This is a genomic window from Candidatus Zixiibacteriota bacterium (assembly GCA_040752595.1).
Classification (GTDB): Bacteria; Zixibacteria; MSB-5A5; order WJJR01; family WJJR01; genus JACQFV01.
The window spans coordinates 1-57,671 of record JBFMGX010000049.1 but is presented as its reverse complement, the minus strand read 5'-3'; the positions used below and the strand labels follow the sequence as shown (position 1 = coordinate 57,671).

The following is a 57,671-nucleotide window of genomic DNA, read 5'->3' as shown; positions in this document are numbered from 1 at the left end:
GAGTTGACGGCGACGGCGTGTTTGGCGGCGACTTTGGCGGCGAACTCTTCCTCGAACCGCCGCACCTTGGGGCCGGTGGTCAGCCAGCCGCTGCGCAGCGTCTCGACCACCTCGGCGATTTCCTCTTCGCCGATGCTGGGTGCGGCAAATGGCAGGAACGTGTCGCGCATGTCCTCTATCCCGGCAGTTCTGCTTCAACCGGGCAGGGTAGAGCTAAGTAGTTTGGGCGGGGAAAGGCAAGGTGTTGTTGGGGGGGATAAGTTGTCGGCAACGACGGCAAGGGGCTGAAGCCCCTTGTTTTCCCACCCCGAAGTGCTGTCACCTGCCCATAGGGCGCACAGCGCAACGTAGACTGACCTGCTCAGAAACAACCCGGAAACTCGGCCAACAAGGGGCTTCAGCCCCTTGCTGTGGCGTTCAGCGGAATATCTGGGCAACGTCAACACAGCCGGCTTCCACAAGCGGTCTGATGCGCTCTTCCCATGTGGTCACGACAGTCTGTCCCCAGCGCTCGGCATGTTTGAGGTGGTTGTTCAGCACATACGCGATCATCTGCTGCAGCGATTCCTCGTTACGGATGGCGCGGCGATTGAACTTGCGTGCCCACACGTGGTGGGGTGATCTCAGGCCGTGCTCGGCGCGGAGGGTGCTTGCGGAAGAGCCCTTGATCTTTCGGACATGCTCAGTGAGCTCTGTCTCCGATGGGGCAGACACGATCATGTGCACATGATCAGGGAGTACGTTGACCGCCAGCAGGGGAATCTGGTGACGCTTGCAGGCGGAGATGATTTCCCGCACGGTGACGGTTTGGTCAGCGGGAGACAATACTGTCGGTGCTCCGGCTTCTATGCCGAGTTCTCCATCCGTCCGGATACTCGTGAGTTGTGCGTGACGAACGTGACGAGCCATAGCGTGGTGGGTTGATCGGACATGTCCCAAAGGCTTTCAAGGCCTTCGCCCTAGGCGAAGGCCGCAGGGGGCTGAAAGCCCCCTGTCCGCGAGTTCAGAGTCGTGCGCGTTGTACCTATGTGCAATGACTGCACTTTGAGGACAGGGGGCCTTTAGCCCCCTGACCACGGACCCATCGTCTTGCGAGTCCCATTGTCGCTCAGGAATTCTCCCTCGAGGACAAGGGGCTTCAGCCCCTTGCATGGCCGAACGGTTCACCTACGATGGGACATCCCCGCCGTCACCCCTCGCCTCCTTTGGTTGGGCAACGATTTCGGACCCTTCGGGGCGGGACAGACGCTTCTTGGGTCTAGCCCTGTGAATGCGTCTGGGGCCGATCAGCTCTCGGGCTTCGGGTGACAGCATCGCATGGATAGCGGTGGCAAGGTCTTCCGGATCAATGAGTGACCCGCACTGTCTCCTGATCTCGCGTCGGATCAGCATCAGCACATCCTTCTGGAATAGACACATCCCGATTGCGGAAGGGCTTAGCGCGGTCCTCTTCTCCCAGTACTTCTCGTGTTCTCCCTTCCTGACGGACGCCTTTGACAACAGTCCGAGACGCTCGACTGCCTCATCGAGAGAGTTGACGGTGAGATCCACTGAGAATGCACGCTCGTACTCAATCCCCTGATCGAAAGTGAGGTGATATAGGTTCCAAACCACACCGTTCGTTAGAAGAACCCAGCGGTAGTTGCTGCGGGAGGCATATGCCTCCGCTTGCTCTATGTGCCTGTCGCGCAACGTCACACCGGCGGCTTTCACCTCTACGAGGAGCTTGATGACTCCGTCGATCTTGATAGCGATGTCAACGAACTTCCCCTTGAGATGCGTCTCGCGACTGATTTCAAATAGCGCGTCGTATCCCAGAACATCCTCAAAGAACTTGGAGATGCGCATGACCGTGTCCGCTTCATTGAGATTGTCCTGTTGCGCCTGGAGAAAGTGGGGGATGAACTTCTTCAACGGCAGTCGGATGTCGTTCACCATGGGGATTCCTCCCTAAAATTGCCCCGATCCCTCTGGGGGTTGGACAGTTGCAAGGCCTCGGCCCTCGCTAAAACGGCAAATCATCATCCTCGCCCGCCGGGGGCTTGGGGGCGGGCGATGAGTAGCCGCGGGAGGCGGGACGCGACGCTGAATCGGCGGCGGCGTCGTAGTCGACCTCGCCGCCGCCCGTGTCATCGCGCTTGGAGCCGAGCATCAGGAATCGTTCGGATACGATCTCGGTGAAGTACTTGCGGTTCCCGTCCTTGTCGTCATACTGACGGGTCTCGATGCGGCCTTCGACATAGATTTGGCGCCCTTTCTTCAGGTATTGCTGTGCCACTTCGGCGGAGCGGCCCCAGACCTTGATGTTGTGCCACTGGGTGTCTTCCTGACTGTTGCCGTCCTTGTCCTTCCACTGACGCGACGTGGCGATGCGAAAGGTGGCAACCGCCTGCCCGCCGGGGGTGTACTTCAACTCGGGATCGACCCCGAGATTGCCGATCAGCATGACTTTGTTCAGCGACGCCATGAACGCCTCCTTGGTATTCTGTCTTCCGGTTTGTCGAAAATGACCCCATGTATCATCCGAAAAGAAGGCGCGGTAGGTCAATCACTTTCGTACTTGCATGATCGGCAAGCGGTTGCTGCCGGTTGTCGGGCTTGACCCGACGGGTGTTTTCAATCAGATTGTCGCCCGGAATGGGGGGGTGGGGACGGAAGAAGAAGCAGATCCCTCGCTCCGCTCGGGATGACAAATGGGGAGTCGTGGTTTGGATACAAGGCGTTTGCGACTGGCGATTGATCAGATGGCCCCGGTGCTGGGGGACATCAAGGCGAATCTGACCGAGCACCGCGAAGCCATTGCTTGGGCCAAGCGGGAGAAGGCAAATCTGCTCGTGTTCCCCGAACTGTCGCTGACGGGGTATCAGGTGCGCAGCATGGTGGCGCGTGTGGCAATGGCGCCCAACGATCCCCGATTGGCAAAGCTCGCCAAAGATGCCGGATCACTGGGCGTGATTCTGGGTTTTGTCGAAAAGGCCGCCGACGGGCAACTGTTCAATTCGGCCGCCTACTGCAACGATGGGGCGGTGCGGACGGTGCAACGCAAGATGTTCCTCCCGAACTACGGGATGTTCGATGAGAGGCGGTTCTTCGCCTCCGGGAGCAGGATCGAACCATTCGATACCCCTTGGGGTCGGATGGGAATGGTGATCTGCTTCGACCTCCTGCACCCGGCCCTGGCCTATCTGCACCAGCAGGCCGGCGTGCGCATACTCGTTGGGATTTCCGCGGCCCCGGCGCGCGGTGTTGGGCCCGACGGATTCATGGCCGGGGCCGAGGGGTTCCGTGTGGCACTGCGGGCCAACTCGCGTCTGTTGGGGATGGTTTCGGTCTATGCCAATCGTGTCGGGACCGAAGAAGGGATGGTGTACTGGGGCGGGTCGGAAGTGCTCGATCCGTTTGGACGGTCTCTGTGTGCGTTGCCGGAGTATGAGCCGGCGCGGGCCATCTGTGAGATCGATCCCGAGGCGGTGGGACGGGCGCGCACGCTGTTCCCCCACCTGAAAGAGGGACGACCCGATTGCATTCTGCAGGAGATGTGGCGTATTCGTATGGCCGCGCCGGGCGGCGTGCCGGGTGCACCGGGAACGGAGGTGTGAGTTGGCGAAAGGCGCTGATCTGACCCTCGATCCGCTTATGACGGTTGGGATCCTCACGACCTTCCTGTGCGACGAATTCGCCAAGAAGGGATACACCAACACTGTCTTGGGCGTCTCGGGCGGAGTGGACTCGGCGCTCGGCGTGGCGCTGGCGGCCCATGCGTTGGGCGCGGAACATGTCACGGGGCTGGCGCTCCCGGCCAGGGAATCGGATCCCCAGAGCCTGCGCGATGCCAAGCTGGTGGCGCGCACATTCGGCATCCGGCTTCTGGTGCAGCCGATTGGTTCCGTGATCGCAGCCATCTACGAGGATGAGCCCAACGTGGATCGTGTCCGCCTTGGGAACGCCGCGGCGCGTGTGCGGATGATCCGGCTCTTCGACTACTCACAGACGCACCATGCGCTGGTCGTGGGGACATCGAACAAGACCGAGCTGCTGCTGGGGTATGGGACCTGGTACGGCGACGTGGCCTGTTCGCTCAACCCGATCGGCGATTTGTACAAGACGCAGGTGCGCCAACTGGCCGATTTCCTCGGCGTGCCCGAGCGGATCATCGCCAAGCCGCCTTCGGCCGACCTCTGGCCGGGGCAGACCGACGAAGGGGAGTTGGGTTTGAGCTATGACGAAGCCGATCACCTGCTGTTCCTGATGGTCGATCGCGATTATTCCTTCGACGCGCTGGTGGAAGCGGGATTCGCGCCTGTCCTGGTGCGGCGGGTCTTCGATTTGGTGGCGAGCTCCCAGTTCAAGCGCTCGCTGCCGAGCATCGCCAAGATCGGGATGAAGACCGTGGGGATCGACTTCCACCTGGCGCGCGACTGGGGTCGATAAGCGTGGCAGACGGATCTGCGCCCGTGATATCTCCCGAATCATCATCTGAGGCACCGCGTAGGCCGATGGATATGTCGCGTCCGGGCGTTCTCTATGTTGTGGCGACACCGCTGGGGAACCTCGACGACATTTCGACGCGCGCCGTCCATGTCTTGGGGTCGGTCGATCTGATTCTCTGCGAAGACACGCGGCGGACGCGGGTATTGGTGTACCACCTCGGCATCCGCATCCCCACCCTGTCCCTGCATGAGCACAACGAACGGTCACGGACCGCGGCGGTGCTGGCGCGTCTGGGCGACGGCGCGCGCATCGCCCTGGTGTCGGATGCGGGGACGCCGGTCATCTCCGATCCGGGGTATCGTTTGATCGCGTCAGTCGTCGAGAGCGGCCATCCCATCGTGCCGATTCCTGGCGCCAGCGCGGTCACCGCGCTTCTCTCGGTGGCGGGACTTCCCGCCGACCGGTACGTCTTTGAGGGCTTCCTGCCGCCGAAGTCGGGACGGCGCGCGCGGCGGTTGGCGGAGTTGGCGGCCGAGACACGTACGATCGTGCTGTTCGAATCTCCGCATCGCCTGGCCCGGACATTGGGAGAGCTTCACGCTGCCTGGGGCGACCGGTGGTGCTGCGTCGGGCGGGAATTGACCAAGCGGTACGAAGAAATCCAACATGGACGTTTGTCAGAGTTGGCTGCACGCCATCATTCACGCGCGATCAAAGGTGAAATCACACTCGCGGTGGCCGGGGCGGATGAGAAGCTGTCGGCGGCTGGCGGAGAGTCAGAAGACTGACACCGTTTACCCAACAGGATGCTGAAGAAGGACCATCCATGTCATTCTGAGCGCCGCTCTTCGGCGGGGCAAAGAACCTCCTGTTGGTTTCATGGGGCGAAACAGCAGATCCTTCGCTTCGCTCAGGATGACAATGGTGGGACCGATCCACGTTTTCTGCGTTTCTCAGCAACCTGCTGAAGGCCATTCGTGACCTGTCCGGTTGATCATCAAGGAAGCGTGATGCGGTTTCTAAGATGGCCAGATCCCTCACCCCGACCCTCTGCCGGAGGGAGAAGGGGAAGAATAACCTCTCCCTCCGGGAGCGGTCGATCCGTCCACAGGACGGATCGGGTGAGGCTGCTCATCGTTTCTTCATATTGTCAGAGGGCTTTGGAATGGACCGGCGCGGTTTGAGCTCCGCAAGGGTGAGAACGGCTCAAGCAAACGGCTGGCGCTCTCTCTGGAGGCGTGCGCGTCCCGTCGATCGTCTGACCGCCGGTTACATCCTGGCCTTCGGTCTCGGAGTGGTTGTACTCGGACGCGGGTCGGACGGATGGTGGCACTGGGCACTGGCGCACCTGCTGTTGTTCGCCGCCGTAGTGATGGTGGTACAGCGGTGGGGCGAATGCACCAGCGGGATACGCGGCTTTGTCCGACTCCTCTATCCCGCGATGCTCTATCCGTTCTTCTACCGGGAGACGCAGATTGCCGTGCAATGGGTGTTCCCGGACTTCCTGGATCACCAGATCGTGGCGCTGGAACGCGCCGTCTTCGGTGTCGATCCCAATGTCTGGATTCTGCCGGTCCAGTCGGCGCCCCTGAATGATCTGTTCATGCTCGGGTATGTCTCCTACTACCCGCTTGTGGCGATGCTGCCGCTCGCGCTGTACTTCGGCCGCCGTTATCTCGAATTGTCCCGGGCGCTGTACGCCATGACGACCGCCTTTGTCATCTCTTATGCGCTGTTCGTGCTCTATCCACTCGAAGGACCACGGTATTATCTGGCGGGCAGTCTGCCCGGTCCGCTGGCGGGATTGTGTTTTGTGCCGCTGGCGAACTGGGTGGTTGGTCAGGGCGCCATCCATGGCGGCTGTATGCCGTCATCGCACGCGGCCGTGGCACTCGTGGTCATGGTTTGGTCATGGCGGACGATGCCGCGGCTGGCGATGGCCGTGACGCCTCTCGTTGCACTCCTCTGTGTCGGCACCGTCTGGGGACGGTTTCACTATGTGTCGGATGTCGCTGTTGGCTGGGTCGTTGGCGCCACGGCACTGTGGTTGACGCGCGGTCGTGAAGCGTTGATACTGCCCGTGCCCGATCGGCAGGTCTTGACGGAATCGTCACGGGCCGGTCTCTTTGTCGATCAGAGATCGTGATGGCATCATTCCGCTGAGAAGAGAGACACGACGTCATGCTGCCGGAATTATTCCATATCGGACCGTTCGTGTTGCGATCTTATGGACTGCTCCTGGCGCTGTCATTCCTGATCGGCCTGTGGTTGGTCCACCGCGAGGCGAAAGTCGTCGGGGTCGATCCGGACCGGGCCGTGAATCTCGGCTTCGTCCTGATCCTGTTCGGCGTGATCGGTGGACGGTTGGCGTATGTCCTGTATCACCTGCGGGATTTCGCCGACCAGCCCTGGGAGGTCATCAACCCGTTCCATACCACGGGGCATTTTGGTATTGCCGGTTTGAACCTGCAGGGCGGTCTGATCGTGGGGACTCTGGCCGGCTTCGTGTACCTGCGGCGTCACCGGATTCGCCCGCTTCCCGCGTTGGACGCCGTCGCCCCGGCCGTGGCGTTCGGCATCGGTCTGTCGCGCATCGGGTGTTTTCTCAACGGCTGTTGCTTCGGCACGCCGACGGGCGCATTCTGCGGGGTGCACTATCCGCCCGACGCTCCGGCCGCGATCGTCTTTGCCGGCCAGGCCGTGCACCCGACCCAACTGTACTCGTCGGTGTACGGATTTCTCTTGTTCCTGGTGCTGAGCCGCGTCAACCGCCGGCATCATTGGCCGGGGCTGACGGCGGGTTTGTTCTTCATGATCGAGGCGCTGTTCCGCTTTCTCATTGAACCCTTCCGGTACTACGAAACCGAGATGTGGCTATCGCTGGCCGGCCTGCGCGTGAATTACAATCAACTCATCGCCGTGGCGATGTTTGTGGCCGGTGCATTACTCGCATGGCTGCCGCGACGCCTGCGGGGCAAAACGCCTTGACCGTACTCGCAAGGGAGAGATATATTCGCATCTTCACGGTCCGGCCGCCGGAATCTCATTCGTTGTCGAGGGGAAGCAGGCGAACTTCATGGCTGACCGGAATGGGGCGAGATGCAGAACCAACGACGATCGGCCTATGAAGCGTTCTCCGTTCCCTACGGGCGGATCTGCCTTCGTCTGGGGCTGACGCCGAACATCCTCACGGTGCTGGGACTGTTGACCGCCGCGGCCACGGGGCTGGCGTTCTGGAAGGAGCGGTTCATCCTCGGTGTCGTCCTGATGCTGGTCACCTCGTTGCTTGACATGTTGGATGGGGCGACCGCGCGGGCCGGGAATCTCGGGACCACGTTTGGCGGCGTTCTGGATCACAACTTCGACCGCGTGGGGGAGTTTTTTGTCTTGTTGGGAATCGTGTTGTCGGGTCATGTCGCGCCTGGGTGGGGCATGTTCACACTCTTCGGCATGTGGTCGGCCTCGTATGCCCGGGCCGTGGCCGAATCGATCGGCGGCCTGGCAAACTGCGCCGTCGGGCTCGTCGGACGGCTGGAAAAGTTCGCGCTGATCATCATCGGGGCCGTGCTGGAAACCGCCTTCCCGATGCGGGCGCTGCTGATTGCCTGTATCGTCGTTGGCGTCGTGTCCACTGTGACGACGGCGCAACGATTGGTCTTTGCCCACCGTGAGTTGAACCGAACGGGGAGCGGCCGGTGATCATCGCGTTCGGGAACCCCGTGTTTGATGCGATTCGCACACCGTGGGTGTCGACGCGGGGGCGCGTGCTGTCCGGCTGTGCCACCAATGCCGCGCTGATCTATGCCCGTCTCGGAGGCAACGTGACCGTCGTGGGTCGGACCGGCATGGACCGTGTGCACGACTACCATGCCTATCTACTCGACACCGGGATCAAGTCGGAGACCGAGGTGTGTGGCGAATCCGGCGGCTTTGGTCTGGACTACGACCGGGATGGGAACCGTGAACTCACGGTACTGGGACGCGCCGAACCGATTACGCAGATCCCCGCTGAGATCGACGATGCCCGGATGGTCTTCCTGGGGCCCGTGATGCAGGAGCTGCCTTTCGATCTGATCCGTCGCATCCGGGCGCGCACGCGCGCACCGATCGTGCTCGATCCGCAGGGGTTGTTGCGGCGAACCACCGGTGACGGTCGCATCGAGCATTTCAAGCCGGACGGGATCGAGGAGATCTGTGCCTTGTGCGACGTGGTGAAACCGAATGAACTGGAGACCCGCATCCTGACCGGTGTCGATCCGCGCCAGGACCTCGATCGGGCCGCGGCGATCCTCAGGGGATGGGGCATTGCCACGGTGGTGATCACGCTGGCGGAAGAAGGGGCCCTGATCGTCGATCCCGAAGGTCATCGGCATCGCATCGCGGCGTTGCCCACGCTGGCCATTGACTCCACCGGTGCCGGCGATTCTTTTGCCGGTGGATTGATGTTCGCCCGCGTTCATGGTCATCCTTGGCCGGAAGCCGGGCGTTTGGCGACCGCGTGTTCGTCCACGATGATTGCCCACTGCGGGCCGGACTTCGAGTTGACGTTGACCGATGCCAGGGCCCGCGCGGCGGGAGTGGCCGTGACGACGACGCGCGCATCGGCGGCGCGTGTCGCCTGACCAGAGGGAGGTCGTGTTCCTGTAGATGAAGACGGTCGAGACGGCAGGAATTGTAGGTCAGGAGCCCTGTGCTCCTGACGCATTGACGGATCCCACAAGACAATTCCATTCCAATTCGAGAGGGAGATGCTAATGTCGGGAAAAGTGCGGGTGGCGATCATCGGCGTCGGAAACTGCGCCTCGTCGTTTGTGCAGGGCGTCCACTTCTACCGGAATGCGCGGGACGATGAGTTCGTGCCGGGATTGATGCACATCAACCTGGGGGGATACCACATCTCCGATATCGAGTTCTCGGCGGCGATCGACATCGACAAGAACAAGGTCGGGATCGACCTGGGCGAGGCGATCTACAGCCGTCCCAACAACACGTATCGATTCTGCGACGTGCCTAAGCTCGGGGTGACCGTGCAGCGGGGCATGACGCACGACGGGCTCGGGGAATACCTCGCGAAGATCATCGAGAAGGCGCCGGGCGACACGGTCGACATCGTCACGTTGTTGCGCGAGACGAAGACCGATGTCGTGGTCAGCTACCTGCCGGTCGGCTCGGAGGAAGCGACCAAGTGGTACGTGGAGCAAATCCTCGAAGCCGGGTGCGGGTTCGTCAACTGCATCCCCGTCTTCATCGCCCGCGAGAAGTACTGGCAGAAGCGGTTCGAGGATCGCCATCTGCCGGTGATCGGCGACGACATCAAGTCGCAGGTCGGTGCGACCATCGCGCATCGGGTGCTGACCCGCCTCTTTCGCGAAAGGGGCGTCAAGCTCCTGCGGACGTCGCAGTTGAACGTCGGGGGAAACACGGACTTCTACAACATGCTCGAGCGGCGGCGCCTGGAATCGAAGAAGATCTCCAAAACCAATGCCGTTACCTCGCAGTTGGACTATGATCTCGGCGACGAGAACATCCATATCGGCCCCTCCGACTATGTGGCGTGGCTGACCGACCGCAAGTGGGCCTACATCCGCATGGAAGGGGAGACCTTCGGCGGCGTGCCGTTGAACATCGAAATGAAGATGGAAGTCTGGGACTCGCCCAATTCGGCCGGCGTGGTCATCGATGCCGTGCGCTGCTGCAAACTGGCCATGGATCATGGGCTGAAGGGGACATTGCACGCTCCCTCGTCGTATTTCATGAAGTCGCCGCCGGTGCAGGTCACCGATGAGGAGGCGCGGCACCGGACGGAGGAGTTCATCGCCCAGTTCCGTCGTCCCGGATCACCGGCGTCAGTCCCGAAAGCGGAGCCCGTCGCGGAACAAGTCTCGGTTGGCGTGTCATCCTGAGGGATTCTATGCCGAGGGTGATCGCCGCGGGCGATGTTAAGGACGCGGCCGTCCGGGGAACCAGTTATCAGGTCTGAGGAGCACTATTGCATGTATGTCACGGGGGATGAATGAAGACTACCACGCGGGGGTTCTTTCTCGTGGTCGAGGGTGCCGACGGTTCAGGCAAGTCGACCCTCGTGCGCCATCTGGCCGAGGTCTACGGCAGTCGGGGGTGGAACATCTGCCTGGTCCGCGAGCCGGGAGGGACCCCGTTTTCGGAGCGTGTGCGGCGGATGCTGCTGGACAAGGCGTCCCAGATGCACGCGCGGTCTGAGTTGTTTCTCTATCTGGCGGCCCGGGCGCAGGTCGTTGACGACGTGATCCGGCCGGCGTTGGCGCGGGGCGCGATGGTGATCGCCGACCGCTTCAGTCTTTCGACATACGCCTATCAGTCGGGCGGTCGCGGTCTGCCGTTGTTTGCCGTGGCGGGGGCCGACCAATTTGCCCGGGATGGCCTGTCGCCTGACCTCACGCTGGTGTTGAGCGTCTCCGTCCAGGAAGCCGCGCGTCGACGGCGCCGCGCCGGGCGTCCCTCCGACCGCATGGAAGCGGAATCGCCCCGATTCCACGAGGCCGTCCACCAATTCTACGACCGCTGGGGATCACGGCACCTGGGGTACCGGCTGATCAACTCGGAAGCGCCTCTCCGCCAAGTTCAGGCCCGGGCGGTCGCGCTCGTCGACGCGCGCTTGCGGCGGCTGGCGATGACGACCAGGCGACGCCTCCGCGCGTGAGGGCGCTCGGCAGCAGACTTGAATGCATCAGCGAGCAGAGTGTCAGGGAATCGGCCTCCCGGTCTGATCGGAGTCTGGTCGTTTCTCCTGGTGGCGCTGCTGCTGGTGGCATCATGGCATTGGTTGCGGGCCGACCCGCGCTTCGTGGGAGCGGCCGTATTGCTTTCGGCGTCCCGCGCCGTCTTCGCTTACAATGCATCGGAATCGTCACAAGAGGCCGGCCCGTTGGCGCCGCCGGAAGAGCTGTTTCAGGCGGCCGCCAACGGCCTGACCTCCGTTCTCGATCCCTTTTCCACCTTCATGCCGCCGGAGGAATACGGTTGGTTCACGGAGGACGCCGAGGGGGAGTATGTCGGCATCGGCGTCGAGATCAAGTTGACCGGAGGCGCCGCGGTGATCGTGCACGTCTTCCCGCAGAGCGCGGCGGCAGACGCCATGCTGCGTCCCGGCGAACGGATCATGGCGATCGATGGCGTTCCCACCGAAGGCGCGACAATGCCGGCCATCGTAAAGCGGATGCGCGGTCCGGTGGATGCGCCGGTGACGCTTCGTCTTGAGTCACCGGGGGGGGACCAGCGGGAGGTCACATTGCTGCGGCGCCGCGTTTCCGTCACGCCGTTCCCGGTGAGCGGTGTGTCGTTGTCGGGCGTGGCCTATGTGCGTTGGTCCGAGTTCTCCGTCGGGTCAGCGGACCTGCTGGCGGCCCTGGTGGAGGAATACTCCGTTCGCTCGCCGATCGGGCTGGTGATCGATCTGCGGGGCAACCCGGGAGGCATGTTGGATGAAGCCGTCAGCGCTGCCGGCATCTTTCTCCCCCCCGGGTCCCTGGTGTGCCGCTTGGTTCACAGAGACAGGAGCCAGCCGATCGACTATGTCACCGCGACTCCTCCGGCGAACTACACCGGACCGGTTGTCATGGTTCTGGACGCGGGATCGGCTTCAGCGTCCGAGGTCTTCGCGGCCGCGCTGCGGGATGCGGGACGGGCGGCGCTCGTGGGCAGCCGGAGTTTCGGCAAAGGGTGGGTGCAGTCGGTGTTTCCGTACGGTGACGAGGGAGCTCTGCGCCTGTCGACCGGTCGCTATGCTACGCCGGGTGGCCAGGTCCTGGGCGACCCGCGCCAGGCGGCACAAAGTCTGGCGACAGAAGATGCCGATTCGACCCTCGTTGGGTTCGGATTGGCCCCAGATGTCGCGGTCCTTCCCGCCCAGGCGGGAGTCTGGGAACGGGTGCTCAGTCAGGAAGGTGTCTTCGGTGATTTTGCGGCGACATTTGGTGATGAGTGGCCGGCAACGGGATCGGAAGATTCGCAGGAGTTGGGGGACCGGCTGCGGGATTGGTGCGACTCGCTCGACATACGACCCGGGGTGCCGGGTGGGGCGCTCTTGGACGCATGGAGCCGGGCCGCCAGGCGGGGCGATCAGCGCGTTCCGCCCGATGTGTTGGACCGGTTGCGCGTCGAACTTGCGGCGGCGCGCCGGGCGGATGCCGAACTCCGATTCGAACAGGAACGTCCGCGACTGCTCCTGCGCCTCTGGGAGAAGCACGTTTTGGCCGTGGGGAGGCCCGACGAAGGGGAGCTGGAGGCGTTATTTGACATCGATCCTGTGCTGTCGAGCGCGCGTGATCTTCTGGAGGAACCGGAGCGGTATCAGAGCATCACCGCACAGCATGCGCCGCCGCCGGTGAGCATGAGTTGGCCGGATGGCCCTGACCGGCTGTCTGCCGTTCCGAGGCGTCCTGACAATTATGAATGTCGCCGGCAATCGTCTGTTGCCTTGGTGTGCCCCGTCGGTGTATTCCCGGTTGTCGGTTCGCCGCAAAAGGCGGCGGACGATGTCGAGTCGCATGAATGCGCGCGACCAGCCGGGTGGAACGAAGCGGGATGGGACACGATTGATCGACCGTCGAAGGGACGTTATCATTATGCATCCGGCCGCGTCGTGGGTCGAGTGCGCCGTGCGGAACGGATATGTCCCGGTTCTTGATGCCGGAGAGAGCGTTGTTGTGAACTCGATTCGTCTCGATTGTGGTGGCGGAGGATGCGCCAGTGAGCGGGCTGGCTCCGGGTGGCGGCGGCATGGCTGATGCGCTGTGCGATGCCGTCGTGTTGGCCGGCGGATTCGGTACGCGGTTGAAGCCGTTGACCGCCTCCCTGCCCAAGCCGATGGTCCCCGTGGGCAATCGGCCGCTCATGGAGTACGTCATCGATCTTCTGGCCACCCACGGCCTGAAGAACGTCATGGTGTTGCTCTTCTTCCAGGCGGAGCACATTATCGAGCATTTTGGAGACGGCGCTCGGTTCGGCGTCTCGATCCGCTACCTGCGTCCCGAGGGGGACTTCGGCACGGCCGGAAGCGTGCGTCAGGCGCTGCCGCAACTGGCGGATCGATTCCTGGTGATTGCCGGGGACGTGTTGACCGACCTGGATCTGTCGGCCGCCTGGGATTTCCATACCAGCCACCGCGCTGAGGCCAGCATCGTGCTGACACATCAGGACAATCCCCTGCCGTTCGGCGTCGTCATCACGGACGACGAAGGTCGGATCATCCGCTTTCTGGAGAAGCCTTCGTGGGGTGAGGTGTTCTCGGACACCGTCAACACCGGGATCTATATTCTCGAGAAATCGCTCATGGCCCGCTGGCCCGCGGATTGCAACGTCGACTTCGGTCATGACCTGTTTCCCCAGACGCTGGCGGACCGGCGCCCGATGTACGGCGTCGTGAGCGACGGGTATTGGCGCGACGTGGGACACGTGGACGATTACGCCGCGGCGCACTTTGACCTCATGGCGGGCCGCATCCGCGTACGGTGGCCCGCTCCTGAGCGCCGCATCGGCCACACGCGGCTGATCGCCGGACACGATTGCGTGATCGCGGCCGACGCCCGGTTGTCCGGCACCGTCGTGCTGGGGGATCGTGTTTCGATCGGCCCGCGGGCACAGATCGTGGATTCCGTCATCGGTCCCGGCACCGTAATCGGGCAGGGGGCCATGATCCGGCGATCGGTTCTTTGGTCAGCGGTCTCGGTGGGGATGGGCTGCGATCTCAATGAGGCCGTGGTGCAATCGGGAGCCCGGCTGGGGGGCAAGGTCACGCTGCGGGAACGAACGATCGTCTCGGAGATGTGTCGGCTCGGTGAGAATGTCACCGTGCAGCCCAACTGCCGCATTTGGCCGCGCAAGACCGTCGAGGACGGTGCCCGGGTCTCCTCCAGCATCGTCTGGGGAGAACAATACAATCGCGAGTTGTTCACCGATGCCAAGGTGAGCGGCCTGACCAACCGGGAAATGACGCCCGAGTTTGCGGCGCGTTTGGGTGGCGCGTTTGCCGCTCAGTTCGCCTTGGGAAGCACGCTGGTGGTAGCCCGGGACCAGTCCGTGGAGGCGCGCGCGATTACGGAAGCCCTGAAGTCTGGTGTGACCTCGGCGGGCGTTCACGTGCGCGACCTGCGCGACACCGTCGTGCCGATCTTGCGATTCGATCTCAGCCAGGGGCAGCAGGAGAGAGCATATCAGGGCGGGGTGTACGTCCGTCGTTCTCCCGACGACCGGCACGTTACCGACGCGATATTCTTTGACGCCGCCGGGTTCGATCTGTCGGTCGGGACGGCGCGGGCGGTGGAGCGGGTCTTCTTCCGTGAGGATTTCCGCCGGGTGGACAGTGATCGGATCGGGACGATTCGCTATCCGGAGCACGTTCTGGATCGTTACCGTGACATGTTCCTGTTGCGCGTGAACGCGGACGTGATTCGCGAGCAACATTTCCGCATTATCGTGGACTACGCCAATGGTCCGATGGCGGCGGTCCTGCCGTCGATCTTGGCGCAACTCGGTGTGGAATCGGTGGCGCTGAACGGAATCCCCGGCGACGCGGATCCTGTCGCCCACGACGCGGCGCAGCGGTCGTTGGGTCGGATTGTCACCGCCTTGGAGTACGATCTGGCAGCGCAGATCAACGCGGCCGGCGAGAAACTCGTGCTCGTCGATCGGCGTGGGGTGACGCTGTCAGGTCAGGATTTGCTTCTCCCGGTGGCGGCGCTCTTTTGGCGTGGTCATCCAGGGGCGACGATCGCCGTTCCCGTCATGGCCAGTGCGACCCTCGACGAGCTGGCAACGCAGCACCGGGGCACAGTGTATCGAGTCAAAAGCGACCATCTGGCCATGATGATTGCCGCATCCTCGGGGAAGGCTGACCTGGTGGCGGGGACGAGGGGCGGGTTCATTGTCCCCGCTTGGCAGCGGGCTGCCGATGCGGCCGCGGCGTTGGTGCACATTCTGGAGATGCTCGCCTCCGGCGGCGTCGCCCTGGACGAGCTGGCACGCGAACACCACCCGGGGGTGTTTGCCGAAGCTGTCGTGCCGTGCGCCTGGAATCGGAAGGGGAATCTGATGCGTCGGCTGATGCAGGAGACGGCAACGCAGGAGCGCTCCCTGATTGACGGCGTGCGCCTGCGCGTGGACCGTGGCTGGTTGTGGGTCGGGCCGGATCGCCGCAGCGCGCATTTTCGACTTTTGGCCGAGGGTGCGACGGCCGCCGACGCTCAAGCGATTGCAGCGGAGTGGAGCGCACGACTGACGTCTTGGATCGAGGAGATGGACGCCGCATCGGCTCCGGAGCGGGATGGTGCAGACGAGGGTGCTGAACAATGAAATCTCGAGGATTCCCCAGACGGACGCTGCCAATACGCCGAATGCTCGTTGCCGCTGCCGTTTCTCCGCTGGGCCTTCTGATGGGCCCGATCATCGTCTTGGGCTTGCTGTTCCCCGGCCGGTCGAGCGCCGTCGAGACGCCACCCAAGCAGGAGAAGACGGTCACGGTCCCCGTCCCCTTCGCTGTCCCTGTGGGAAAACCGGCCGAAGAGCCGGGGCCGACGATCGCACCTGAGATGCCGGCGTACTTGGACCAGGTCGTTGATCCGGCGGAATACACAGTCGGCCCCGGAGACAAGCTCCTCATTAATGTTTGGAGTGAACGTCCGGATCAGTTCGCCGTGGCGATTACGCCCGAAGCGACGGTGATCGTTCCCAACGTCGGCGAAATCGGTGTAAAAGGGATGACGTTGAAGGGCGTCAAAGAGGCGGTCATCGCGCAACTGCAGGCCTTCTTCCCGCGCGCCGACATTTCCGTGACGCTGACCGAGGTGCGCCGCTTTCGCGTCACCGTCACTGGCGCGGTGAAACGGCCGGGGCTTCACATTGTGACCGCCAACACGCGCGCGTCCGAAGTCTTGGAGACAGCGGGATTGCGGGACGATGGTTCGTGGCGGGAGATTCGTCTCCAACGGCGCGACACGACGATCATCGTCGACTTGGGTGCTTTCGAACGGCTTGGGTTGCGCGAGGCCAACCCCTATCTGGCGGAGGGGGACGTCTTGGTGGCCTCCCCCCGGGATCCCCGTTGGGGGACGGTGGAGATCTTCGGATCGGTCAACAAGCCGGACCGCTTCAACTATTCGCCCGGTGATTTGGTGGGGGATCTCATCGAGCTGGGGTATGGGCTGTCCGCAGATGCGGACACGACGCATTTGGAATTGTGGCGTTTTGCTCCCGGCAGCAACGAGGCGCACCGCGTGGAATGGCCGGCCGGAACGACCTATAGCCAGTGGCGACAATTCATGCTGTTGCCGGATGACCGACTCATCGTTCGGGCTGTTGAGTCGTTTCGGCCCAAGAGGTCCGTACTGGTCAGCGGCGAAGTGGCCCGTCCGGGACGATACATCTTCCCAGGCGAGACCGTGTCGCTGCGGACGGTGATCGACTCGGCGGGGGGGTTTCTGCCGACGGCGGATCTCAGCCACGCCCTCATCCTGCGCTCAGCCGTTCCGGCCTGGTCGGTGGAACAGCGTGCGCGTCTGGCCAAGGTTCCCGAGGAATTGCGGGAGCGCTCCGAAAGCGACTGGATGATGGCAGACGCCCTATCGGTCCAGGGACGCGTCGCGACCGATTTCGTCCGGCTGTTCACGCTGGGCGATGAGTCGTATAACGTACCGCTGATCGAGGGGGACGAGGTCATCGTTCCCCGGACGACGGAGAGCGTCAACATCCTCGGACGTGTCGTCCAGCCGGGTTTCGTTCCACACGAGCCGGGAGCGGGTTTGAAGCACTACTTGGATCGAGCGGGTGGCTACGCCTGGCAGGCCGATCGCCGGGGCACCTTCCTGGTCAGGGGCGCGACCGGTGCCGCCGTCAAGCGGGGGCGGATCACCAAGATCGACGCCGGGGACACCATCGTCGTGCCGACGAAGCGAGGTCACAACTGGTGGTCGGCATTTCGTGAGACAATGACCGTCGTTTCGAGTCTGGCCACCGTCTACCTCGTCGTTGATCAGGCCACCAAATGACTATGTCCTTCGAGAATCGCCAGGCGTCAATGGGCCGGTCTGGTGCGGCTGCCAACGGTGGCATTCTGCCGCTGGTGACGGCGCTGTTGCAGTACCGCCGGCCGCTGTGGTCCTACCCGATGGCAATCGCCGTCGTGGTCACCGGTCTCTCGTTCCTTTTTCCCAATATGTATCGCTCGCATGTGACCGTCCTGCCGCCGGAGCGCGACTTTCAGAGCATGGGGCAGTCCTCGTCGGAGCTGAAGGCCTATTTCTCTTCCGGTCTGGCACTGCCGATGATGGCAACGCCCTCGGACATTCTGGCGGCGGTTCTCATGTCGGAGACGGCGCGCGATTCCCTGGCCCAGCGTCTGTCGCTGGAGCGGCGCTGGCAGGCGTCCCGTGCCGGGGTGCGGACCATGTTGGGCGGGTGCACCGGCGTGAAGGTCACGCCGGTGGGGATCATTGAAGTCTGGGCCGAGGACAGAAACCCCTGGTTCGCCGACACGTTGGTGAACACGCTGGTTGCCGTGGCGGACCGGATCAACCAAGCGATCGTCAACACCAAGGCCGGCCGGACGCGGCAATTCGTGGAGCAACGACTGGACGAGACGCGGGTGGCCCTGGACGGCGCGACCACGGCGCTGCAACAGTTCCAGAATCAGCACCGTACCGTGGCGCTCGACGTGGAGATTCAGGCGATCGTAGAGAGCGCCGCCAAGCTGCGGGCCCAGATGACGGCCGATCAGATTGAATTGTCCGTCTTGCAGCGCACGCTGTCCCCCGAGCACCCGCAAATCCGTGCGTTGGAAACGCGCATCCGCCAGACGGTACAGAAGCTGACGGAGTTCGAGTCGCCGGTCGTATCGGACAGCGCACCGGAATTCCTGGGGGCCGGCTTGACGGAGCTGCCGCGCCTGACGCAGGAGTTGGCGGCACGTCTGCGTGACGTCAAGGTGGCGGAAGCACTCTACGAGCTCTTGATTGAGCAATTCGAGCATGCGCGCATCCAGGAGCGGCGCGATACGCCGACCTTCTCCGTGCTGGATCGGGCGGTCGGCGGCGGATCCAAGGTCCGTCCCCGGCGTGTGATTCTGGCTCTGAGTTCACTCGTCGTCGGGTTCGTTCTGACGACGGCGATGGTGTTGGCGCGTGTCCGTCTTGAGCATCTCGCGGCGACCGATCCGGCGCGGCATGAGGCGCTCCTGAACTTGTGGCGGACGGTGCTTCCCCACCGAGGACTCGGTAAACGAAAGGTGGCGACATGAGCCGGGATCGTGGCTCTCCCCGGGGGTTGCGTCTGGGGGTGATCGGTCTGGGTGCGTGGGGGAAGAACCTGTTGCGTGAGTTTTCCCGGACGCCGGGAGCCACCGTGACGATCGCCTGTGATGCGGAAGCCTCCGCCCGCGACCGGGCTCAGGCCCAGAACCCACAGATAGCTGTGACGGCGCGCGTCGAAGATGTGTACACGAGCGACGTCGATGCTGTCGTGGTCTCAACGCCGCCGATTTCGCACTACGAGCTGGCGTCTGCAGCATTGGCGGCCGGCAAGGACGTCTTTGTCGAGAAACCACTCGTTATGGACGTTGCCTCCGGAGAGCGTCTCGTCGATCAGGCCGAGCGCGGCGGCCGCATTCTGATGGTCGGGCACATCATGGAGTACCACCCCGCCATCGAGTGGCTCAAGCGCTACATCGCCGATGGCGGTCTGGGCGCCATCCACTACCTCTATTCCACCCGCGTCAATCTGGGGCAGTTGCGCGACAACGAGAACGCCATGTGGTCGCTGGCGCCGCACGACATCTCCATGATTGCCTACCTGTTGGATGATCAGCCGCGGCGCACGACCGCCGTGGGACACGCCTATCTCCGTCCGGGGATCGAGGACGTTGTCTTCATGACACTGGAGTTTTCGGCCAACCGCATGGCGCACGTCCACGCCAGCTGGCTGGATCCCCACAAAGTCCGCTCCCTGACGATCGTTGGGCAGAAGCGAATGGCCGTGTTCTCCGACACCGAGGCGACCGAGAAGATCCGGGTCTTCGACAAGGGAGTGGATGTTTCGCGCAACTATGAGACGTATGCGGAGTATCTGACGCTGCGCACCGGCGATGTCCATATTCCGGTGGTGGACAATTCACAACCGCTGGCGGTCGAGTGTAGACACTTCGTCGACTGCGTGCGTGACCGAACGCGGCCCCGTTCCGACGGACATGATGGCCTGCGCGTACTAAAAGTTCTCGCGGCGGCGCAGAAATCGCTGGAAGCCGGCGGCATTCCCGTGGAGATTCCGGCGTTGACCGGACCATAGATGGGAGACCACAAATCATGAGTATCATCATTGATTCGACCGCGCGGCTGGCCGAGAACATTCGCTGGGGCGAGTTCTGCGTGGTGGGTGCCGACGTGGACGTCGGGCCGGACTGCGAGATCGGGCATCACGTGATTTTGGCCGCCGGGACGAAGATCGGCGCCGGTGTACGCATAGACGACGGTGCGGTGATCGGCAAGCGCCCGATGCGTGCCGCGAACACGGCCGTGACCAAAGAACAGGAACTCCCGCCCTCGGTCGTCGGTGATGGCGCGATCATCGGCACGCATGTGGTCATCTATCGCGGCGCCACCCTCGGCCAACGCGTGCTGGTCGCCGATCTGGCCACCGTGCGCGAAAACGTCGTCATCGGCGACTTCACCATCGTCGGACGCGGCGTCGCGATTGAGAACTTCTGCACGATCGGGCGATACTGTAAGCTGGAGACGAACGTCTACATCACGGCGTATTCGAAGGTCGGGGATCGCGTCTTTGTGGCGCCCGGTGTGTTGACGTCGAACGACAATTTCATCGGACGTACCGAGGAGCGCTTCAAGCACTTCAAGGGTGTCACGGTGGAACGCGGCGGACGGATCGGGGTCGGGGCGGTCATCCTCCCCGGGAAGACAGTCGGTGCCGATGCTCTGGTCGCGGCGGGGGCGGTGCTGACCAGCGACGCCCCCACCCGCAAGATTGTCGCCGGTGTGCCGGCCAAGACATTCCGCGGCGTCCCGCCCGAGCAACTCCTGGACGCTCAGAACTGGCCGGATGTGAAGGGGAAGGCGTGAACGTAGTGTGGGTGCTTGGCTCGTGGCGAGCGGAGCCGAGCCACACCCACCGTACAAGTCAGTATCCTCGGAGACAACAATGCCGGTACCAATCATCGATCTGACACGACAGTATCAGTCGATCAAAAACGAGATCGACGAGGCGATTGCGCGGGTGTTTCACCACGGGGGCTTCATTCTCGGGGCGGAGGTGAAGAACTTCGAGGCGGCGGTGGCCGAAAAGTGTGGCGCGCAGGAGGCCGTCGGGGTCGCCTCCGGATCGGATGCCCTCCTGCTGGCGTTGCATGCCTTGGGCGTGGGACCGGGTGACGAGGTGATCGTCCCGACCTTCACGTTCTTCGCCACCGCGAGCGCGGTCAGTCGTCTCGGCGCCCGCCCCGTCTTCTGTGACATCAGTCCCGCCGACTACAATCTGGACATTGAGAAAGCGGCGCGACTCATCACGCCGCGCACGAAGGCCATTCAGATCGTGCACCTGTATGGTCAGATGCCGGACATGGGGGCGCTACGGGCTCTGACGTGGGACCGTGGATTGTACCTGGTGGAAGACGCCGCGCAGGCGATCGGCGCCGCCTTCGCCGGGAACAAGGCAGGGGCATGCGGTGACGTCGGTTGTTTTTCGTTCTTCCCGACCAAGAACCTCGGCGCGGCCGGTGACGGTGGGATGGTTGTGACCGATGATCCCGCCATTGCCGAGCGCGTGCGTCTGTTGCGCGGCCATGGCGCACAGCCGAAATACTATCACCGGATAGTCGGCTATAATTCCCGCCTGGATGCGCTGCAAGCGGCGATCCTGCGCGCCAAATTGCCGCACCTGGATGGATGGACGGAACGGCGGCGCGCCCATGCCGATGTGTATGATCGCGAACTGGCCGGAGTCGGCGATCTGGTTCTGCCGGCGCGGACGCCGGAGGCCTACCACATCTTCCACCAATACACCGTGGCTACATCGCGGCGCGATGCGCTCCGGGCGCACCTGCAGGAGGCCAAGATCGGCACCGAGATCTACTACCCCTTGGCCCTGCACCTTCAGACCTGCTTTGCGGAGTTCGGCGGACGACCGGGAGACTGTCCTGTCGCGGAGCGGGCGACACAGACGTCCCTGTCTCTTCCCATCTTCCCGGAGATGACCGAGAGCGAACAGGCGGAGACAATCGACGTCATCAAGCGCTTCTTTGAGTAGGCACGCATCCGGCCCCAAGACGATGCCGCGGCATCTGACCCAGTCGGTCGCACGCCGGGTCCGCCGGTCGCGTCCGGTCGTGGTGACGGTCTTCGGCACGCGGCCACAGTTCATCAAGCTCTCGGTCCTTTGGGAAGCACTGGAGTCGCGCTTTCGCTCGATTCTGATCGATTCCGGACAACACTACGATTTTGCCCTGTCCGGTTCGTTTCACAGCGAGACCGGTCTGCGTCGCCCAGACATTCACCTCGGGTTGGGCTCGGCTGCCGCGGCCGGGCAAATCGGACGTCTGGCGCAACGGTTGGATCGGTTGTTCCCACGCCTGGCTCCTGACGCGGTGATCGTGGTCGGGGATACGAGCACGACCGCCGGGGCCGCGTTGGCAGCGGCCTATCGCAACATTCCGCTGGCTCATGTCGAGGCGGGGCTGCGCAGCTTCGATCTTTCCACACCGGAGGAGAAGAACCGCGTCTTGGCCGATCATCTGGCGACGTGGCGCTTCTGTCCCAGCCGCGCCGCCATCGCCAACCTGAGCCGCGAGGGAATCGACCGCGGGGTCTACGGCGTCGGGGACTTGATGTATGAAAATTGGCGGAAGTGGCAGTTTGACATCCCCTCTTTGGGAGAAATCGGTCAATGGGGATTGAAGCCACGCGAGTGCTACTTTCTCACCTGCCATCGGGCACAGAACGTCGATGAACCGGACCGCTTGCGTCGCCTCGTTCGCATCCTGTACGGATTGGATCGGGATACCGTGTTCGCGGTTCATCCCCGCGCCCGCAAGAACCTGCAGCGACTCGGTCTCTGGGCGAAGCTGGCGCGTTGTCGCCACCTGCGTCTGGCTCCGCCGTTGCCCCATCGTGCGGCGCTGGCGCTGATTGCGAATTCCCGTGCCGTGCTCACCGACTCCGGCGGGATTCAGCGTGAGGCATACTGGGCACGGACCCCGTGTCTTGTCCTGCGTGCCAGCACCGAATGGAATGAGTTGGTCGAATGTGGGGCCGGTGTCCTGACCGATCTTGACCTCGATCGTGTGCAGCGGGCGCTGGCCCGACGCCGGCGGATTCGGCCGCTGGATGATCGATGCTTCGGTTACAGGCGGCCGTCATCGCGGATTGCCAGGTGTCTTGAATCCGCGTTGGATTCGCAGGCGTAAGATCACGCGAACGAACGTCGGCGCCGCCAGCCTCAGGGGTCAGACTTCAAGATGAACGGATCCTCACTGCAAAGGGCCGGCGCGGCCGTTCTGCTGGTCAGCGCGCTGGTCAAGGCCGTGGGGTACGCGCGTGAAGCCGTGGTCGCGGCTGTCTTTGGGACGACGGCGGCCATCGATCTGTATCTGGCGGCCGTCGCACTTCCGGCGGCCATCTGCACGGTCGTCTACTATTCCCTTCCCAATGCCTTCGTTCCCCTGTTTGCCGGTGACAGGACGACAACTCAACGAGCGCGTCGTGCCGCATGGGGGGTGGCAGGGCTGATGCTGGCATTGTCCACTGCCATGTGGCTGCTGGCGCGGCCGATCACCGACACCCTGGCGAGCGGATTCTCTCCGGAAGCGCGCACCGAATCGGCCGGGCTGCTGAGGATTGGCGCGTGGGCCGTTGTCCTGGCGTCGGCAGAGGCCTTGGGGCGCGCCCATTTGTTGGCCCGCCGGTGCTTCGTCCGTCCCGGTCTGGCGTTCGTGTGGCAGAGTGTCGCGGTGATTGTCGCGGCCATCGTTTGGCCCGGACTGGGCGCCCGTTCTCTGATGTGGGGCTATGTCGTCGGCTCAGGTCTGGCGGCCGCGTGGAATTTCGTTCTGATCCCGCACGAAGAGCCCCGTGGCACGACATCGCCGCTGCCGGACGATTCAGGGATGGTCCGCCCGATCGGGCGCTGGGTTGCAACCGTTCTGATCATTGACGCCTTCGCGCAGTTCTTCAGTCTGATCGACCGCCATTTGGGCTCGTATCTTCCCGCCGGATCGATCGCCGCGCTGCAGTACGGCGGCCAGATCGCCTTCATCCCCTCGTCCATCCTCGGCATGGGATTGTCGACGGCCATCTTCCCGTTCCTCAGCCGTGCCGTGGCCGAGGGTGACCGGGTGCAGATCGACACGATCATCGACCGCGCCGTCCGCTGGATGATCCTCGGCGCGGTGCCGCTGGTGGTCTGGATGGTCGCGTTTCGCGCCGAGGTCGTCATACTGCTCTTTGAGCGCGGGGCCTTCGATGCCCATTCGCGGCAGATGACGTCAGTCGTGCTGACGGCGTTGGCGGTCGGCCTGTTGCCCACAGTCCTGACGATGTTGCTGTCGCGCGTGTTCTATTCCTCGCGATGTTGGCGTCCCTTGTTCTATGGGTCCCTCATCGGCGTCATGGTCAAGGCCGCCTGCGGATGGTGGTGGGTCGCGCGCTACGGCGTGGCGGGGCTGGCAGCGTCGACGTCCGTGGCCTATGGGGCGTGGCTGATTCCGATTCTCTGGTCGCTGCGTGAACATGTGCCGACCGGTCGGTTGGTCGCGTGGTCTTTCTACGCGGCACGTGTCCTGTTCTTGACCGCCATTCCCGCTGTCATCACTGTCTGGCTGGCCGGTGTGTTTCTGCCGGAGAGGATGTCGCCCACGCTGTTGGCTGTCGTCAAGCTGGGGGCGGCCTCGGTTCTGGGCGCGATGACCATCCTGATTCTGGGACCCCATTGGGGGATCGCGGAGTCGGCCACGGTCCGGTCATGGCTGGCCGGGCTGTTCCGGCATGCACGTGGGGGCCGTTGATTCAGCGCATCCGGTCGGACGGTGTTATCTGGGCGATCCGTCGTGATGAGTGATTCCCGAATCAAGACCGTCATTCTCGTGCACGTGTCGCGGCGCTGGGCGACGTTCCATCGTCGTCACATGCTGTTGGCACTCGCCGCAGCGCTGCCGGAGTCGGCGGCGTTGATTTGCATCGATCGTCCCATCACTCCAGATGTCACGCTCTGGAAGTACCCGCGCCGTTTCTGGGCCTCGCGCTGGGGACTGCGCGAGGAGCGTGATGGTGAGCATGTCAGAGTTCTGACATGGCGGCTGGCCGCACACGACATCACGGTCCACCGGATTCCCCCGCTGAAGCCCCTGAACCTGTGGCTGGCACGGCGGCAACTGCAGCGCTACCTGCGTGAACGCTTCCCCGAGGCCGAGAGGGTGATTCAGTGGATCTATCACCCGGTACAGCAGTGGCTCTTTGATGCTCTGCCGCGAGCGGGAAAGGTCTACGAATGCTACGACGAGTACGCGCGGACGGTCGAAGGGGAGTGGGTGGCGTCGCGGTGGAGTCGGGAGCTGCCGGTGCTGCGCCGTGCCGATCTGACATTCGTCACCACGGAACACCTGATGCAGAGCCGTCGTGCCCTTGCGCAACGGGCTGCGCTTCTGCCGAACGGCGTGCCGGACTTCTTCTTCGATGCACCGAACGAAGTCCCGGATGCCATCGACCACATTCCCCACCCTCGCGTCGGTTTCGTGGGGAATATCCGTTCTCCTGTCGACTTCAATCTGCTGGAGTCCGTCTTCCGCGAACGCTTGGATTGGCACCTGATATTCGTCGGGCCGATTCAGCGATCCGTCCACATCGAGGGGCTGCGTGGCCTCGCCAATGTTCATTTTCTGGGACCCCGACGGTTTGAAGACCTGCCGGGAATCCTCCGCCGGCTGGATGTTGGCTTGATCACCTACCGGGTCACCGAATACATCAGAGTGACCCAGCCGCTGAAACTCGCGGAGTATCTGGCCGTCGGCTTGCCCACGGTATCCGTCGATCTGCCGGAACTTCGGAGCATGGGAGATCTGATCTGGTTGACGCCCAGTCAACCGACGGCGTTTCGGGACGCGATTGCATCGGCGCTTGCCGTCGATCGGGACCGGTACGCCGGGCGCGCGGTCGCGGCGGCGCGGGAACTCACTTGGTCGGTGATCATACGCCGCCATGTGCTGCCGGAGCTGAGACAAGTCTTCCAGATCTGAAGAGAACCGACCATGTACTCTTTCAACCGGGACTGGAAATCCTTGGAGACGGCAACCCGTCCAAGACCGTGCCTGCTGTTGGTCTGTCCACGTATAGTCGCGACATTCGTGCGTCAGGATGCCGCACTGCTGAGTGAGGATTTCGATGTGACGATGTTCCCCTATATGGGCTGGCCATCGCTTGTGGCGCTCTGGCGCGCCGTTCGCCGGGCGGAGCTGGTACTCATCTGGTTTGCCGGGCGACATGCTGTACCGGCGGTGGCGATGGCACGACGCCGTCGATTGCCGAGCGTGACCGTGATCGGTGGTTATGAGGCCGCGTGGGTTTCGGAAGTCCGCTACGGTATCCCGCCGGGTTCACTTCGGGAGCGCATCCTGCGACGGCTCCTACGGGCCTCCGATCTGATTCTGACCGTGTCCGAGTTCAGTGATCGCGCGACCAAAGATCGGTTCCCGGAGGTGTCGGGGAGGATGCGATGTATCAAGCACGCGATCGATGTGGCGCGCTTCCGGACGGATCCTGCAAACACGCGAGACAGGGTGATCTGTGTGGGCAGCTTGAGTCGGTCGACGATCCGGGTCAAGGGGTGGCCGCTGTTCTGGGAGGTCGCCGCCCGGATGCCGCATGTCCAGTTTGTAGCGATCGGTCCGGCCCGAGATCGGGTCGGAAGGGAGTTCGTGGCGTCCCGTCCTGACAACCTCGATTGGCGTGGTGAGCTCACCGGCGACGATCTCCTTCGTGAGTTCCAGTCAGCCGCCGTGTACTTCCAAGGTTCGCGTCATGAGAGCTTCTGCGTCGCCTTGGCCGAGGCGATGGCTTGCGGCTGTGTCCCCGCCGTATCCCGATGTGGGGCGCTTCCCGAGGTCGCCGGGAAGGAGGCCTTCTTCTTTGATCCGACGTCGCCGGAGGAGGCCGTGCATGCTGTTGGACAGGCGTTGGCGGTCCCAGTAGCGTCGCGTGCGGGTTTTCAACAGCGTGTGATTGACCTGTTCAGTCTGGAACGGCGGCGAAGCGAACTGGTCGAAGCCATGGACGCGCTGCTCCAGCGCACGTCTCAAGCAACGGCACAACATCGCGGAACTTGAGCAGACTACATCGGTTGAATGGGATGGAGGGCGAAGGGATGCCCTCGTGACACCGTCGACCTCGGACACCGTCAGTTGTCCGGGGCCAAGTGGGAACTCCAGATTGAGGACCCCTCCCAATCCCGCGCGCCTCCGGGATTGTTCCTCACAACGATTCTCATCTTCATAGACTGCAATCAGTTGGTGGTGCCGCAGCGGGCTGTGCGGATGTGCGGGTAGGGGCAATAACGCTGGTGACGGACCGATGGAAGGCGTATCATAGCGGTCTCGGGGGGACTGAACCGGTGCAGTTCTTGGTGCGATCAATGAAATCCCTGCTCCAGTGGACGGCGCGATGGCGATGGATGTTGTGGGATCTGGTCGCGCTGCAGGGCGCTTTTGCCATCGTCTTTTGGCTGCGATTTCGTGCCGGCCGGTTTGACGACCCCGTCTTTGCACCGGCCGACTACTTCGGTCCCGCGGGGTGGATCTCGCTGGGTTGGATCGTGCTGTTCGCCGTCTTCGGATTCTACCACAAATCCGGGTTCGCGACGCGGACGGCGGAACTCAGCCGTGTATTCCATGCCGTGACCTTCGGCACATTGCTCTTGGCGGTGGTCACGTTCGATCCCGCGCAACCGTTCACCGGATCGCGCACCGTCCTCGTCGGCTACTGGGCCGCGTTGCTCTTGCTTCTGGGCGGAGGGCGGCTGCTGCCCGCGCTGCACACGGAGACGAACGGCTCCGGTGCCGCTGCCGGTGTGAACCGGCGCCGGTTGGCGATTCTGGCGGCCGATGGCGTCGCCGTTGTGATCTCGTACTATGCCGCCTTCTGGCTGCGATTCGATGGACGGATCCCCGCCGAAGCCGGTGCCGCCTTCTGGAACACGCTGCCTTTGGTCTTTCTGGTGCGCCTGGCCTCGTTCACGTACTTCCGGCTGTACTCCGGCGTTTGGCGGTACGCGTCCGTCAATGATCTGGTGTCGATTCTCAAGGCGGTGACCGTCGGCACGACACTTCTGGTGCTGCCGGTATTCTTCTTCGGTGTCCCGGGTTATCCCCGCTCTGTCTTCCTGATCGATTGGTTCTTGATGGTATCGATCTTGGGGGGATCGCGTTTTGCCCTGAGGGCATTGCGCGAAGCGCGTCCCGGTTTCCTGCGGCATGGGCGGCGCATACTCGTCGTCGGCGCGGGGGACGCGGGAGAGATGCTCCTGCGCGAGTTGGGCCGTGATCCCGGCGGGCCGATGGTGCCGGTGGCGCTCATCGACGAGGACCCCAAAAAACACGGGGCGCGGTTGCATGGCATTCCTGTGGTCGGAGACCTCATCGACCTGCCGGCGGCCGCCAAGCGGCACCGCGTCGCGGAGATCTTGATCGCGATTCCGTCGGCGACTGCCGAGCAGATGCGACGGATCATTGCCGCCTGCGGCGAGACCGGGCTTCCGGTCAAGACTGTCCCCTCGCTGCGGGAGATCATCGACGGCCGCGTGAGCGTGCGGGAGGCGCGAAATGTCCAGGTCGAGGATATCTTGCGCCGCGCGCCAGTGGATGACGACCCGGCTCCGGTGGCGATGTGGCTGTCCGGACGGCGCGTAATGGTCACCGGTGGCGCGGGATCGATCGGCTCGGAACTGGTGCGTCGGATACTGCGTTTTGCCCCTTCGGAGCTGCACATTGTCGACCGCGCAGAGAACGCGCTACATGACCTTTTGGCGGACGTCGCCCATATCCCGACCATCACCCGGGTCGAAGGCATTTTGGCGGACATCACCGACCGGAGCCGCTTCCATGCGCTGTTCGCCGAGCGCGTGCCCGACGTGATCTTCCATCTGGCGGCCTATAAGCAAGTGCCCTTGTCGGAGGACTTCCCTGACGCCGTTGTCGTCAACAACGTCGGGGGCTCACGTTATCTGATGGATTGGGCGCTGGAGCGTGGCGTGGAGACATTCATCAACATCTCCACCGACAAGGCCGTGCGGCCGTCCAGCGTCCTGGGAGCGACAAAGTGGATCGCGGAGGTTCTGGCCTTGCGACGGGCCGCCGAGGCGCAGACGCGCTTTGTCTCGGTGCGATTCGGCAACGTGCTCGGCTCCGTGGGTTCGGTGGTGCCGCTCTTTGAACGGCAGATTCACGCGGGCGTCCCCGTGACCGTCACCGATCGCAATGTCACCCGCTATTTCATGACGGCAGGGGAAGCGGCGCTGCTCGTCCTCCATGCCGCCGTGATCGGGGAAAACGGACAACTGCTGGTCCTGGACATGGGTGAGCCGGTGCATGTCTATGATCTGGCTCGTGACCTGATCCTTCTGTCGGGGTTACGGCCCAACGTGGACATTCCCATCCGGATCGTCGGCCTGCGGCCTGGGGAAAAGATGTCTGAGGAGCTCTTTGAACCCGACGTTGTCCCCCGACGCTCGCGACATGAGAAGATCTGGATCATCGACGCGGTTGACGATGCGGCGCCCGATTTCGAGTCGCGCGTGACCGAGTTGCTGGCGGTGGCGCGCACCGGGGATCGAGCCCGCACGCTGGAGCTGCTGCCGCAGGTGGTCCCGGGTTATGTGCCGCACGGTGGTTTGAAACGCCGGGCGACGCCGCGCATGCCGCAGGCGGATCTGGCCGAGGTCGGCGTGTTCCGTGAACCGGGGCCGGGTGGGGTCTGAGACGACGAGCGGCGCGACGCCATCCGTGGTGATCCAATGTTGACGATCTGACCTCGGGAGGGCGAGGCTCCTGTCTACCCTGAGCGAAGCGTGAGGGCCGAGCCGACTCTTCGATCATAGGCAGACACGGCTCGGTTGCAGCTTCGCCGTCCCAAGGCACGGCATCTGGCTGTTACGTGATAGGCCGATAGAGGTGGGGCCGAACGACGATGCTTGACCTGCGTTTCATCCGCGAAAACGCCGAGGTTGTGCGGAAGGGGATTCGCGACAAGAATTCCCCCGACTGCCTCGATCAACTCCTGGAATTGGACGGTCGCCGTCGGCAGATTATCGCCGAGGTGGAATCGCTCAAGCATGAGCGCAATGTGGCCTCCGAGCAGATCGCCGCGGCGAAGAAGGCCGGCCAGGATGCCGCGGAGGCGATTGCCGCCATGCGGGCGGTTTCTGAGCGCACACAAGCACTCGACACCACGCTCCGGGAAGTCGAAGCGCAAATCCTCTACTGGCAATTGCGCATTCCCAATATCCCCGCGCCGGAAGTCCCGGTGGGCGATGAATCGGCCAACCGCGAGGTGCGCGCGTGGGGTCAACGCCCTGCGTTCGACTTCCAGCCCGCGCCGCATTGGGAGTTGGGGGAGAAGTTGGGGATCTATGACGGCGCCGCCGGGACCAATGTCTCGGGCTCCGGGTTCTTTGTATTGCGTGGCGCCGGGGCGCGGATGCAACGCGCCCTGATCAACTTCATGCTCGACTGGCACACCGAGCGCGGATATGTCGAGCATCGACTCCCCTATCTGGTCACCGCCAAGACGATGCAGGGGACCGGCCAGTTGCCGAAGCTGGCCGAGGACATGTACCGCATCGAATCCGACGATCTCTATCTGATCCCCACCGCTGAGGTACCATTGACCAACCTCGAGGCGGGGACGATGCTCAAGGCGGGCTCGCTGCCGCAACGGATGGTGGCCTACACGCCCTGCTTCCGTCGTGAAGCGGGCGCGGCCGGGAAGGACACGCGCGGCATGATTCGCGTGCACCAGTTCGACAAGGTTGAGCTGGTGAAGATTGTCGAGCCGGAGACATCGGGCGATGAGCACGAGTCGATGACTGCCGATGCCGAGGCGATCCTGCAGGCGCTGGGGCTGCCGTATCGGGTGCGGATTCTGGCCACCGGCGATCTGTCATTTGCCGCCGCGAAGTGCTACGATCTGGAGGCCTACGCCGCCGGGATCGATACCTGGCTGGAGGTGTCCTCGTGCTCGAACTTCACCGATTTCCAGGCCCGGCGTATGGACCTGCGGGTCCGCTCCGCCTCCGGAGGCAAGCCATACTTCCCGCACACGCTCAATGGCTCGGCGTTGGCGTTGCCGCGCACCATGATCGCGATCTGGGAAAACTACCAGACCGCCAAGGGGACGATCCGTGTGCCGGAGGCGCTGGTTCCCTACATGGGCGGGATGACGGAAATCGCGTAAGTGATACTTGCGATTCTGATTCGGTGGGTGCGGAGCACCCACCACAATTGAATTGCCTCTTTGATCTTTGCCGCGCTTCGTTATAGCCGATGAAACGTCGTCTCTGGCGCATTCTGCATGATCGGGCCGGGTACACCGGTTTGCCCCTGGCGTTCAAGGGGCTGATGTTCCTCGGCATGGCCATCATCGCCGCCGTGCTGATCTATACCACGCAGACGATGGTGAAGGAACTGAAGGCCTCCGAGGCGCGGTTGGCCAATGCCTACGCCGGGCATTGGAAGCGCGCCGCCGAATCGACCGACCCCAACGAGATCGGATACCTCTTTGATGAGATCATCAGCAAAAGCGACTTTCCCATTGTCGTGGCCGATCCCAATGGGCAGCCGCTCTACTGGCGCGGTCTGACCGGGATCACCGAGCATGACACGACCGTGGCGACACGGGAGCATATCCGGCAGCGGATGCGGCGTATGGCCAAAGAGTATCCGCCTGTGCCGATCACGTATGAAGGGCACCTTCTCTACAAACTGCACTACGGCAACTACGAGTTGGTCAATGCCGTTGCACGGCTGCCATACATCGGCGTGGCGGTGCTGCTGTTGTTCCTGCTGGTGGCGTACATCGGCTTCCGCAATATCAAACGCGCCGAGCAGCGCTACATCTGGGTCGGTATGGCCAAGGAGACGGCGCATCAGTTGGGGACGCCGTTGATGTCGCTTCTGGGTTGGCTGGAACGTCTGGAACCGTCCGAGGGTACCGGAGGGGTCGCGCCACGATCACCGCAGCAGTTGCAGGAGATCGCCACGGCGATGCGCGCCGATGTGGTACGGTTGCAGCGCGTGGCGACGCGGTTCAGCCAGATCGGCTCGGAGCCGGACCGTAAGATCCAACCGGTGGAGCCGGTGGTCCGGGACGTTGTGGCCTATTTTCGCACCCGGTTGCCACACGGCGGACGGGGTGTGACGATCACGGAGCATTACAAACCAACCGCCCCGGTTCCCATCAATGCCGAGCTGGTCACATGGGTCTTGGAGAACCTGATCAAGAACGCCCTCGAGGCAGTCGACGCCAAATCGGGGGCCATCGATGTCGCGGTTGGCCCCGACCCTCGTGGTGGCGTCGAAATCAGTGTCACCGACAACGGCAAAGGCATGACGCCCAAGCAGCAGCGGCAGATCTTCCATGCCGGGTTCACCACCAAGCAGCGCGGCTGGGGACTGGGCTTGACTTTGGCGCGCCGGATCGTCATGGAGTATCACGGAGGGGATCTGTTTCTGGATACGTCGATCCCGAATCAGGTGACGCGATTTGTGCTGCAATTGCCGGGGGAGACGGCGGAAGATGTGGGGTAGGGGCACAGCGTGCTGTGCCCGCGGCACCCGATGGTGGGCACGGCCCGCCAGAGGCGGACAAGCACGCCGTGCCCCGACATTGTGATCCGTGACAAAGGAGGACTGTGGCCGCGAGCGCCCGACAACTTCTGTGGGTCGATGACGAGATCGACATGCTCGCCTCGCATTTTCTCGTCCTCCGCGACCGTGGCTACGAGGTGACCGGCGTGCATTCCGGCGATGACGCCCTCGAGGCGGTGCAGAAGCGGCGATTTGACCTGGTGCTGCTGGATGAGCACATGCCGGGTCGCGATGGTCTGGCGACGCTCATCGAACTGAAGAAACTCGACCCGAATCTGCCGGTGGTCATGGTCACCAAAAGCGAGGAAGAGCACCTGATGGATCAGGCGCTCGGCCAGAAGATCGACGACTATCTCACCAAGCCGGTCAATCCCTCGCAGGTCGTGTCGGTCGTCAAACGACTCCTGGAGCGGCGCAAGATCGAATCGGAGCACCTGGCGCGGCAATACGTGGAGGATTTCCGTCGGCTGGAGACCGACTCGTCGCCGAATGCCCACTGGCGGTACTGGCTTGATGCGCACCAGCTGATGTCGCGCTGGGATCTGGAAATAGACCGCTTTCCCCAGCTCGGTCTCGATGAAACCCATCGCGAGCACAAGCGCGAGTTAACCGCGGCGTTCGGGCGCTGGGTGGAGACACAGTACCCCCGATGGCTCGAGCGGCTCGATGCTCCCGACCGGCCGCCGTTGTCGATCGACATCGTGCCGCGCTACGTCGCGCCGCACCTGAAGGCGGGCCGCAAGGTGTACTTCTTCGTGATCGACTGCATGCGTCTGGATCACTGGTTCGGGATTGAGCCGGAGTTGGTCGAGTACTTCCAGATTGAGCGCGACTACTACTATTCGGTTCTGCCGTCGGCGACGCCGTTTGCGCGCAATGCCCTCTTTTCCGGTCTCTTTGCCGACGAGATTCAGCGCCTGTATCCGGAGTTGTGGCAGGTCGGTGAGAAGGATGAGTTCTCGCGCAATCGTCTGGAACGCCAGCTTCTCGATCAGCAACTGGCGCGTCTGGGTGTGCGTCTGCCCACCGAAGCGAAGTATGTCAAGGTGCTCGACTTTGCCGAGGGGGAGAACATTACCAAGAAGTTCTCGTCGTACAAGAGCGCGCCGCTGTTGTCGGTCGTCTACAGCTTCATCGACCACTTTTCCCACGGTCGCACCGGCGATGAGATACTCCATGAGCTGGCTCCCGATGAAGGAGCGTTCCGCCGGCTGATGAAGACCTGGTTTGTGAACTCCTCCTGGCTGAAACTGCTGCGCAAGATCGCCCGTGATCCCAACGCGGTTGTGATTGTCACAACCGACCATGGGAGCATCATGGGGACGCGCGGGACCGTCGCCCATGGACGTCGGGACACGTCCGCAAACCTGCGCTACAAATACGGCGACAATCTCAACGCCGAACCCAAGGAGGCGGTGCGTGTGCTCGATCCCAAGGCGTGGCGTCTGCCGCGATTCACGATGAGCACAACCTATCTGTTGGCCAAAGAGGACTTCTTCTTCGTGTTCCCGACGAACTTCAATGAATACCAGCGCAAATTCGCCGACACGTTCCAGCACGGCGGCATTTCCCTGCCGGAAATGGTGTTGCCGGTGGCGACATTGACGCCGAAGTGACCGCCATGAGCAGAGGTTGCTTGTCTCTCCCGTTGAAACCGTTCGTTCTTCTCACGGCGTGTCTGCTCGTGGGGGGGACCATCAGTTCGGCGGCCGCCGACGAGGGGGTGCTTGTGAACCAGTCCGATCAAGGTGCCGGTCGGGTCCGCCTCCCGATGGTGACGCTGGGAACGATGACGGTCGAGGAGGCGATCGCCCGGCGGCATTCCGTGCGGGCGTTCAGCGACCGTCCCCTGAGCCTGGCTCACGTCGGTCATATGCTGCAATCGGCGTATGGCATCACACAGCAGCGCGGCGGCATCGGCCATCGCGGCGTGCCATCGGCGGGAGGCTTCTTCCCGCTGGAGCTGTATGTGGTGGTCGCCCGCGTTGACTCACTGGCGCCGGGGTTGTACCATTTCAACGCCGCCGACACCAGTCTGGAATCGATCCAGGCGGGGGACTTCCGGGAGCGGCTCCACCGGGCCGCCAACTCGCAGGATGCGCTGGCATCACCATCGGCGACGATTCTGATCTGCGCGCATTACGAGCGGACCACGGCACGCTATGCCGCCCGCGGACGGCGTTACATCGATATGGAAGTCGGCGCCGTCTGTCAGAACATCTATCTGCAGGCGACGGCCCTGGGACTGGGTACCTGCGCGGTCGGCGCGTTCGACGACGAGGCGGCGAACCGCCTGCTTGATCTCGATGGCAAGAACGAGGCGGTGTTGTTGTTGATGCCGGTCGGTCATCCGGCCGGCATGTGAGGTTTCCCAGCGAAATCGCTCGGCCATTTCTCGTGGGAGGGCGAAGCTCCTGCTGAGCCGCATTCTGTTGAGCTACGATTCCACGGCCCGGCAGGAGCCTCGCCCTCCCACGAGATTGAATCGGGTCGGATCAACCCATGATGCGAGTCTGCCACTCGGTGGAACAGACCGAGGCGTTGGCGCGCGAGCTGGCGGCGCAACTTCGGCCGGGCGATTGGGTGGGCTTGATCGGGCCATTGGGTGCCGGGAAGTCGGTGTTCGCGCGAGCCATTGGGCGGGCATGGGGGGTCAGAGGCACGATGCCGTCGCCGACATACACGCTGATGGCCACTCATGTGGGCCGCTGCCCGATCCATCACATCGATCTGTACCGGATCGGCTCCATGGACGAACTGGATTTCGCCGGTCTGGAACCGTATTTTTCCGGGACCGGGATCTGTCTGGTCGAGTGGGCAGACCGGGCGAGGGCGCTGTGGCCCCCAACCGGTTGGGCAGTGACCATCTCACTGGTCAACAGCGGTGAGCGACGCATCGTCATCGAGCCGTTCGGGCAGGTCGGTGGAACTTGAGGGTGCTGGCATTCGACTCGACCGGACCGTGCGTGACAGTGGGATTGGCCCGCGATGGCGCGGCGCTGGGGCGGTGGGATGAGGCCACGCGGAAGACGCAGGGGAACGTCTTGGATCGACTCATTGATCGTGCGTTGGCGGAGTTGGGGTGGTCGCGGCACGACATTGAAGGGCTCGCTTTGGTGACCGGCCCCGGTTCTCTGACGGCGACACGATTGGGTTGGGCGACCGCCGCCGGGTGGGGACAGTCCGCCGACATCCCCATCACGGGTTGGCCGACGCCGGTAGTCCACCATCGACAGTGGCGGGAGAGCCGTAATTCTGAGCCCGGTGGCACTCGCACGTCGTTCTGTCTTGTTCATCACCGCGGCGATTCATTCTATTGCTACCGTTTCTTGCGCCATGAGTTGCCGGGACCGCCAATCGCAATCACACTGGGGCAATGGTCGCCGGGAGAGCGGCCCGCGAAGATCATCGGTCCCGGCATCATCGGTTACCGCGAGCGGTGGCGTCATGCGCTGCCGAGCGACGTTGAACTGGCAGACGATCAGGAATGCATCGTAGGTGGCGATCTCTTGGCGGCATGGGGTGAGGCCGATCTGGCTGCGGGTCGACGGCTACCCCTCGATTCCTCGCCGCTCGACTATGGTCTGCCGCCCGACTTCCGCCGGGTAAATGATCTATGAGCCACGCGGACGTGCACATACGCCCCATGCGACAGGAGGATGTCCCGGCGGTCGCCCTTCTGGAGCAGACGCTGTTTGGCGATCCCTGGTCCGAAACGGCGTTTGCCGAATGCCTGACCGTGGCCAGTCGCATCAATCTGGTACTCGTGGACGACGATGGCGCCGTGATCGGGTATGTGTGCGCCCAGTGCGCCGCTGATGAGATGCAGATTCACAATGTGGCGGTCGCCCACCACAAGCAGCGGCGGGGCGGCGCGACCCTTCTGCTCAGGGCGGCCGAGGCGGAGGGACGGAACCGGGGCGCCCTGTGCGCGGTGCTCGACGTACGTGTCACCAATGATGCGGCGCTGTCCCTCTACACGCGACTCGGCTATCGCCGCATCGGACGGCGCCGTGACTACTACCGCCATCCGATCTGTGACGCCCTCGTGCTGTTCAAGTCATTGGCGGACGAGGCATCCCAATCCATCCCGCGGGAGTTGGCCAATGGAATGGTTTCGTAAGACCAAAGCCAGTCTCACCGGACAGAACAAGCGCGACATTCCGGATGGACTGTGGACGAAGTGCGGCGGCTGCGGCGAAATCATCTATGCCCGCGAGCTGGAACGGCTGTTCTGGGTCTGTCCGTCGTGCGACTATCATTTCCGGATCCGCCATTCCGATTACATCCGTATGATTCTGGACGACGGCGCTCTGGAGGAATACGACCGCGGGCTGGTCTCGCAGGACCCGTTGAAGTTCCGCGACAAGAAGAAGTATCCGGAGCGGGTGGCCGACGCCCAGAAGAAGACCGGCCTGGCCGATGCGATCGTCTGCGGTATCGGCCGCATCGGCGGGCGTCAGGTCTCCTTCGGCGTGATGGAATTCGCCTTTATCGGCGGCAGCATGGGCTCCGTCGTCGGCGAGAAGGTGGCGCGTGCCGTCGAGCGCGCCTTGGTGCGCCGCATCCCCCTGGTGTTGATTTCGTGCTCCGGAGGCGCGCGCATGCAGGAGGGGATTCTCTCGCTTCTGCAATTGGCGAAGACCAGCTACCTGCTGGCGGAGTTGTCCGAGGCGAAGATTCCCTTCATCTCGATTCTGACCAATCCGACCACGGCCGGCGTGATGGCCTCCTACGCCTCGCTGGGCGATGTGATCATCGCCGAGCCGAAGGCGCAGTTGGGATTCGCCGGGCCGCGCGTCATCCGTGACACGATCCGACAGGAACTGCCGGAGGGCTTTCAGAGTTCGGAGTTCTTCCTCGAGCACGGCTTTCTCGATCGGATCGTGCGGCGTCGCGATCTGCGGCAGACGCTGATCACACTGCTCATATTCCTCAGTGGTCCCGCCTCCGGGGTGGTGGACAAGACGGGGTTGACCGTGTCGCCGCCTCCGGAGCCGAATGACGTCATTTGACGGGCGGCTGTGTGCCGCGATGGCCTGGAGCTTCCAAGCGAATGAGAATGGAGATCCACTTTCCAGCCGATCCAAGCCCGAGGGGTGTGCCCGACAACCCCTCACCCTACCCTCTCCCCAGAGGGGAGAAGGGAAGATAACCTCTCCCTCCGGGAGAGGTCAATCCGCCGCAGGCGGATCGGGTGAGGGAATCGTCTTTTTGGCTCATTTTGTTGGAGACTCCCAAACCGGCCGTGACCTACCGTGACGCCACCGCCCGGCTTCTTTCTCTGGAGCACTGGGGCATCAAACTGGGGCTTGCGAACATCGGTGCATTCTGTCGACGGCTGGGGGAACCGCAGACGAGATATTTGACGATTCATGTCGCCGGCACGAACGGCAAGGGCTCGACCAGTGCCTATCTGGATGCGATTCTGCGCGCCGCCGGATATCGCGTCGGCCGCTATACTTCGCCGCACCTGCGCGATTTCCGTGAGCGAATCCATGTCGACGGGCGGCCGGTTTCGCGCACGTGGGTCGCGGAGTTTGTCGCGGCTCATTGGTCTTGGATCAGGCGGAGACGGATTTCATTCTTCGAGGCAACGACCGCGCTGGCATTCGATGCCTTTGCCCGTGCCGGAATCGATATCGCCGTGGTGGAGGTTGGTCTGGGGGGACGGTTCGACGCCACCAATGTTGTGCCCTCGGCCCTTTCGATCATCACCCGTATTGCGCGGGACCACGAGCAAATTCTGGGACACACACCCGGCAAGATCGCCTTCGAAAAGGCGGGGATCATCAAACCCGGCGTCCCGGTCCTGACTGGGCCGCTGCACCCGGATGCCAACAACAGGGTCAGGGGGATCGCCGCCCGACGCGGAGCTCCGATCTGGACGGCGGCAGAGATCTTGCGCGATGCGGCCGCCATCCTACCCCGGGATGGTGAGCGTTGGCGCACGCCATTGGCCGGATCCCACCAGAACACGAATCTGGCCGTAGCGCTGGCCGGTGTCACGTTGTTGAAGGCCCAAGGAGTGAGTGTCTCACATGAGGCCGCCCGGCTCGGTGTGGCGCAGGCGCATTGGCCGGCACGCTTCCAGATCGTCGCCGGACCTCCGACCGTCGTGTACGACGCGGCTCACAACCTCGATGGAATGAAGGCGGTCAGGGCGACATGGCGACACGTGTTTGGCTCGCGACGACCGGTGTGTGTCTTCACGACACGAATCGACAAGGAATACGCCGGGATGGTCTCCGTTCTGTCGTTGCTGGCACGCCACTGGATCGGCTGTCCACTGCCCGGTGCGCCGGGAATCCCGCGTGCTGGGATGGAACGTCTCGCACGCCGGCATCGCCTCGCCATGACATGGCGTGATTCCGTTGCCGCTGCGATGAATGCCGCGCGGGCACTGGCCGGTCCCGATGGGCACGTGCTGGTGGTCGGTTCGCATTACTTGGTCGGGGCGGTGATTCCCGCTCACTTGGTCGAGGGAGAAGGTGCCCAAAACGACCCTGGCACTCCTGTCACGCGCCGCGATCTGCTGGCGGCGGCACGAGCGACCGGCCCGGATTTTTGACATCGATTGCGCGCGTCATTCCACCCGGCGGGAACCCGGACGGGATTACGGCGTTTCCTGTTCGTGACGGCGGGGAAACAGTGATTGACTTGTTCTGCGGTCGCCTGTACTGTCGTCTCCGGTAGCGTGAACCGTCCCGAGCGTGAGTGTTGTACTGATCGTAATATCCGAAATGGAGGAGTGATGACGAAACCGGTCGAGGTTACCGATGCCACATTCAAGAGCGAAGTGCTGGATTCAACAGTCCCGGTGCTGGTGGACTTCTGGGCGGAGTGGTGCGGTCCGTGCAAGATGATCGCCCCGGTCGTGGCCGAGTTGGCGCAAGACTATGAGGGGCGGCTCAAAGTCGCGAAGATCGACGTCGATCGCAACAATGCCATCGCCGGCCAGTTTCGCATCATGAGCATCCCGAGCTTGCTGTTGTTCAAGGGTGGCCAGAAAGTCGATCAGGTGATCGGCGCGGTTCCCAAACAGAGTCTGGTCAGCAAGATCGAGTCGATACTGGACTGATTGCGGTCGGGATTGGGATCTTTGGATCTGTGGGGTCGATCTGGTCCGTTCGGGTCGGCCCCATTGGTGTGCCTGGCAAGGGGCTGAAGCCCCTTGTTTGCCATTCTCGGCTCCGATCGGTTTCATGACCTTGAAAGAAACACGGATGTTTCGTGCCACGGGTCTTTAGGGCGTGTTGAAAGACCCCATTTCCGCGTGGCGCCGGGTGCCCACACCCGGCGCAAGTCCTCGCCACATCACGGTCGGGTGTGGGCACCCGACCGCACAGAGGTGCTTTTTCAACAGGGTCTTTAGACCCGTGAACTCCCAGCGGGGAAGGCCAAGAGACACGGGTCTGAAGACCCGTGGCACAGCAGTGGCGCGGATCAGAGCCATGCGCAGTGCACTGCCACAACGTATCAGTGGTGGACGCCACGGCGATCAACGCCGATAAGGCATAGCGGGGACGGCCTGATACAACGGTAGGTATGCCTGGATTCAACCGATCATGGGGTTCCGATGCCGGTGGTCGCTGGGGGGGCGATGCCATGCCTCCGGCGGTCAAGGGGCTTCTGATTGCCAACGTTGCCGTCTTCGTTCTACAGCAGTTCTTCGGCAGCATGCTGGTCCGCTATGGCGGCCTGTCGCCTCTTCAGGTATCGCGCGGCGCGATCTGGCAGTTGTTCACCTACATGTTTCTGCACGCCGGGCTCCTGCACCTGGTGTTCAACATGTTTGCCCTGTGGATGTTTGGACGGGAGCTCGAGCGCGATTGGGGGAGCCGGTTCTTCCTGAAGTTCTATCTGGTCTGCGGCGTCGGTGCCGGCGTGGTGACATGGCTGGTTCTCTGGGGGCAGTCGATCCCGACAATTGGAGCCTCGGGGGCGATCTTCGGGATTCTCCTCGCATTCGGAATGACCTACCCGGATCGCCACATCTACCTCTGGTTCGTCCTGCCGATCAAGGCGAAGTACGTCGTGATCATGTTCGGCGCCCTCGAACTTCTGGCTTCGATCAATCAGACGACCAGCGGGATCGGCCATTTCACGCATCTCGGCGGCCTGGCTGTGGGTTTCCTCTACCTCCGGTTCCGCAATCCCCGCTGGAGCTTTCCGCGCCCCTTGGCCTGGCTGGGACGGTGGCGGGCCAAGCGCAAGGCCGGTCAACTCCGCCGCAAGTGGGACGAACACCGTGAACTGATGGATGCGGTGGATCGGGTTCTTGATCGGATCAACGAGGTCGGCTACGACCACCTGACGGACGAGGAGAAGGCGACTCTCGAACGCGCCTCGCGTCGGCTCTCCACCGAATCGCAGGGGAAATAAGCCAACCCCGACCCTGTTCCGTAACGCCGTAGTGGGCTGCAGCCCTTTGTCCATTGTCCATGCGAGGGGATAGGGGCGGGGAGACCTACAGAGTTGCGCGGTCACATGTAGGGCCGAGGTTTCCTCGCCCTTTGTCTTTCCGTCGGGGAGGATGTGGCAATGGGTGCTTGGCAGGGGCCGGCCCAACCCCGCATATTGCGGCAACCTGTCCGGCGATGAATGGTATCACGATGATGATGAGTCAGACAATGTACGGTCCCATGCGGTCCGCCAGGTTCCTGTGCCTGTTCGCAATCCTCGCCGCGACCCAGGTCTTGTGTATGCCGGGGCTGGCGGTCGCCGGGCTGCCGACCAATCTGTTCGGCGAGGAAGGTGGTCGGAGCGCCATTCTGACGGTCGAGCCGCTGGCTTCCGCGGATACCGTCGCCCCCGGCGATACTCTCTGGCTGGCCGCACGATTGGAATTGGCCCCGGAATGGCATGTCAACTCGGCGCAGCCGCTGCAGGATTACCTCATTCCGACGCGTCTGGAATTGGAAACGCCGGCATCGTGGACGACGGGCAGGATTGTCTATCCTCCGGGAGAGACGGTGTTGCTGCTTGGGGACTCGATGTCGGTCTACGAAAGCGGGACGGTCGTATTCGCCTCGGTCGTGGCCGGGTCGGATGCCCCGTCGGGGCCGATCGAGTTGACCGGGACGCTTCACTATCAAGGGTGCGATGACAAGTCGTGCGTCGCTCCGGATGATGCCGAGCTGTCCTGGAAGATCACGATTGCATCACAGCGCGGCTCCGACAGGCATGCCGACCTCTTCGCGTCGATCGTGGCATCGCAGGCCCCGTCGGTGTCGACTTGGTCACTGAAGCCGAAGAGCGGGGCCGGTGCCCCGCATTCCGATCTGGAGCGATTAATCGCCGAGCATGGCGCCTGGGGGTACGTCCTGACCTTCCTGTTGGCCTTTGGGACCGGTCTCTTGTTGTCGTTTTCTCCCTGCACCTACCCGATGATTCCGATCACCGTGTCAATCTTTGCCGGTCAGGCACGGGGCGCCGGACGTGGGTTTGTTCTGTCGCTGGTCTATGTCCTGACGATGGCGGTGCTCTATGGGATCATGGGCACCGTGGTCGCCAGCGTGGGCGGCGTCTTCGGCGCCTGGTTGGCGCACCCGGTGGTCGTCGGTGCGATCGTGGCCATCTTCGTGGTCTTCGCGCTGTCGATGTTCGGGCTCTATGAGCTGCAAATCCCCGAGCGATTCCGCAACCGCATGGCCGGGCGCGGCGGCGAAGGAATCGGCGGCGCGATCGTGTTGGGCGCGGTCGCCGCGCTGGTCGTGTCGCCGTGCGTGGGGCCGTTCGTGGCGGGGATCATGTTGTATGTGGCCACTGCCGGGTCGGCCTTGCTGGGATTCTCCGTGTTGTTCACGTTCGCGTTGGGGCTCGGTACGCTGTTCGTCCTGATCGGGACTTTCTCTTCGGCGATCCAATCGCTGCCCCGCGCCGGCGAGTGGATGGAATCGGTGAAGAAGTTCTTTGGGTTTGTCCTGCTTCTGATGGCGCTCTACTTCCTGCGCACGCTGATCCCGACATCGTTGACCGCATTGCTGGCCGGGTTGCTGTTTCTGGCGGCGGCCGTCTTTGGCGGCGGGCTGGACCGGTTGACCGCAGAGTCCCGATTCTTCGCGCGGCTCAAGAAGGCCTTCGGCATTCTGTGCCTGGTCCTCGCGATCTACCTGCTGGGCGGATACCTCATCTCCTCAGGTCTTGTCTGGCCATCAGTTCAATTGTCCGGGTTGGGAGCGGGTGCCGCACCATCCCACGACAAGATCCCTTGGCTGACAGACTTGGATGCCGCTCTGGGACAGGCGCAACAGGAAGGACGACCGGTTCTGATCGACACCTGGGCGACATGGTGCGCCAATTGCTACAAGCTGGACGAGGTAACCTGGTCCGATGACGGCGTGGCAACCGAGGCCACGCGTTTCGTGCCGGTCAAGCTGCAACTGGAAACAAGCTCAGCGCCTCAGACGCGGGAGTTCTTGGACCGCTTCGCCATCCGGCAGTACTCCCTGCCGACGATCATCCTGATCGATTCCCATGGCGAAGTCGCCGATGTCATCTTCGGCTTTGTGAACGCGGAGTCGATGCGCGCAAAGATGCGAGCGGTGAGTTGATGGCTCTCACACCGGCACGTTGCTGTTAAATGCAACAGCGCGATCCAATGCCATGATGGTCATCCCGAGCGAAGCGAGGGATCTGCTGGTTCTCCCTGTCGGGACAGTCATGTGGGCTGGCATTGATGGCACCCTGGAGTAAGGCCCCCCTGCATTCGGAAGGCGGGCACGGCACGCCGTGCCCCTACCGTGCCCGTTCGGATTCCACATGACACCGACACGACCGCGCATCTTCCTGATCGACGGCACGGCGCTGGCTTATCGGGCTTTCTACGCCTTCATTCGCAGTCCGCTGCGCAATGCCCGCGGTGAGAATACGTCCGCCGTCTACGGGGTCGCCAACTCCCTCTTGAAGATCCGTCGGGAGGAGCATCCCGATTATTGGGTCTTTGCCTTTGATCGACCCGAGCCGACGTTCCGCGACGCCATGTTCGCCGAGTACAAGGCGACACGGCAGGCCACGCCCGATGAGTTGATCGAGCAGATGCCGCGTGTCAAGGAGATGGCCGGCGCCCTGGGATGTCCATTGGTCGAAATGGCCGGGTATGAGGCCGATGATCTGATTGCAACGCTGACGCAACGCGCCGTCGAGAACGACCTGGACGTTGTGATCGTTTCCGGCGACAAGGACCTGATGCAGTTGGTCACCGATCGCGTGTCGATCTACAACCCGCACAAGGGGGGCGCGGAGGTCGAGTGGCTCGATCCGGCGGGGGTCAAAGAGAAATTCGGCGTCGCTCCGGATCGCGTGCGTGACGTCTTGGCCCTGATGGGAGACACCTCGGACAACGTTCCCGGCGTGCCGGGGATCGGGCCGAAGACCGCCGTGGACTTGATCACGACCTACGGCGACCTCGAGTCCACCTTGGCGGCTGCCACCTCGGTCAAGCGACCGGCTCTCCGGGAGAAGCTGCTGAGTCACGCCGCCGACGCACGGTTGTCGCTGCGTCTCGTGACGCTGCACACCGACTGCCCGGTGGCATGGGAGCCGTCGCTGTGGCAGGCCGGAACGCTCGATGAACGGGCGGCGGCGCGGTACTTTGCGGAGTTGGGATTCAAATCGCTGATCCGTTCGCTCGGACCGGATTTGTCGGCCGCCACGTTCGGCCTCGGACCCCAGGCGGCGGTGACGGACTCAGCGGTGGCCGATGTCGGTCGCGCGGGCGTCTACAAACAGGTGCGATCGCTGGCGGAGCTCTCGAAATTGGTTGCCGCCATGGCCGCCGCCGAATGGGTCGCCGTGGACACGGAGACAACATCCCTGTCCGTCGTGGACGCCGAGTTGGTCGGCATCTCCTTCTCGTTCACTTTCGGTGAGGCCTACTACATCCCTGTCGGACATGACGACAAGGATGCCAACCTGCCTTTGGACGAAGTGCTCGATCTGCTCCGTCCTATTCTGACGGCGCAGCGGCCGCAACTGATCTTGCAGAACGTCAAGTATGACGGACAAGTGTTTGCGCGTTACGGGATCGAGTTGGGCGGCGTCGGCTTCGACCCGTTGTTGGCCTCTTACTGTCTCGATCCCGGTGCGCGGGCGCACGGGTTGGATGTCTTGGTGCAAGAGCACTGCGGCCATGCCATGCAGCCGATCACCGATTTGATCGGCACCGGCGCCAAGCAGAAGAGCTTCCGCGCTGTGCCGGTCGACCAGGCCACCTACTACTCGGCGGAGGATGCCGACTACACGTTCCGTCTGCGCACGATTCTGGCGCCGAAGCTTGCGCCCGCGGGCGTGGCCGATCTCTTGAACAACATCGAACTGCCGCTGGCGCCGGTGCTGGGACGCATGGAGCAGGCGGGCGTGAAGGTCGATTGCCCCTATCTGAAGGCGCTGTCGCGGGAGATGGAAGGGCAGATCAGCGTCCTCGTCGAGCGCATCTACGAGGCGGCGGGAGAGGAGTTCAACCTCAACTCGCCGGCGCAACTGGCGCACATCCTCTTCGACGTGCTCAGGCTGGCCTCGACCCGGAAGACGGCCAAGACCGCGCAGCGCGCCACCGACGTCGGCGTGCTGGAGAAGCTCGCCGCCGAGCATGACCTGCCGCGGCTGATGCTGGAATACCGGCAATTGGCCAAGCTGAAGTCGACCTATGTCGATGCCCTGGTCGAGTTGACGCATCCGCGCACGGGGCGTGTACACACGTCGTTTCAGCAGACGGTGGCCGCCACCGGTCGGCTGTCGTCGACCGATCCCAACCTGCAAAACATCCCGGTCCGCACCGAGGAGGGGCGACGCATCCGGCGGGCCTTCGTGGCGCGCGACTCCGGCCATCAATTGGTCGTCGCCGATTACTCGCAGATCGAGTTGCGGCTGATGGCGCACTTCTCGCGCGATCCGGCGCTGGTGGCGGCGTTTCGCGATGCCGCCGATGTGCACGCCCGTACCGCGGCCGAGATCTTCGGCATCCCCGAAAGCGCGGTGACCCCCGAGCAACGCCGTCTGGCCAAGACTGCCAACTTCGGGATCATCTACGGTGTATCGGCCTACGGTCTGTCGCAGCAGTCGGAGATGAGCGTCGGCGAAGCGAAGAAGTTCATCGACACCTATTTCCGTCGCTATCCGGGGGTCCGGAGCTTCATTGATGACACGATCGCGCGGGCGCGGCGCGAGGGGGTGGTCCGCACTCTGTTCGGCCGACGCCGATTCCTGCCTGATCTGAAGTCGCCCAATCGGCCGCGCCGGGAATTCGCCGAGCGCACGGCGGTGAACACGCCGATGCAGGGGACGGCGGCCGACATCATCAAGAAGGCCATGATCACGATCGACCGCCGGCTGCACCAGGAAGGAAAGCGATCGGTCATGACCCTGCAGGTCCATGATGAACTGGTGTTTGATGCGCACCATACGGAAGTCGATTGGCTGAAGGCGATGGTCAAAGAGGCGATGGAGAATGTCGTGCGACTCGATGTCCCGTTGGTCGTGGACATCGGCTCGGGGCCGAACTGGTTGGAGGCGAAATAGGGGTATCTAACACGATGAATGGGTGGAAGAGCTCCCTCACCCGATCCGTCCTCCGGACGGATCGACCTCTCCCGGAGGGAGAGGTTATCATTCCCCCTCTCCCTCCGGGAGAGGGTCGGGGTGAGGGATTGTGCCGCTTCGAAAACCGCGTCGCATGGCCCACGGCACATAGGCGGTTGGCAATGATTACCGACTTGTTCGACACTCCAAGTGTGTTGCGTTCAGGCCCTCATGTGTTTGTCATCGCCCTGGCATTGTCGACCTGCTTGCTGCAGAGTGCCGTCGGTGCCACATCGTCCGATTCGTTGCACTGGGCTGCCTGGGATTCATCCTTGGCTTGGTCGGGGTCGGTTCGTGCCATCCCATACTCTTTCTATGCCTATCGCTCGCTGGCGGTCCCTCACCCTGAGGTGTATCTACAGGCCGACTTGCTGCTTTCGGAAGTGATCGAGAGTCTCCCGGGCGGGCGGACGGCGTTCGTTAGCGGCGACGCGCGTGATCTGAAGCTGCACCTGCGCATGGCGCGTCATGAGCTGCGGGGGCCGTCGTTTGACTGGGGGGAATGGCGGTGTGATCCCGACAGCGTTTCCGATCGGGACATGCCGGACAGCGCCGTCCGTGTCTCATGGCTGGACCGGAGACTACCGTCATCGGTTGTGCTGCTGCGCGCCGCGTCCCACAGCTTCTCGTCGGCCGAGGCGGCCGCGATGCATTACACGCGAGTACGCAGAGCAGGGCGTGAGGAGCGCGGGCTCTATGTGATTGTCGACGTCACCGGTCACGGATACCTGGCTTTTGACTCTGTGTTGTACGACGGAGGTGTCGCCGAGCGGCCTATTGAGAAACCAGAGTCCATCCGTCCGGTGCTCGTGTTCAATGAGCGTCGAGTCTACTATCCGCTGTTCGGTCGGGATGACCGTCCGCGCGATTCGGCACTGGCGCGTCTGGTGAGACGCTTGGGACCGGCGACCTCTCCCAATGGTCTCCCGCCCGATTCGTCGCGAATGGCGCGTTTGCTTGAGGCGGCGGCATTGCGGAGTGAATCAGCACTTCGTCTGGCGGTCCTTGTCGCCGCCGGATTGGTCGATATCAATGAACCTCGTGCCCGTGCCGCATGGATAGACTATCTGGGGAAGAGTGATTCCACTGCGCTCGATGGCGCCGCGAGTATTGTCCAGGAGGCGAACTTCTGGGCCGATCGCCTCAGTCCGCCCACGGCCCAGATGGCCGCCATGATCCGTCCCGATTCCCTGTCTGTGTCGCTTCCCGCCGTGCAGAGACAGTACATGGCGCTGTGTGGACGACAGATCGGATTGACAGAAACAGGACTGCCGGACTATGAGGCGTGGGGGGTTCTGTGGTCGTATGGGTTGCTGGAAAGCGTCTTCGATGACATGGTGCGAACAAGGGCGGGTTCCGGCCTCTCGCAAGGGACCGCCATGTCGGCCATCTTGGACTTGGCGGGCGTTCCGCATGCCGGTGTGCTCGTCTTCGGCGGTCGGGACGAGGTGCCCGATCAGGGCTGGGTGCTTGCCGGCGGCGGCCGGTTTCAGTTCAACCTTGGGGTCTGGACGGAATTCCATGACGATGTTGCGCCGATTCGCCGGCCGGCAGTCATTCTTGGCGGCTACAGCAAACCCGGCGTCTTCTTGCGGTTTGTGCCCGGCGGGTACTGTGCCGATCTCGACGAATTGTCGGTCGCGGCAGATGTCAGCCGTCTTGGAGTGACATTGTCACGAGCCATGCCTGTGTTCCGCCTGCGACCGGGGCAAGATGTCTCTCTCGGCGATCTGACAGTGTCTCTCGCCGATGGTCGCATGACCGCGCGGCCGCTGCCTTGGCCGCGCCGATGACGGACAGATGGGAGTCTCAAACCGATGTCGCCGACACATCCCCGTGATCGGCATTACCGGACAGATTGGCGCGGGAAAATCCGTCGTGGCCGGTTTGTTCGCCGCGTGGGGCGGAGTTGTCATCTCCGGCGACCGCCTCGGTCACGAGGTGATCGCCCGCTCTGCCCGCCTGCGACGGCGACTGGTCGATGTCTTTGGGACAGATGTCCTCCGCCGAGGGCAGATTGATCGCACGAGACTGGCTCAACGGGCCTTTGCCACGGCCGAGGGGACATGCCGACTCAATGCTCTGGTGCATCCCCTTCTGTTGCGGGAACTGGCACGGCAGATCCGTCTGGCGGCCGGCCGACCTGAGACGAAAGCGGTCGTCATCGATGCGGCCCTGCTCCCGGAATGGGGGCGGGAGCGGGTTGCATGGGACAAGCTGATTGGCGTTTGGGCGCCTCTGGCCCTGCGCCATGATCGACTGAAGCGACGCGGCTGGGACGACCATCAGATCCGCCTGCGCTCTCGTCGCCAACTGGCGTGGCGACAGCGTCGTGCCCTCTGTGACTGTGTTGTCAAAAACGACGGATCACGCGCGCTGCTCCGCCGTCGGGCGCGACTTTGCTGGGAAAAGATAGTACCTTAACAGACTGTGAGCGGATCGACCACCGACGGTCGACCCTCTGAGACCCCGAGTCATGACGCCCATGACCCGTCAGAATCCCCATCGTCTTGAGCCGGATGCCTTGACGCGCAAGGCCCTGGAGATCCGTCGCGACATCATCACGATGCTGGTCGAGGCCAAGTCGGGACACACCGGCGGCCCGATGGGATTCGCCGATGTCGCCACGACGCTGTTCTTTCATGAGTTCGTGTATGATCCGGCCCGGCCGAAGTGGCCCGACCGCGACATGTGGTTCTTCTCCATGGGGCATATGACCCCGATCCACTACTCGTGTCTGGCTGAGGCGGGTTTCTTCCCGCGCCGTGATCTGCTCAAGTTCCGCAAGCTCGACGGGCACCTGCAGGGCCATCCCTCATCGCTGGACACACCGGGCGTCGAGGTCTCATCGGGCTCGCTGGGGCAGGGGTTGTCGATCGCCTTCGGCGCCGCCCATGGTTCGCGGATGGACGGTCACCCGCGGCGGGTCTACGCGCTGCTCTCCGATGGTGAGCAGCAGGAGGGCTCGACATGGGAGGCGGCGATGGCCGCCGGACACTACAAGCTAGACAACCTCTGTGCGATTATCGACTACAACAACATCCAGATCGACGGCTGCGTGGAAGACGTGATGGGACTGGCCCCCCTCGGCGACAAGTACCGCGCCTTCCGCTGGCATGTGTTGGAGGTCGACGGGCACGACATCGCCGCTGTCCTCGCCGCCCTGGATGAGGCCCGCGCGCACAAGGGGTCGCCCACGGTCATCCTGGCGCGGACCGTCATGGGGCAACCGATCTCCTTCATGCGCGATCGATCAGAGTGGCATGGCAAGCCGCCCACGCCGGAACAGGGTGAGAAGGCGATGACGGAATTGGGATCGACTCTGGCCGAGTGGACATCGCGGTTGCTGACCGCTTGAGTGACAACGGAGAGCGGACGATGCCGGAGATGAAGAAGACACGAGAGGGCTTCGGTCGCGCGCTCGCGGAATTGGGACGCGTCAACCCCGATGTCGTCGTGCTGGTCGGCGACCTCACCGACTCCACGATGGTCAGCTTCTTCGCGGAAGAGTTCCCGGATCGCTTCATCGAGATGGGCGTGGCCGAGCAGAACATGATGACGGCGGCCGCCGGTTTGTCGCTGGTGGGGAAGATCCCGTTCTTGTCCACCTATGGCGCTTTTGCCACCTGCCGTTGTCTGGATCAGATCCGTGTCACGGTGTGCTATTCCGATCTGAACGTGAAGATCGGCGGCGCGCACGGTGGGATTTCGGTCGGCCCCGACGGCGCGACGCATCAGGCGATGGAGGAGATCGCGATTCTGCGTTCGATGCCCAACATGAAGGTGATTGTGCCGTGCGACTTCCACGAGACGCGCAAGGCCACGCTGGCGGCGGCCGACATCTGGGGTCCGGTATACATTCGCTTCGGCCGGGAAAACGTCCCCGTGGTCACGACACCGGAGACCCCTTTTGAGTTCGGCAAGGGACTGGTGATGCGCTCCGGCGGAGATGTCGCGATTGTCGCCTGTGGCGTCATGGTCAGTGAGGCCCTCGTGGCGACCGAAACGCTGGCGGCCCGCGGGATCGATGCGCGCGTGATCAATCTGCACACGATCAAACCGATCGACCGGATGCTGTTGATTGCGGCCGCCGACGAATGTGGTGCCATCGTGACCGCCGAGGAGCATCAGATCCACGGCGGCCTCGGCAGTGCCGTCGCGGAGGTCGTGGTCCGTCACTGTCCCGTGCCAATGGAGTTTGTCGCCGTCGACGACCGGTTCGGGCAGTCAGGCACGCCCGACGAGTTGATGACGGCCTTCGGTTTGAAGGCGCGCGACATTGTCGCCGCGGTCGAGCGGGTCATGCGGCGCAAGACGGCGCGGGTGTTGGAGAACTGAATAGACTGTGGGAGAGCGTACGACACTAACTTGGACGGAGCAGCAAAACCGGATAGACAAGGGGCTTGAGCCCCTTGCGCACCGATGTTCTGTGTGGATTGATCGGAAAGGCAGCGGGCCATGTTGATGACGGAACAGTCCAAGGGCGTGCGGTTCGCCGGACGGATGGCGAACCTCGGCACGGAGACGGCGTTCGAGGTTCTGGCGCGCGCCCGGCATCTGGAGAGCCAGGGCCGTCGCGTCATCCATCTGGAAATCGGCGAGCCCGACTTCGATACGCCGGCGCACATCATCGAAGAGGGAATCAAGGCGCTGCGTGACGGCTTCACGCACTACGGTCCGGCGGCGGGGCTGCCGGAAACGCGCTCGGCGATTGCGCGCTATGCCACCGAAAGTCGCGGGGTGGAGTACACGCCCGAGTGCGTGGTCGTCACCCCCGGGGCCAAGCCGATCATGTTCTTCACGATCTTCGCCTTGGTCGACGAGGGCGATGAGGTGATCTACCCCGACCCGGGCTTCCCCATCTACGATTCGGTCATACGCTATGTCGGCGCGCGTCCGGTTCCGATCACCCTCCGGGAGGAGAACGACTTCCGCATGGACGTCGAGGAGGTGACGGCCGCGGTCACGGAGCGTACGAAGTTGATCATCATCAACTCACCGCACAATCCGACTGGAGGGGTTCTCACGCCGCGCGACCTGGAAATCGTCGGGCGGCTGGCGGTCGAACGGGACCTCTACATCCTGGCCGACGAAATCTACTCCCGGATCCTCTATGAAGGCCGCTTCCGTAGCGTCCTGCACGCCGTCCCTGAGGCACGCGACAATGTCATTCTGCTGGATGGCATGTCGAAGACCTTCGCCATGACCGGGTGGCGGCTGGGGTGGGGTGTCATGCGCCCCGAGTTGGCGACGGCCGTGGCGCGGCTGCAGACCAACTGCAATTCCTGTACGGCGTCCTTCTCGCAGAAGGTCATCGCTCCGGCGCTGTTCGGACCACAGGAGGCCGTGGAGCATATGCGCGCAGAGTTCCGCCGTCGCCGTGACTTGGTGGTCGCCGGTTTGAATGAGATCAAGGGAATCAGTTGCCTGTGCCCCGCCGGCGCGTTCTATGTCTTCCCGAACATCACGGCTTTGGGGATGCCCGCCCGCGAGGTGGCCACACGGTTGCTGGAAGAGGCGGGCGTCGCCGTACTGGCCGGGACCGCCTTCGGCCCCGGCGGTGAGGGATATCTGCGCCTCTCCTACGCCAACTCCCAGGAGAACATCCGCGAAGCGCTGACGAAGATCCGCGATTGGGTTTCCAAGTTGTAGTTCCCCGAGGTCCGGAATAAGGGGTGCCATGCACAAGCCCTCTGGCCAAAGGCCGGGGGGCTTGTGCGTGCACGCCATCCATTAAGGGACAACACGCACAAACACGTTTGTGCGTGGCACCCCGTACGGGCCGTTCACGAACGGCCCCTACAGTTTCGTAGGGTGCGTGTTTACACGCACCGTCATCCTCGCGGACAGGGGGCTTTCAGCCCCCTGATGGTGGGTGCCAAGAACCCACCATGCGGCTGATGGGAGTCGACAATGCTGACCCGCGCTTGGAATCCCACTCTGCGGGTGGGGCACCAAGAACAAAAACCCCGCCAGGGGCGGGGTCGCAACAGGCCGAACAGGGAGGGGGCTTACCGCACCCAACCCTTCTTGTCGAGCGTCTTGAGCGCCTTGGTGGAGATGCGCATGCGCACCCAGCGCTTCTCTTCCGGGACCCACACCCGCTTCGAGATCAGGTTCGGATTGAACCGGCGTTTGCTCTTCTTATTGGCATGGGACACGGTGTGGCCCGATCCCGGCTTCTTCCCTGTGATGGCACAGACCTTGGACATCTGTTCTCCTCCGGCCTCGAAAGGCCAAGACGGAAGACCAATATAACCAACCCGGTGCCAGACTCAAGGACAAAAACCGGCTCCCATGGGACCACAAACCGTGCACGCCATGACCGCACTCCGAACCCGAGAGTCGTTCATTCTTGACTTCACTTTGTGACCGTGGCTGTTTGGCGACATGGAACGGACAACTTCCCGTGGCGGCATTCTGCCGAAGCTCCGGCTCTTCGTCCCCGTTGCCTTGGCCCTGATTCCCCTGTGTCTGACCCTGTCGTGTGGTCGCGGCGGGCAGGAAGTGACATCCGAGGGACGGTTGGTTGTGCACTTCTGGCAGTTTTGGACCGAACCGCGCGTCAAGGCGGTGATCACCAAAGCGATTGAAGAGTGGGAATCGGTCAATCCCCTCTACAAAGTCGAGATCACCGACTTGACCTGGAGCGATGGCCACCAGAAGATCGTCGCCGCTTTTGCCGGGGATCGTGTCCCTGACCTCTTGGAACTCGGTTCCGACTGGATCGCCGAGTTCGCCGCCCGTGGCGCGCTGATGGACATGTCCGCCGAGTGCGAGCAGTGGCACGACTCGCTGGCCGGTTGGCCTCCGGCGATCTACGACAATAGCTGCTGGGCGCTGCCGTGGTACTTGTCGACGCGCGTACTCTACTTCAACCAAGACATTGCCAAGCTGACCCAGGGTGGCAATCCGCGTCCCCCGATGACATGGGATGAGTTGCTCCAGCAGACGCGCGACGCGACGACGGAGAAGCCGAGACTCTGGGGCATCGGCATCAATGCCGCCGAACCGCATGTGCTGTACAAGAAGTTCGTCCCATTTCTCTGGTCGGCCGGCGGCGACATCCTGACTGAGGACCAATCGGTCTGCGCTCTGGAGACGGAAGCGGGACGTCGGTCGCTCCAGTTCCTGGTCGACCTCAGTAGGGGGCAATTGGTCGAGAAGCAAGCGGCCCTCGATGAGGCGTTCATCAACGGCAAGCTTCTGTTCGATCTCTCCGGCGACTGGCTGTATGAGAAGCTGAAGCGCTCCGGCTCCAATGTCGCCTACTCAGCGTTCATGATGCCGTTCCCCGCACCCGATCAGGGGACACGAACTTCGTTTGCCGGCGGCGAATACCTCGCCATCCCGCGCCGGGCCAAGCAGCCGGTCGCCGCAGTCAGTCTGGCCCGACACCTGCTGTCAGAAAAGAACATCTTCAATCTGTGCCTTGCGACCGGGTGCGCCACCCCGGTGCACATCAATGTCGCCCGGAATGCCTACTTCGCCGACGACTCCATCCGCAGTGTATTCATCCGTCAAATGGGGCAGGCCAGGACCTCGCCGGCCAATCCCCATTGGGTCGAAATCGAGGCCGCGCTGGAATGGGGCGTGGAACAGGCACTGTACGGCAAACTCAGCGTCGATGATGCTCTCGCCGCCACCTGCGAGAAGATCAACGCCATCCTCAGCAAGAAAGAAGACGAGAAACGCTGATCGTATCGGGACGCGGGGCAGACCTTGACCGACCCGAACCCTCCGGCACATGCGGATCGCACCGCGTGGGTCCTCGTTTCCCCGTGGGTGCTGATCCTCGGACTTTTTTGGGTCTATCCCTTCCTCTATGCGCTCGCTCTGGCCTTCGCGCAGTTTGATGTCTTTTCCGGCCAATGGCACTGGGTCGGAGTGGCGAACTTCGCCGCCGTGCTGGTCAATTCGGAATTCTGGCGGGCGGTCGGGCACACGGTCATCTTCACTGCCGGCACTGTCCCCGTCACGACAGCATTGGCCATCCTGTTGGCCCTGGCGCTCAACCGACGGTTGTGGGGACGGGCGATATTCCGTGCGGGGTTCTTTGCACCCACGCTGACCGCCACGGTCGTCACGGCGCTGGTGTTCCTCCATCTGTATGCGCAGGGCGGCTATCTCTATCGACTCGCCGAACTGGCCGGAATTCCCGTGCCGGAACGCGGATTTCTCTTGTCGGAGAAGACGGCGCTGGCGGCGGTGATGGTCATGGATATCTGGGTTTCGGTAGGGTACTACACGCTTCTGTTTCTCGCCGGATTGCAGACCATCCCGGCCGAGCTCGTCGATGACGCCCTCATGCACGGCGCCTCCGGGTGGCAACGGTTCTGGGCCATCACCTGGCCCTATCTGCGCCCGACCTTGCTCTATGCGCTCGTCATCAATCTGATCAAGAGCTTCCAAGTCTTCACCGAGATGTTCGTGATGACCCGGGGCGGCCCGCTCGGTGCGACAACCACCGCGGTCTACCATGTTTATAGTGCGGGGTTCGAGCGTTTTGACCTCGGGTACGCGTCCGCAGCCGCATTTGTGCTCTTTGCGCTGATCGCGATCGTCACCGTCATCCAGTTCCGCTTCTTTGCCTTTGGCCGGGGCGCCGAGGAATGAACATGCAATCCCGCAGGTTACTGAGGATTAGGTATACGACAGTGCGCTACGATCATGTCATCCTGAGCGAAGCGAAGGATCTGCTGTTTCTCACTATGTGGGGAAAGCAGATTCTTCGCCCCGCTACCGAACAGCGGGGCTCAGAATGACATTGGCGGACGTATTTCGGCGACCTGCCGCGAGGAGCAATCGCGGACAGGGGGCTTTCAGCCCCCTGCGGAGCGTCTTGCGTCGACGGCGCCGATCCCGGGCCGACCGCATCACCTCGCTGGCCCTGTTGGTTGTCCTGCTGGGGGTGCTCTTTCCCTTCATCTGGATGATCGTCGGATCGATCTCCCCGCGTTGGGATGCCGGATGGTTCAACCCGTTGACGGAGAAACCGTCCTGGTCGAACTACGCTGATCTGTTCGGCGTGATGCCGTTCGGGCGCTACCTGTTCAACTCGGCGGTCGTCGCGGCCGTTGTCACGCTGGGGAATGTACTCCTCTGTTTTCCGGTGGGATACGCGCTGGCGCGACGACGTTTCCGTGGGCGCGGCCTTCTCTATGGCGCCGCCGCCCTCGTGCTGATGGTTCCGCAGTATGTTCTGATCGTGCCGCTGTTCGCGCTCATTCACGGACTCGGCTGGTATGATACACTATGGGCGATCACTATCCCACTGCTCGTTCACCCGCTGGGAGTCCTGCTGGTCAAGGGCGCGGTATCGACCGTTCCGATCGAGGTCGAAGAGGCCGCGCGTCTCGATGGCGCGGGGCCTTGGCGAATTGTCTATCGCATCGTCATGCCGATCTGCCGCCCGACCTTGGCCGTCCTGGCGGTGCAGGTCTTCTGGCTGACCTGGAATGCCTTCCTCTTTCCCTTCATCCTCACCGGAGATCGTGCCCGCACCCTGCCGGTGGCGCTGGCGATGTTCCGTGGGTATCAGGGGGTCGACCGGCCGCACCTGTTCGCCGCCGCGACCTTGGCCACGCTCCCGGTGATCGTCGTCTTCCTCTTCTTCCAGCGGCAGATCATCTCCGGTCTCACCGCCGGCGCAGTGAAGCGGTGAGTGACAACGATACAAGGGGCGGGGTTTCCCCGCCCATGCACGACGTGCCGGAGACCATCCCCATTCTGTCATGCCGAACGCAGCGAGGCATCTGCTGTTTCTCTTTATGCCGGACCAACAGCAGACCCCTCGCTTCGCTCGGGGTGACAGGTATTGGTGGGGGCACGGCGTGCCGTGCCCGTCTTTCGCTACGGCCCCAGCCGCTCATGCACAAGATCCGCCACCCCGGCGGCGATGGCTTTGCCGGTGCGAGCGATGAACGACCTGGTCTGGAGCATTTCTTCCTGCTGGGGGATGATGATGAACGCGCATTCAACCAGCACTGACGGGTACCGCGTGGGGCGGATCACGGCGAAGTTCCCCTGCGAGGTGCCGAGATCGTCCAGCCTCGTGGCCTGACGGACCTGCTTGTGCACCGCGCGCGCCAGGTCGCGCGAGAACGGATGATAGTAGTAGGTGGTAGTGCCATTGCGCGCGAGCGGATTGACGCCATCGGGGACGGCGTTGTTGTGGACGGAGACGAAGATGTCGGCGCCACCGCGCCGGGCGATGGCGGGACGGTCGTATAGTGGAACGTCTTCATCGCCATTGCGGGTCATGACAACGCGGGCGCCGAGTTTCTCCAGCGCTGTCTTGACGACATGTGCCAACTTCAAGTTCACGTCTTTCTCCAAGAGACCGGTCGGTCCAATAGCGCCGGGATCGGCTGAGTGCCCCGCATCGACCGCCACGGTCAGGCCATGGAGGCCCGACTTGACCGCCGGCGCGCGACGGAATTCGACGACGAGTCGCTCGCCTTCGTAGCGTGCGTCATATCCCCACAGCGGCTCCCGTAGGCGCGCCTCAACTTCGTAGACCTGCGGCACCGTCTGTGTCCAGACGACGTCGTCGATCATGTCGTCGTGTGGATCGGGCTCGACCCAGTCCGTATTCGAGGTGGCCCCAAAGACAACGACGCGCACACTGCGCAAATCCTCGGCGACCGTAACCTTGAACGGCAACCGCTCGGTCGTGCCGATGATGAGGAGCGTCGAAGCGGAATCGGCGATCGTACTCAAGCGCGTGATCAATGATCCGGGTTGGGGCGTCCCCTCCGGCATCAGCCGCGTCTTTTCCGTCTCGATCCAGGCCTCATATCCCGGCGCGGGCTGCACGATCGTCCATGGTCCCGCCTCACCCCACCAACGTGCCCGGACGCCATAAGGCTGGAAGATCGTGAGATATCCCAGACGCGGCCCGGTGCGGAGAATCTGCACACTGTCGATCAGTTCGACCACCCGGGGGGGCCTTGACTCGACCGGGATCAGTGCTCCCGGTGCCTCAGCAGTCACCGGTTTCGTTGTTCCCATCTTGCTTCCGAGTTCCACGCGCATGCGCAGCGTATCGCTCGGCAGTCCCACCGGCACCCGCCAGATCCCGTGGTATCGACCCCGTCCCGAGCCGGCGGGGGGCACGACCGGCAACGAGTCGGGAGTCGTCAGTTCATCGCGCTGAAATGTCGCGAAATCCGAAAGCGATTGCGCCCTCAGTTCCGTCATTGGGATCGGACCGATCGTGTCCCGCGGCGAGATCACCCGGAAGCGCGCGGTGCCGCGCACGGTCCCATCGAAGCTGACGCTGATCTCATCGCCGGGGCGCACCGTACGGGTCCACATCGGACGCACCGAGCCGTCGCGAATGCGCAGACCGGAATCGACGGGGATCGGTCGGTTGTCGACAATAACAACGGGCACCGTGAGCGTGTCGGTCCCACGTTTATTCCTCGCCTTGAGTCGAAAGCGGAAGTCACCGGGAGACACAGGGAGCCAGGCGAGAAATCCCCCGGTCCGGTATACATCCACCGATTCGCCGTTAATTGTGAGTGTTGCCCCCGGCGTCACCGAGCCGAGGATGAAGGTCGAATCGACCGGTCCGATCTGCTGGCCGGGGAGAGGATAGACGACCTTGATCTTGGGGGGGACTGTCGGAGATGGGGGCGTTCGTTTGGCGCTCCACGCAGAGACCGGCGCCACGATCAGGGCAGAGACAGCAATGATGGTATGCGTGTGTAGCCTCATCGGTCGTGCGGACACTCCGAACAACGACGTCTTGGCTTTCCGCCTGAGGACAAGGGGCTTA

The 57,671-nt window shown here is 63.1% G+C and carries 48 protein-coding genes (1 of these 48 running past the window's edge); 42 read left to right on the top strand and 6 right to left on the bottom strand.

What is annotated here, in order from left to right:
* The 4 genes from AB1792_11740 to AB1792_11725 all read right to left on the bottom strand — a co-directional run.
* Nucleotides 1-179 carry the 5' end (the start) of a DegT/DnrJ/EryC1/StrS aminotransferase family protein gene (locus AB1792_11740; GenBank protein MEW5702884.1) on the bottom strand. 1,003 nt of this gene lie to the left of the window's left edge, so only the first 179 of its 1,182 coding nucleotides appear in the window; its start codon is at nucleotides 177-179; the stop codon falls past the left edge of the window.
* A 238-nt stretch (nucleotides 180-417) separates the two neighbouring features.
* Nucleotides 418-825 (bottom strand): transposase, encoded by a 408-nt coding sequence (locus AB1792_11735; protein MEW5702883.1) that lies wholly within the window; start codon nucleotides 823-825, stop codon nucleotides 418-420.
* Between the two features lie 342 nt (nucleotides 826-1,167).
* On the bottom strand, nucleotides 1,168-1,938 hold the full coding sequence (locus AB1792_11730) for a type I restriction enzyme HsdR N-terminal domain-containing protein (GenBank protein ID MEW5702882.1): 771 nt from the start codon (nucleotides 1,936-1,938) through the stop codon (nucleotides 1,168-1,170).
* Between the two features lie 67 nt (nucleotides 1,939-2,005).
* Nucleotides 2,006-2,467: a single-stranded DNA-binding protein gene (locus AB1792_11725; protein ID MEW5702881.1), complete on the bottom strand. Its 462-nt coding sequence runs from the start codon at nucleotides 2,465-2,467 to the stop codon at nucleotides 2,006-2,008.
* A 241-nt stretch (nucleotides 2,468-2,708) separates the two neighbouring features.
* Between AB1792_11725 and AB1792_11720 the strand changes: the two genes are divergently transcribed.
* The 39 genes from AB1792_11720 to AB1792_11530 all read left to right on the top strand — a co-directional run bounded on the left by AB1792_11720 (nucleotide 2,709) and on the right by AB1792_11530 (nucleotide 51,541).
* A complete protein-coding gene (locus AB1792_11720) occupies nucleotides 2,709-3,599 on the top strand; it encodes a nitrilase-related carbon-nitrogen hydrolase (GenBank protein MEW5702880.1) in 891 nt (296 codons plus the stop codon).
* A gap of 1 nt (nucleotide 3,600) precedes the next feature.
* Nucleotides 3,601-4,431, top strand: a complete 831-nt coding sequence (locus AB1792_11715; GenBank protein MEW5702879.1) for an NAD+ synthase — start codon at nucleotides 3,601-3,603, stop codon at nucleotides 4,429-4,431.
* Between the two features lie 71 nt (nucleotides 4,432-4,502).
* On the top strand, nucleotides 4,503-5,219 hold the full coding sequence (rsmI, locus tag AB1792_11710; protein ID MEW5702878.1) for a 16S rRNA (cytidine(1402)-2'-O)-methyltransferase: 717 nt from the start codon (nucleotides 4,503-4,505) through the stop codon (nucleotides 5,217-5,219).
* Nucleotides 5,220-5,626: 407 nt separating this feature from the next.
* Nucleotides 5,627-6,577 (top strand): phosphatase PAP2 family protein, encoded by a 951-nt coding sequence (locus AB1792_11705; protein ID MEW5702877.1) that lies wholly within the window; start codon nucleotides 5,627-5,629, stop codon nucleotides 6,575-6,577.
* Nucleotides 6,578-6,612: 35 nt separating this feature from the next.
* Nucleotides 6,613-7,419 (top strand): prolipoprotein diacylglyceryl transferase, encoded by an 807-nt coding sequence (gene lgt, locus AB1792_11700; GenBank protein MEW5702876.1) that lies wholly within the window; start codon nucleotides 6,613-6,615, stop codon nucleotides 7,417-7,419.
* A gap of 111 nt (nucleotides 7,420-7,530) precedes the next feature.
* Nucleotides 7,531-8,130 (top strand): CDP-alcohol phosphatidyltransferase family protein, encoded by a 600-nt coding sequence (locus AB1792_11695; GenBank protein ID MEW5702875.1) that lies wholly within the window; start codon nucleotides 7,531-7,533, stop codon nucleotides 8,128-8,130.
* Nucleotides 8,127-9,053 carry a carbohydrate kinase family protein gene (locus AB1792_11690; GenBank protein ID MEW5702874.1) on the top strand — a complete coding sequence of 309 codons (927 nt, stop codon included), beginning with the start codon at nucleotides 8,127-8,129 and terminating at the stop codon, nucleotides 9,051-9,053. Before AB1792_11695 ends, AB1792_11690 begins: the two co-directional genes overlap by 4 nt.
* Before the next feature lie 132 nt (nucleotides 9,054-9,185).
* On the top strand, nucleotides 9,186-10,334 hold the full coding sequence (locus tag AB1792_11685; GenBank protein MEW5702873.1) for an inositol-3-phosphate synthase: 1,149 nt from the start codon (nucleotides 9,186-9,188) through the stop codon (nucleotides 10,332-10,334).
* Between the two features lie 110 nt (nucleotides 10,335-10,444).
* Nucleotides 10,445-11,110 (top strand): dTMP kinase, encoded by a 666-nt coding sequence (gene tmk, locus AB1792_11680; protein ID MEW5702872.1) that lies wholly within the window; start codon nucleotides 10,445-10,447, stop codon nucleotides 11,108-11,110.
* A gap of 18 nt (nucleotides 11,111-11,128) precedes the next feature.
* Nucleotides 11,129-13,096, top strand: coding sequence for a S41 family peptidase (locus AB1792_11675; GenBank protein ID MEW5702871.1), 1,968 nt, complete (start codon nucleotides 11,129-11,131; stop codon nucleotides 13,094-13,096).
* 62 nt (nucleotides 13,097-13,158) lie between these two features.
* Entirely contained in the window at nucleotides 13,159-15,759 is a 2,601-nt protein-coding gene (locus AB1792_11670; GenBank protein ID MEW5702870.1) for a sugar phosphate nucleotidyltransferase, read from the top strand.
* A 41-nt stretch (nucleotides 15,760-15,800) separates the two neighbouring features.
* Nucleotides 15,801-17,450 (top strand): SLBB domain-containing protein, encoded by a 1,650-nt coding sequence (locus AB1792_11665; protein MEW5702869.1) that lies wholly within the window; start codon nucleotides 15,801-15,803, stop codon nucleotides 17,448-17,450.
* Between the two features lie 29 nt (nucleotides 17,451-17,479).
* Entirely contained in the window at nucleotides 17,480-18,697 is a 1,218-nt protein-coding gene (locus AB1792_11660; GenBank protein ID MEW5702868.1) for a GNVR domain-containing protein, read from the top strand.
* Nucleotides 18,694-19,740, top strand: coding sequence for a Gfo/Idh/MocA family oxidoreductase (locus AB1792_11655; GenBank protein ID MEW5702867.1), 1,047 nt, complete (start codon nucleotides 18,694-18,696; stop codon nucleotides 19,738-19,740). Before AB1792_11660 ends, AB1792_11655 begins: the two co-directional genes overlap by 4 nt.
* Nucleotides 19,741-19,757: 17 nt before the next feature.
* On the top strand, nucleotides 19,758-20,528 hold the full coding sequence (locus tag AB1792_11650; protein ID MEW5702866.1) for an acyltransferase: 771 nt from the start codon (nucleotides 19,758-19,760) through the stop codon (nucleotides 20,526-20,528).
* A gap of 79 nt (nucleotides 20,529-20,607) precedes the next feature.
* Nucleotides 20,608-21,711, top strand: coding sequence for a DegT/DnrJ/EryC1/StrS family aminotransferase (locus AB1792_11645; GenBank protein MEW5702865.1), 1,104 nt, complete (start codon nucleotides 20,608-20,610; stop codon nucleotides 21,709-21,711).
* Between the two features lie 22 nt (nucleotides 21,712-21,733).
* The gene (locus AB1792_11640) at nucleotides 21,734-22,867 is read left to right on the top strand and encodes a UDP-N-acetyl glucosamine 2-epimerase (GenBank protein ID MEW5702864.1); all 1,134 of its coding nucleotides are present in this window, start codon (nucleotides 21,734-21,736) and stop codon (nucleotides 22,865-22,867) included.
* Between the two features lie 51 nt (nucleotides 22,868-22,918).
* The gene (locus AB1792_11635; protein MEW5702863.1) at nucleotides 22,919-24,463 is read left to right on the top strand and encodes a lipid II flippase MurJ; all 1,545 of its coding nucleotides are present in this window, start codon (nucleotides 22,919-22,921) and stop codon (nucleotides 24,461-24,463) included.
* A 45-nt stretch (nucleotides 24,464-24,508) separates the two neighbouring features.
* Complete coding sequence (locus tag AB1792_11630; protein ID MEW5702862.1) at nucleotides 24,509-25,690, top strand: glycosyltransferase; 1,182 nt, start codon at nucleotides 24,509-24,511, stop codon at nucleotides 25,688-25,690.
* Between the two features lie 12 nt (nucleotides 25,691-25,702).
* A complete protein-coding gene (locus AB1792_11625) occupies nucleotides 25,703-26,776 on the top strand; it encodes a glycosyltransferase family 4 protein (protein MEW5702861.1) in 1,074 nt (357 codons plus the stop codon).
* A gap of 305 nt (nucleotides 26,777-27,081) precedes the next feature.
* Nucleotides 27,082-29,421 (top strand): nucleoside-diphosphate sugar epimerase/dehydratase, encoded by a 2,340-nt coding sequence (locus AB1792_11620; protein MEW5702860.1) that lies wholly within the window; start codon nucleotides 27,082-27,084, stop codon nucleotides 29,419-29,421.
* A 209-nt stretch (nucleotides 29,422-29,630) separates the two neighbouring features.
* Nucleotides 29,631-30,896 (top strand): serine--tRNA ligase, encoded by a 1,266-nt coding sequence (serS, locus tag AB1792_11615; GenBank protein ID MEW5702859.1) that lies wholly within the window; start codon nucleotides 29,631-29,633, stop codon nucleotides 30,894-30,896.
* An 89-nt stretch (nucleotides 30,897-30,985) separates the two neighbouring features.
* Nucleotides 30,986-32,248 (top strand): HAMP domain-containing sensor histidine kinase, encoded by a 1,263-nt coding sequence (locus AB1792_11610; protein ID MEW5702858.1) that lies wholly within the window; start codon nucleotides 30,986-30,988, stop codon nucleotides 32,246-32,248.
* Between the two features lie 104 nt (nucleotides 32,249-32,352).
* Entirely contained in the window at nucleotides 32,353-33,924 is a 1,572-nt protein-coding gene (locus AB1792_11605) for a bifunctional response regulator/alkaline phosphatase family protein (GenBank protein MEW5702857.1), read from the top strand.
* A 5-nt stretch (nucleotides 33,925-33,929) separates the two neighbouring features.
* Nucleotides 33,930-34,673, top strand: coding sequence for a SagB/ThcOx family dehydrogenase (locus AB1792_11600; protein MEW5702856.1), 744 nt, complete (start codon nucleotides 33,930-33,932; stop codon nucleotides 34,671-34,673).
* Between the two features lie 137 nt (nucleotides 34,674-34,810).
* A complete protein-coding gene (gene tsaE / locus AB1792_11595; GenBank protein MEW5702855.1) occupies nucleotides 34,811-35,242 on the top strand; it encodes a tRNA (adenosine(37)-N6)-threonylcarbamoyltransferase complex ATPase subunit type 1 TsaE in 432 nt (143 codons plus the stop codon).
* A 2-nt stretch (nucleotides 35,243-35,244) separates the two neighbouring features.
* Nucleotides 35,245-35,928 carry a hypothetical protein gene (locus tag AB1792_11590; protein MEW5702854.1) on the top strand — a complete coding sequence of 228 codons (684 nt, stop codon included), beginning with the start codon at nucleotides 35,245-35,247 and terminating at the stop codon, nucleotides 35,926-35,928.
* Between the two features lie 11 nt (nucleotides 35,929-35,939).
* Complete coding sequence (rimI, locus tag AB1792_11585) at nucleotides 35,940-36,431, top strand: ribosomal protein S18-alanine N-acetyltransferase (protein ID MEW5702853.1); 492 nt, start codon at nucleotides 35,940-35,942, stop codon at nucleotides 36,429-36,431.
* Entirely contained in the window at nucleotides 36,415-37,323 is a 909-nt protein-coding gene (accD, locus tag AB1792_11580; protein ID MEW5702852.1) for an acetyl-CoA carboxylase, carboxyltransferase subunit beta, read from the top strand. Before rimI ends, accD begins: the two co-directional genes overlap by 17 nt.
* A 233-nt stretch (nucleotides 37,324-37,556) precedes the next feature.
* Nucleotides 37,557-38,879, top strand: coding sequence for a folylpolyglutamate synthase/dihydrofolate synthase family protein (locus AB1792_11575; protein ID MEW5702851.1), 1,323 nt, complete (start codon nucleotides 37,557-37,559; stop codon nucleotides 38,877-38,879).
* Between the two features lie 183 nt (nucleotides 38,880-39,062).
* A complete protein-coding gene (trxA, locus tag AB1792_11570) occupies nucleotides 39,063-39,389 on the top strand; it encodes a thioredoxin (protein ID MEW5702850.1) in 327 nt (108 codons plus the stop codon).
* A 467-nt stretch (nucleotides 39,390-39,856) separates the two neighbouring features.
* Nucleotides 39,857-40,693, top strand: coding sequence for a rhomboid family intramembrane serine protease (locus AB1792_11565; protein ID MEW5702849.1), 837 nt, complete (start codon nucleotides 39,857-39,859; stop codon nucleotides 40,691-40,693).
* Nucleotides 40,694-40,941: 248 nt separating this feature from the next.
* Complete coding sequence (locus AB1792_11560) at nucleotides 40,942-42,864, top strand: cytochrome c biogenesis protein CcdA (GenBank protein MEW5702848.1); 1,923 nt, start codon at nucleotides 40,942-40,944, stop codon at nucleotides 42,862-42,864.
* Nucleotides 42,865-43,072: 208 nt separating this feature from the next.
* Nucleotides 43,073-45,829, top strand: a complete 2,757-nt coding sequence (gene polA / locus AB1792_11555; GenBank protein ID MEW5702847.1) for a DNA polymerase I — start codon at nucleotides 43,073-43,075, stop codon at nucleotides 45,827-45,829.
* Between the two features lie 233 nt (nucleotides 45,830-46,062).
* Complete coding sequence (locus AB1792_11550) at nucleotides 46,063-47,682, top strand: hypothetical protein (GenBank protein MEW5702846.1); 1,620 nt, start codon at nucleotides 46,063-46,065, stop codon at nucleotides 47,680-47,682.
* A gap of 7 nt (nucleotides 47,683-47,689) precedes the next feature.
* A complete protein-coding gene (gene coaE, locus AB1792_11545; protein ID MEW5702845.1) occupies nucleotides 47,690-48,313 on the top strand; it encodes a dephospho-CoA kinase in 624 nt (207 codons plus the stop codon).
* A 52-nt stretch (nucleotides 48,314-48,365) separates the two neighbouring features.
* On the top strand, nucleotides 48,366-49,247 hold the full coding sequence (locus AB1792_11540; GenBank protein MEW5702844.1) for a transketolase: 882 nt from the start codon (nucleotides 48,366-48,368) through the stop codon (nucleotides 49,245-49,247).
* A gap of 29 nt (nucleotides 49,248-49,276) precedes the next feature.
* Nucleotides 49,277-50,227, top strand: coding sequence for a transketolase family protein (locus tag AB1792_11535; GenBank protein MEW5702843.1), 951 nt, complete (start codon nucleotides 49,277-49,279; stop codon nucleotides 50,225-50,227).
* Nucleotides 50,228-50,347: 120 nt separating this feature from the next.
* The gene (locus AB1792_11530) at nucleotides 50,348-51,541 is read left to right on the top strand and encodes a pyridoxal phosphate-dependent aminotransferase (GenBank protein ID MEW5702842.1); all 1,194 of its coding nucleotides are present in this window, start codon (nucleotides 50,348-50,350) and stop codon (nucleotides 51,539-51,541) included.
* A gap of 359 nt (nucleotides 51,542-51,900) precedes the next feature.
* On the opposite strand, the gene rpmB is transcribed toward AB1792_11530, so the two are convergent.
* Nucleotides 51,901-52,101, bottom strand: a complete 201-nt coding sequence (gene rpmB, locus AB1792_11525; GenBank protein MEW5702841.1) for a 50S ribosomal protein L28 — start codon at nucleotides 52,099-52,101, stop codon at nucleotides 51,901-51,903.
* A 178-nt stretch (nucleotides 52,102-52,279) separates the two neighbouring features.
* Between rpmB and AB1792_11520 the strand changes: the two genes are divergently transcribed.
* The 3 genes from AB1792_11520 (at nucleotide 52,280) to AB1792_11510 (ending at nucleotide 55,553) form a co-directional block, all read left to right on the top strand.
* Nucleotides 52,280-53,587: an extracellular solute-binding protein gene (locus AB1792_11520; protein MEW5702840.1), complete on the top strand. Its 1,308-nt coding sequence runs from the start codon at nucleotides 52,280-52,282 to the stop codon at nucleotides 53,585-53,587.
* Between the two features lie 24 nt (nucleotides 53,588-53,611).
* The gene (locus AB1792_11515) at nucleotides 53,612-54,505 is read left to right on the top strand and encodes a sugar ABC transporter permease (protein MEW5702839.1); all 894 of its coding nucleotides are present in this window, start codon (nucleotides 53,612-53,614) and stop codon (nucleotides 54,503-54,505) included.
* Nucleotides 54,506-54,731: 226 nt separating this feature from the next.
* A complete protein-coding gene (locus AB1792_11510) occupies nucleotides 54,732-55,553 on the top strand; it encodes a carbohydrate ABC transporter permease (GenBank protein ID MEW5702838.1) in 822 nt (273 codons plus the stop codon).
* A 188-nt stretch (nucleotides 55,554-55,741) separates the two neighbouring features.
* Here the strand turns inward: AB1792_11510 and AB1792_11505 are convergent.
* Nucleotides 55,742-57,671 (bottom strand): N-acetylmuramoyl-L-alanine amidase (locus AB1792_11505; protein ID MEW5702837.1); only part of this gene is annotated, 1,930 nt, incomplete at its 5' end.

Excerpts from the sequence above, each read along its gene's own strand:
- AB1792_11730 (MEW5702882.1), bottom strand. The coding sequence starts at position 1,938 with ATGGTGAACGACATCCGACTGCCGTTGAAGAAGTTCATCCCCCACTTT.
- AB1792_11725 (MEW5702881.1), bottom strand. The coding sequence starts at position 2,467 with ATGGCGTCGCTGAACAAAGTCATGCTGATCGGCAATCTCGGGGTCGAT.
- rsmI (MEW5702878.1), top strand. The coding sequence starts at position 4,503 with ATGTCGCGTCCGGGCGTTCTCTATGTTGTGGCGACACCGCTGGGGAAC.
- lgt (MEW5702876.1), top strand. The coding sequence starts at position 6,613 with ATGCTGCCGGAATTATTCCATATCGGACCGTTCGTGTTGCGATCTTAT.
- AB1792_11695 (MEW5702875.1), top strand. The coding sequence starts at position 7,531 with ATGCAGAACCAACGACGATCGGCCTATGAAGCGTTCTCCGTTCCCTAC.
- AB1792_11685 (MEW5702873.1), top strand. The coding sequence starts at position 9,186 with ATGTCGGGAAAAGTGCGGGTGGCGATCATCGGCGTCGGAAACTGCGCC.
- tmk (MEW5702872.1), top strand. The coding sequence starts at position 10,445 with ATGAAGACTACCACGCGGGGGTTCTTTCTCGTGGTCGAGGGTGCCGAC.
- AB1792_11665 (MEW5702869.1), top strand. The coding sequence starts at position 15,801 with ATGCTCGTTGCCGCTGCCGTTTCTCCGCTGGGCCTTCTGATGGGCCCG.
- AB1792_11660 (MEW5702868.1), top strand. The coding sequence starts at position 17,480 with ATGGGCCGGTCTGGTGCGGCTGCCAACGGTGGCATTCTGCCGCTGGTG.
- AB1792_11655 (MEW5702867.1), top strand. The coding sequence starts at position 18,694 with ATGAGCCGGGATCGTGGCTCTCCCCGGGGGTTGCGTCTGGGGGTGATC.
- AB1792_11650 (MEW5702866.1), top strand. The coding sequence starts at position 19,758 with ATGAGTATCATCATTGATTCGACCGCGCGGCTGGCCGAGAACATTCGC.
- AB1792_11645 (MEW5702865.1), top strand. The coding sequence starts at position 20,608 with ATGCCGGTACCAATCATCGATCTGACACGACAGTATCAGTCGATCAAA.
- AB1792_11640 (MEW5702864.1), top strand. The coding sequence starts at position 21,734 with ATGCCGCGGCATCTGACCCAGTCGGTCGCACGCCGGGTCCGCCGGTCG.
- AB1792_11635 (MEW5702863.1), top strand. The coding sequence starts at position 22,919 with ATGAACGGATCCTCACTGCAAAGGGCCGGCGCGGCCGTTCTGCTGGTC.
- AB1792_11630 (MEW5702862.1), top strand. The coding sequence starts at position 24,509 with ATGAGTGATTCCCGAATCAAGACCGTCATTCTCGTGCACGTGTCGCGG.
- AB1792_11625 (MEW5702861.1), top strand. The coding sequence starts at position 25,703 with ATGTACTCTTTCAACCGGGACTGGAAATCCTTGGAGACGGCAACCCGT.
- AB1792_11620 (MEW5702860.1), top strand. The coding sequence starts at position 27,082 with ATGAAATCCCTGCTCCAGTGGACGGCGCGATGGCGATGGATGTTGTGG.
- serS (MEW5702859.1), top strand. The coding sequence starts at position 29,631 with ATGCTTGACCTGCGTTTCATCCGCGAAAACGCCGAGGTTGTGCGGAAG.
- AB1792_11610 (MEW5702858.1), top strand. The coding sequence starts at position 30,986 with ATGAAACGTCGTCTCTGGCGCATTCTGCATGATCGGGCCGGGTACACC.
- AB1792_11600 (MEW5702856.1), top strand. The coding sequence starts at position 33,930 with ATGAGCAGAGGTTGCTTGTCTCTCCCGTTGAAACCGTTCGTTCTTCTC.
- tsaE (MEW5702855.1), top strand. The coding sequence starts at position 34,811 with ATGATGCGAGTCTGCCACTCGGTGGAACAGACCGAGGCGTTGGCGCGC.
- accD (MEW5702852.1), top strand. The coding sequence starts at position 36,415 with ATGGAATGGTTTCGTAAGACCAAAGCCAGTCTCACCGGACAGAACAAG.
- trxA (MEW5702850.1), top strand. The coding sequence starts at position 39,063 with ATGACGAAACCGGTCGAGGTTACCGATGCCACATTCAAGAGCGAAGTG.
- AB1792_11565 (MEW5702849.1), top strand. The coding sequence starts at position 39,857 with ATGCCTGGATTCAACCGATCATGGGGTTCCGATGCCGGTGGTCGCTGG.
- AB1792_11560 (MEW5702848.1), top strand. The coding sequence starts at position 40,942 with ATGTACGGTCCCATGCGGTCCGCCAGGTTCCTGTGCCTGTTCGCAATC.
- polA (MEW5702847.1), top strand. The coding sequence starts at position 43,073 with ATGACACCGACACGACCGCGCATCTTCCTGATCGACGGCACGGCGCTG.
- coaE (MEW5702845.1), top strand. The coding sequence starts at position 47,690 with ATGGGAGTCTCAAACCGATGTCGCCGACACATCCCCGTGATCGGCATT.
- AB1792_11540 (MEW5702844.1), top strand. The coding sequence starts at position 48,366 with ATGACGCCCATGACCCGTCAGAATCCCCATCGTCTTGAGCCGGATGCC.
- AB1792_11535 (MEW5702843.1), top strand. The coding sequence starts at position 49,277 with ATGAAGAAGACACGAGAGGGCTTCGGTCGCGCGCTCGCGGAATTGGGA.
- AB1792_11530 (MEW5702842.1), top strand. The coding sequence starts at position 50,348 with ATGTTGATGACGGAACAGTCCAAGGGCGTGCGGTTCGCCGGACGGATG.
- rpmB (MEW5702841.1), bottom strand. The coding sequence starts at position 52,101 with ATGTCCAAGGTCTGTGCCATCACAGGGAAGAAGCCGGGATCGGGCCAC.
- AB1792_11520 (MEW5702840.1), top strand. The coding sequence starts at position 52,280 with ATGGAACGGACAACTTCCCGTGGCGGCATTCTGCCGAAGCTCCGGCTC.